The following is a 57,671-nucleotide window of genomic DNA, read 5'->3' as shown; positions in this document are numbered from 1 at the left end:
TTCTTGACGCAGGCTGCGCAGTGCCTCCGGCGGCACCTCTTCCTCGCCTTCTTCACCATCAGGCTGATTGATGGGAGAGGGGGCTGTGCCGGGTGGGGAGTTGCTTAATGCACCAGGAATTCCACTCGCTAAGGGATCATCACCATCGAAAGAGAGGCTAAGCTGGCGGCTACGTACGGCCGCTTCATTCGGGGGCTGGTTAGGGCCGTAGCGTTCCGACGTTTGCTCGCGACGTGAAAAATCAATTTGCGCAGCAACCTGAGCGCGGACATTCGTACTGCCTAAAATGGGGGTAAGAATATGCTCGATGCGTCGCTGATAGGAGCGTTCGACTTCCGCTATATATTCAAGCTGAGTCCCATCAAGGTCACTCCCTCGCGTGGTATCAGCAGACAGCAGCCGACCGTTTTGATCGACGATCGTGACGTCTTGCGCGGCTAGTTCAGGCACGCTACTGGAAACCATATGCACAATGGCACTTACTTGACCTTCACCCAGCACTCGGCCGGGTAGCAAGGTGAGTATGACCGAGGCTTTGGCTGGCTCGCGGTCACGAATAAACACAGACGGTTTGGCTAAAGAGAGGTGCACGCGAACGCGCTCGACTGGGCCGAGCGACTCCATCGAGCGGGCAAGCTCGCCTTCCAGACCGCGCTGGTAATTTACCTGCTCAGCAAACTGGCTAATGCCAAACGCTTGGGTATCCATTAACTCAAGGCCGACGTTGCCGCCCCGGGGCAAGCCCTGCTCGGCAAGCTGTAGCCTTAGTGTATGAATCTGATCGCTAGGCACAAGCAGCGCCTGGCCGCCTGCGCTAAACTGATAGGGCACGGCGCGGCTATCAAGTTCGGCAATAATCCGTCCGCCATCGGCTTCATTAAGATTGCTGTAGAGAACGCGGTATTCTGGGCTACTTGCCCACATGAAAAGTGCTGCCACCACGGCAATTGAAGCAGCCCCTGCGATCAGTAGAATGACCAATGGGTTACCGCGTAACTGTTTTAGCAAGCGCTCAGTCGGTGAAGAACTTTTTGCGTCGCTGTCTGTTGAGTTACTACGGGAGGCACTTTGTGTCGTGTTACTTTGACGGCCTGCCGTTGCACCAATTTCACTCATGCATCCCTCCATAGGGGTAAGCAAAACAGGTGTCGGCCCAGGCGCATCACCAAAGAAGGCATAGGCTATATCCGTCAATCGCGGTTATCCGCCAAGAGAATGGGGCGGAATTGTGATGGGCGCCATTATCCTGGGGTGTGTCGAGCATAAATGAACGAAAAGCTTGGCTTTTAGGGCGTATTTGTTCGTATGAGTGCGCTACCAGTAGTGGTAGGCTTTGCCCATTATTTCATTTAAAGCCGATGAGGCATGCCGATGAGTACACCTGCTATCCAAGCAGCGCTTCAGCAAATGCAGGGGCTGGCCACGCAGGCGGCATCACAGCCGTTGAAGGGTACACACGTCTCGACAGCCGTAGGGCAAGGTGGCTTTGGCAGCGAGTTACAAGCCTCAATTCAGCGCATTAACCGCCTTCAGAAAGCTGCCGATACGAAAGCCATGGCCTTCCAGGCGGGTGAGCCGAATGTCGCATTAAACGACGTGATGGTGGATATGCAAAAAGCGAGCGTTGCTTTTCAGATGGGGCTGCAGGTACGTAACCGTCTGGTAACTGCCTATCGCGACGTTATGAATATGCAGGTGTAACTGCCTGTAGCCTTAGCGTCTTTAGCTCTCTTGAAAATGGGCGCCATTATAAAACCATCGTATGGTGCTTGTTTAACGCTCGCTTTTCTCGCCCTTAGACCTCTAACGAGATAAGGCGGCCCTGTATTTCTTCTAGGCGTTCGGCAATGGCGAGTACTTCCTCCGCAGGAATCTGACGAATAACCTCCCCAGATTCGCGGTCAATTACGCGCGTCACAACCCGTGAAGATTCCTCGCTAACATCAAATTCTAGCCCATGAACGCGCATCGCCGTGTTAATGCGCTGGATGGGTTCAACCAGCTCGCCTGTTTTTATGCTCGTTTGATCTGCATCTGATAACGGTGATGAAGTGCTCGCTGTAGATAGCTGGTTTAGCGTGCTATCTAGGCGCTGTTGGGGCGTTAAGCGGTTTGGCGTTACTGCTAGTGCTGCTGTGGTATCGATGAGTGGTGGTGTCATGTCGGTTATTTCCCATAAAGATAAGCGCTACTGTTAGCTACCTGCCGGTAGACTTTATTCGTTTGATGCATTATCAGCCCAGCGATCTTTTATCGGACTTCACTCATACCATCGGCCGGTTCGCCGTAAACTTTATATGCGCCAAACTATGCTGAGAAATTGATATTGTAACGGTGCCGTTACAATATCTGCGGTTACTAGAAAGCATCTGCTATGCTTCGCCGCGTGCAGTAGTTTTTTTGAATAAGAGTTTCCTTGCACAATAGGTTTCTATTAACGCGGTCGTAAAAAACGAGGCGAACATGCTAGCGCAGCAAGATGAGTATGAAACAATTGCCAGCTCAGTGGTGATTGAATCTCTGCTAAATACAATGATTGAAAATGGCGGTGTATCGCTTTGCATGGCTTCGCCTGAGGCCCGCGCTGAGCCTATTGTGCTTATGGAACAGCATGTAGATAAAGCACTGGTAATGGACTTATCTTCGGTCGACTACTTGCTTGGTCGGTTACAAAGTGGTGAGACATTCTATCTGCAAGGCCAGACTCAGGGAAAAGTAGTTCGTACGCCGCTACTGGCGTTGACCGAGACACGTCATTCCGGGGGGCGCTTTTTATGTTGCAGTGACTACCCCGAGACGATTGATGTGCTTCAGCGTCGCGAATCTTTTCGTGCTGAGCTGCGCATGGGGATGGCGGTAGCGGCTAGCGTATTTAGTGTGTTGGGTGAAACTGCGGTTGGCGAGTTGCGCGATATATCCCAAGAGGGATGTCAGCTGGAGCTGCCGATGACGGCTAGCGGTATATTAGCTGAAGCAGACGCTCCTCTTAAGCTTGCTCTTAGCTTTCCGGATGGCACTTATTTTGAAGGTCATGCCATTGCGCGCCACCAGAAGGTTGACTCAGAAAAGCATCTGCTGCGCGTCGGTTTTAAATTTTCGAATTTTACGGCAGAGCAAGAACGTCAGGTTTGGTATTTCGTATGTGAGATAGAGCGTGAAGCCGCTCGTTACCAAAAAGAAGTGCAGGAGGATCGGCAGCCATCGCCGCTCTTTGAGCAGCCCAAGAGACGTATAGGCAGTGAGGGGGTTGGGCGGCGCGATATAAAACATTATGCAACGCCGATGGCGCGTCGCCTGGTAAAGGTGGCTGCCTATCTTAATGCTCAACTGCTGCTTTTGCAGCAGGGGAGTGGGATTGATGCCCAGCGATTATCGCGTAATGCTGACCGCGTGCTGGCGCTTCATGAAGAGGACCGTGAGGCGTTGTTATTTGCCTCGCGCTGCATGTCGCGTGAGCCTTTGCTAGTGCGCCATGGAATTGCCGTTGCGGTTCATCTACTCGACTTGGTAGGGGCAAATATGCCTCGCGAGGCACGTAAGGCAATTGTTGCCAGTGGCTTGATCCACGACTTGGGAAAGGTGTTGGTGCCCCAGGTTATCTTTAGAGCGCCAAGTTTTGAGGCCACTCACCGGCAAGCCATGAGCGAGCACGTCTCCTTGTTGATCGATCGCCTCCAGCATTGTCAGTGGCTATCGGCGAGTGTTGTTCAAGCGGTTATTGGTGGAATTAATGAGCGCCTGGATGGCAGTGGTTATCCCGATGGCCTAAGCGGAGAAGATATTAACGAACTTGCCAAGGCCAGCGCGATTGTTGATGTGGTTGAAGCGATGCGCAGGGATCGTTCTGATCGTCCGGCTAAAACCACACAGCAGATTTATCGGCACCTTTTGGGGCATCCGCACCAATTCGACTTGCGCTGGATAAAACGTTATATCGAACACTTTAAAGCGTTGCCGGTTGGAGCGCTGGTGCGTTTTTCAAGCGAACAGCTAGCATGGGTGCTGCGCTTGGATGAGGCGGGGACGCCATTGGAGGTAGTGTTGACGCAGCAGGCAGTTCCTCCCATGCGTGATTCACTGGGTGGTTTGGTGCGTGGTGATGTGCGCGAGCGACTTGGAAAGCCGACACAAGAAGTGGCGGTCTCAACGTAACGTAATTTTTTGATCAACATTAGCCATCGTTCAGCGAAAAAGTATGCTTAACCATTAAAGTCTGGCTTGATGGCGCCGATATCTCTTATAGCTGAGCATAGCGTGCTCATATCGCATGATAAAAGACAGGTGGCAGTCCTTATATCGGTTATGCCAATGACTGCCACAAACAAGGAGTTCCAGCTAATGACGTACTCTCGCGGCAGCGCTGCCTACGGAAGAGGTGCCAATGCTTACGCACGTGTAGGAGTTGAAAGCGGCGTGATGTCAGCGGATCCGCATAAGCTTATTGTACTGCTTTTTGAAGGAGCGCAGACGGCTATTCGTGCTGCTCGCATCCATATGCAGAGCGGTAATATTAGTGAAAAGGGGAAAGCTATATCCAAAGCGCTGGATATTATTAATAACGGGCTCGCTGCCGCGCTTGATCAAGAGAAAGGCGGCGATATCGCTGAACGGCTAGCCTCTCTTTACGACTATATTGCACGTTTATTGCTCGCCGCTAATCTACGCAACGATGAAGAGAGCTTAAACCAGGCAGAGAACTTGCTCGAAAACATCGCCTCCGCATGGCGGGACATTGGTCAACAGCAGAGCGCATGAGGCCTCCATGGCAGCTTCCATAAATACCCACAACGACACGCCTCAAGCACTGATAGAGGCGTATGAAGGGTTACTGGTTCATGTGACTCTAATGCACGAACTGGCTAGCGCTGAACAGTGGGTAGAGCTGATTGAGCAGCGTACATATTATGTCAAACGGGTAGAAATGCTGCGTGAGCTTGACAGTACCGTGATATTAGATGAGGCCGATAAGCTACGTAAAGCAGAGCTGCTTGAGCGTATTTTGGAGTTTGATGTGGAAATTCGTCGTCGGCTAGTGGCAAGGCGTGATGAGCTAGGCAAACTGATCGGCGTATCTCAGCGCCAGCGTGATTTACACCGCGCCTATGCACCTCAGCAAGGTGTCACTGAAAATCATCGTTCTGATGATGAAGAGGCCGCGACGTGAGCGGTATCACGCCGCTCATCGATACACTATTGCATCAGGTATTGGGGCGGCAGGGTGAGGTGTCGTTGCAGCGTGCTTTAAGTGAGCCCGTTAAGCCTGTTTCTTCTGGCGAAGGCCCGCGTCCTATACAGGGCGACTCAGATCTTGATGGGCGCCCTCCTGCCGCGTTAAATGATTTAAGGCGCATGCCTGGCTCCTTAGGTGGAGAGCGGCAATTTACCCCCGGCGAACCGCAAGGAACTGCGCCAGGGTCAACCCAAACACATTTTAGCCCGGCTGCCCGCAGCATCGCGGATGTTTTGTTGCGCTTTCCAGCTCCCCCCGCTGTTATACGGCCGCCGTCGCCTTTAGTAACGCTACAAGGCTCGCCAGCGGCCAGTGAAGTGGCAGGTCGACTGGAAGCCAGCGTACGTGATAGTGGCTTGTTTTATGAATCCCATTTAAAGCGCTGGTTTCAAGGCGATATGTCTCGGCAGCAGTTAATGCGTGAGCCGCAAATGCAGCCTGGGCCACGCCCCTTGATGGTGCCACTCGCCACTCAGCCTTTATTGCCAAGTGTACCGTTTTTGGCCAATGCTGAGTCCTTGGCATCGCGTACCAATGCGCTGATAACGCCCGGTAGCGCCTTGGTATATGTGCCAAACGATAAAGCCATCGTGGAGCGTTCGGTAATGCCCAGCGCAGCTCCAGCGCAAAGTAATTTTCCTGCTGCGCCCGACGTCAGTAACACTCCATCACGTGAAATAATCGCTTATGAGCGTGAAATAGAGCATATGAAGCATCGCGGACACCGCGATATTGTTCATGAGAGTTTACAAAGCCTGGTGCGCCAGCAGTTAGATATGTTGGTAATGCCTGCGGTGCGTTGGGAAGGTGACGTGTGGGCCGGTATTTTTATGGCATTGGTCATTCATCTGCCAACCCACGATAAAACGCAGGAAAATCAACAGGAAAATAGCGATCCTGATGAGGGTTGGCGTTCCGAAATGCAGTTAGAAGTGCCTAACGTGGGAGCATTTAGTGTCTCTTTGTGGTTTTATCGGGCGGTGCTAAGCATTGACTTAACAACGGCCGATAAAGCCACCCACCATCATCTTGAAAAAGATATACCCGCTCTAGAGCGGCGTTTGGGCGCTTTGGATTTGGAAAAAGTTCAAGTGCGTGCGCGGTACATGCCGCTGGAGAGCAGCCATGACCGTGCCGGATGAGCGTCGGCGTCAAGCCGTGGCACTTGCCTATCAGGAAAATGAGCGTGCGCCGCGGGTGGTGGCAAAAGGCTATGGCGAGCTTGCTGAGCGTATTATGGCCGAAGCTCAACGTCAGGGAATTTATGTGCATGATGCGCCTGAAATCGTTGCGCTGTTGATGCAACTAGATTTAGACACTGAAATACCACCTCGGCTTTACCAGGTGGTCGCAGAGTTACTGGTATGGGTGTTTGAGTTATCCGAAGAGAGCTTAAAACGCCGCGACTAAGCCAAGTAGCCAATCCAGATAGAGTGTGCAACCATGATGTTGAGTAAGGAAAAAGTCATCAAGGCGCCCGTATAATGGTTACAAGATAGCGCCTGCGCCGTTCGATGGAACACTATGAGCCACACTAATTTTCTCGACGAAATTCAAGAAATAAACTTAGCCTATTTGCTTCTCGCGCAGCGTTTGATCAGTGAAGACCGTGAGGCTGCACTGTTTCGTTTGAAGATAGATAGTGATGTTGCTGACCTGCTGTCTTCACTAAGCGCGCGCCAACTAACAAAATTGGCACGCACCAATCAGTTGGTGTGTCGGTTTAGCCAGACGAGTGCAAAGCGGCTGCGGCAAGTCACGGAGAACCCGCGTGATCAAGGGCTCGCAGGCTTACATGCGTCACTGCTATTGGCCTGCGATACGTTTGAATCATTGCCAGCAGGAGATGAGGAGTGAGTCAGAAGAGCTTGGTCGATGAAATGCACCAAGTGCAGCTGGCAATAGAGCTGATTGAACTGGGTGCTCGTCTACAGGTGCTGGAAACGGAAACTGAATTAAGCCGTACACGCCTGATTAAACTTTATAAAGAAGTATGCGGGATGTCGCCACCCAAGGGCATGCTGCCTTTTTCGACAGACTGGTTTATTACATGGTTACCCAACGTCCATTCTTCGCTTTTTTATAATATCTACGCAAGTCTGCTTAGAGATACCAGTTGCGAAAGGATCGATGCATTCGTAAAAGCCTACCGGCTTTATGATGAACAAATGATATTGGAAGGTGCCGAGCCTGTGCTGGGCCTGACGCGTGCCTGGACGTTAGTGCGCTTTTTTGAAAGCGATTTGCTGCAGCTAAATACGTGCACACGGTGTAGAGGTCGTTTCGTTGCACATGCCCATAGCCCGGCACATGACTATATATGTGGTATTTGTCAACCGCCTTCCAGAGCGGGGAAAACGCGTAAATCGCAGCTTGCTCAGAAGGAAAAGAATAATCCTACAGATGCCTCGTAGAGCGTTTGTCGAGCAGACCCTTAATGCATAGATAGCGGTGAAATGCGGCGGTACTTTTTAATTAAACTGCACGTTAGCCCTAGTATGATGAGACCAATTTTGCGTTTGAGCTGGAACAATACCTAACCATCGGAACAGATGGATGAATTTTAGTTCCCTTACTTAATACTGACACACCGCAAGGACTCTGCTTGTGCTGATACTTCTAGGCTATGTAGTCGTTTTGTTATGCGTATTTGGTGGCTATGTGCTGGCTGGTGGCAGCCTTGGCCCTTTATACCAGCCACTTGAGCTAGTCATTATTGGCGGAGCTGGCGTGGGTGCTTTTATTGCGGCTAACAACATAAAAGCCATTAAAGCCACATTCAAACTGTTGCCCAGGCTCAAGGGAGCAAAAAAATATAACAAAGCGTTCTACATGGAAGTCATGGCAATGCAGTACAAGCTATTGTCAAAAATTCGTCGTGAAGGGATGTTGGGAATAGAGCGCGATATTGACAACCCTCAAGAAAGTCCTCTTTTTCAAGAGCACCCCACCGTATTGGCTGACCCTCATGTGATGACGTTCTTGACGGATTATCTGCGCTTGATGGTGAGTGGTGGTATGGAACCGATGGAAATTGATGAGCTGATGCTGCACGAAATCGAAGTATTTGAACAAGAGGCTCATGTCCCCGTCGATGCGATTGCAAAAGTGGGCGATGCCATGCCCGCCTTCGGCATCGTGGCGGCAGTAATGGGGGTCATCAAGGCATTGACCTATGCGGATGCCACTGCGCAACAGATGGGTGAAATGATTGCCCACGCGCTGGTGGGAACCTTCCTGGGTATTTTGTTGGGTTACGGCTTTATTAACCCCATTGCCAGCTTCGCCGGTCGGCAAGCCCAGGAAGCAGAAAAGATGATGCAATGCATTCGGATAACATTATTGGCAAGTTTGCACGGCTACGCACCTCAGCTGGCCGTTGAGTTTGGCCGTAAAGCGCTGTATACCGCCGAGCGTCCAACTTTTTTCGAGCTTGAAGAGTATGTGAAAAATGCCAGGAAGGGCGGTACTGCATGAGTAAGGGCGGTGAAAAGCGCCCGATTATTATCCGGCGTAAAAAGGTGGTGCATGCGCATCACGGCGGCGCCTGGAAAATTGCTCTAGCGGATTTCATGACCGCGCTGATGGCGCTGTTCCTGGTAATGTGGATTTTAAGTGTCTCCAGTGAAGAAACGCGGCGCGGCGTGGCAGAATATTTCAGTACGCCACTGGTGACGGCGATCACTGGTGGTGATCAATCAGGCAGTACCAGGGTTATTCCTGGCGGTGGCCCGGACCCGACACACAGTGATGGTGAAAGAGCGCGCATCGATACCATGCAGCAGACCCGGCCAAGCATGCAGGAGCGACGTTTCTTCACCGATCTACAGGAGCGCATCGAACGCGCAATTGAGGCAGACCCCGAGCTGCGTCAGCTACGCAGGCAAATGCGCTTTGATTTAACCCGTGAAGGGCTTCGTATCCAATTGCTGGATACCGAGCAACGCCCAATGTTTGAGTTGGGCAGTGATCAGGTAGCCCCGTATATGCGCAATTTACTGCGTACTATTGCGCCGTTGCTTAACGAATTGCCTAACGATCTTAGTATTAGTGGACATACCGATAACGTGCCCTATGCCGGAGGATATCGGGGTTATAGCAACTGGGAACTCTCTAATGATCGTGCCAATGCCTCACGCCGCGAGCTGGTAACCGGGGGGCTTGATCCTGATCAACTGCTGCGCGTATCAGGCTTTGCTAACCGTGTCGTGTTACCCGATACGGATCCTCGGGATCCGGTTAATCGCCGTATTGAACTTGTCGTCTTGCTACCCGAAATCGCAGAGGCGATTCGCAACCCGGGAACGATGAGTTCTGATGCCACGCTGCCTGCTTCTGCGGATGACCTGGTCGAAGACTTAACGCAAGAGCCCCTGCCGACAAATGCGTCGGATTAGCGTTGGCTTGTGACAAAAATATGACGTTAGAGTGGAGTGGTGCATGGATATAGCGGATTTTTTTGACACCTTTTTTGAAGAGGCTGAAGAGTTGCTTGCTGATATGGAGCAGCACTTGCTGGAGCTCAATGTCGATAATCCCGACATTGAGCAGCTAAACGCTATTTTCCGCGCGGCGCACTCGATCAAAGGTGGAGCAGGTACCTTCGGCTTTAGCGTGCTACAAAAGACAACGCATATACTCGAAAATCTGCTGGATCATGCACGTAAAGGGGAGCTTGTACTGCGTGCCGAGCTCGTGGATACCTTTTTAGAGGCTAAAGACATCATGCATGAGCAACTCGATGCCTATCGCAACGAGGAAGCGCCCAATCAAGAGGCGTACGAAAGAATTTGCCAAGTATTACAGCAGATAGCTCTGGAAGAAATTGGTCAAACATTGGATGCGCCGGTGGAGGCAGCGGCACCTGCACCGGTCGTCCAGGCTGAAGAACCAGCGAAAGCCTCAGCCGGTCAAAACCAGCTGATTGTCGCCCTGCTTAATGTGGTTGAAAAAGAGCGTACGTTGCTGGTTGAAGAGCTTGAGCAGCTGGGCGATGTTCAGTCGCAGTCTGGCGATGAGAAATGTTACGAAGTCATACTGAGTGGCGATGTCAGCGCTGACGATATTGAAGCCGTCATGTGTTTCATCATTGAACCAGAGCAGATTGAGATTCGTGTAGCGAGTGGTGCCCCTGCAACTGCTCCAGAGGAGGCTAAAAGCACGCCGCCGCCTGCTCCAGTAACACCGGAGCCTGCAACACCTGAGCCAGAAGCTGCGCGCCCACCTGCAGAGGCCAAAAAGGCACCCGATAGCAGTACTAAGTCGAAAAAGGCGGCCGCCGAGTCCTCTTCCATTCGCGTTTCGGTGGATAAAGTCGACCAGATTATCAATCTGGTGGGCGAGCTAATCATTACCCAATCGATGCTTGATCAAACGGTTAGCGATTTGGACGATCAGTCGGTGGGCAACAGCTCGCTTCAAAATGGCATGAGCCTTTTGCAGCGTAATGCCCGAGACTTGCAAGAAGCGGTCATGTCTATCCGCATGATTCCCATGGAATTCGTGTTTAGCCGTTTTCCGCGCGTTGTACGCGATACCGCGGGCAAGCTGGGTAAAGAGATAGAGCTGGTGACCGAGGGTAAGTCCACGGAGCTTGATAAGAGCCTGGTTGAGCGGATTACCGACCCCTTAACTCACCTGGTACGTAATAGCCTTGATCACGGCATTGAAATGCCGGATAAGCGCGAAGCGCTTGGCAAGCCCCGTATTGGCAAGCTCGTACTTTCTGCTCGCCATCAGGGCGGTAACATCCTGATTGAGGTGCGCGATGATGGCGCCGGAATGGATCGTGAGCGACTGCTAGCCAAGGCACGTGAAAATGGCCTTAGCGTCTCCGACACCATGAGTGACGAAGACGTTTACCAGCTTATTTTTGCGCCAGGTTTTTCAACCGCTGAGGCCGTGACCGACGTCTCCGGACGTGGTGTGGGCATGGATGTGGTTAAACGTAATATTCAGGGGATGGGCGGTCGTGTTGAGATCCAGTCCAAACAAGGCGAAGGCACCAACACGCGGATCGTGCTGCCGTTAACGCTTGCGATACTGGATGGCATGTCGATTAAGGTCGGTGGGGAGACGTTTATTCTGCCGCTTTCTACCGTGCTTGAGTCGTTACAGCCAACCAAAGGCGAGATGTACGCGATGGCCGGAGACGACGTTGTCTTAAAGGTGCGCGACGAATACCTGCCTGTTATTGCGGTTCATGAAGTTCTGGATGTAGAAAACGCTATTACGGATCCTACCCAGAGTATCGCGGTCATTGTGCAGGGCGAAGGGCGTCGTTATGCCATGCTGGTTGATGAACTGGTTGGGCAGCAGCAGGTAGTGGTGAAAAACCTTGAAGACAATTACCGCAAGGTGCCGGGGATTTCGGCGGCAACCATCCTGGGGGATGGCAGCGTAGCGCTAATTTTGGATATCACAGGACTGCATCGCTTGAGCAGGGTCAAGAAAGAAGCGAGCAAAGTGATTAATAATCAACCTATCTCTTTTTATAAGGAGGCTGAGCCGTCATGAGTCAGGTAAATAATGAGCCGGTTCTCGCCGCTGATGAAGCGGAAAACCGTGAGTTTTTAGTATTTTCATTAGGCGAAGAAGAGTACGCCATTGATATTTTGAAGGTGCAGGAGATTCGCGGTTACGAAAATGTAACGCGTATTGCCAATGCGCCTGACTTTATTAAAGGAGTTACCAATCTGCGCGGCGTGATTGTGCCGATTGTGGATCTGCGTATCAAATTCCATCTTGAAAACGTGGAGTACGGTGGCCAGACCGTGGTGATTGTGGTTAACGTCGCCGATCGCGTCGTGGGTATAGTGGTCGATGGCGTTTCTGACGTCATGACGTTAAACCCTGAGCAAATTAAACCGGCGCCTGAATTTGGCGTCACCCTGTCGTCTGATTTCCTGAGCGGTCTTGGCAGCCTGGATGACCGCATGCTGGTACTTGTCGATATCGATAAGCTGCTTACCAGTGAAGAGATGGCATTGGTGGATAGCACCAGCAATCGTTAAGGCGACTGCCGCTACTTTGTACTAAAAAGGCCACACGGAACGTGTCTTTCCAAGTTGAACGGCCCCTCTAGCGCCAAGGAATGCGCCTGCGAGTGACGTTGTGTTTGGAGAAAACATTGTGACACAGCTAATGCGGCAGATGTTGGGAAACATGACCGTGCGGCTCAGTTGGGGGCTGGTGCTTGCTTCCTTTTCGTTACTGGTGATTGTGGCCTGTGGCATCGGTTTTTATGCCCTTCAGCATGGCGCAGCCATCATACAGGCCGCCAGTGACGGCAACGTTCAACAGGCAGAGTTCTCGGACTTTACCGGCCGCATTCGCTGGGCGCTCATTGCCATTGTGGTGATCACAGTGACGACCGTCGTGGTGGTGATTTGGGGCGTGACGGTCAATGTACTTAAGCCACTGGATCGTTTGGTTGGCTATTTCGAACGCATGGCGCAGGGCGATTTAAGCCAGCAGATCTCGGCACCGGGCAATAATGAAATAGGCCGGCTATACGTTGCGATGGCGCATATGCAGGCTTCTTTATCAGAAACAGTGAGCGTTGTGCGTGGCAGTGGGTCGTCCATTTATGCGCGCTCTCAACAGATTGCCAGCGGTAATAACGACCTCTCCTCACGTACTGAACAGCAGGCTTCTTCGCTTGAAGAGACCGCCTCCAGTATGGAACAGCTTGCCTCAACGGTGGGCCACAATGCCGATAACGCACGTCAGGCTAGCCAGCTTGCGCAAAACGCTACGTTAACAGCGAGGCGAAGCGGTGAAGAAGTGAGCGGTATTGTTGAAACCATGCAGGATATCAATGCCAGCTCTCAACAAGTGGCCGATATCATCACGCTGATTGATAATATCGCGTTTCAAACCAATATCCTGGCGCTTAACGCATCGGTAGAGGCTGCCCGCGCGGGTGAGCATGGCAAGGGGTTTGCTGTGGTCGCTCAGGAAGTGCGTAGCCTGGCCAGCCGCAGCGCTAACGCGGCGAAGGAGATTCGTACGCTCATTGATACCTCGCTGGGTAAAGTAGAGACCGGCACGCAGCGGGTCAATCAGGCAGGTGAGACCATGCAAGCGCTGGTTGATGCAGTGCAGCGGGTCAGCGATATCATGGATGAAATTGCTGCAGCCTCCGAAGAGCAGAGCAACGGTATTGCTCAGGTTAATCAAGCGGTTGCACAAATGGACCAAGTGGTTCAGCAAAATGCCCAGCTTGTTCAGCATGCCGCTCATAACGCCAATGAGCTTGAAGATGAAGCGGCGCGGTTAAGAAATACCGTTGAGCGTTTTCAGGTTGCTCATAACCCAACGCCTGTATCCGCCTCATCCACGGCGGGGCCTGTCGAGTCCGTCACTTCCAAGCCTCTTTCTATCGGCACTGCTTCAAGAAAGGTGGAAACAGAAGCCTGGGAAGCATTTTAATAGCAAACGCTATAAACAACGATAGTTTAAGAACTGAACAATAAGGCCCCTAAATGCGCAATAACCAACCCATTTCGCAGCGTGAAGTCGAGCTAAAAGAAGACGATTTTCTGGTCTCTCGTACGGATTTAAAAGGTCGTATTACGTACACGAACCCGACATTTATTGAGATAAGTGGCTACACGCATGACGAGTTGATAGGTGCTCCGCATAACCTGGTTCGCCATCCGGATATGCCGCCTGCCGCGTTTGATAATTTGTGGAAAACCGTACAGAACGGGGATACCTGGCGTGGGTTGGTTAAAAATCGCTGTAAAAATGGTGATCACTACTGGGTGGACGCCAGCTTAACGCCAATCATTGAAAATGAGCAGGTGGTGGGTTACGCCTCGGTGCGCGTTCAAGCCTCACGTGAGGCCATAAAGCATGCTGAACAGGCTTATGCTGAGATACGGGAAGGACGTAACAAGCATTTCTACCTGGATAAAGGGCGTCTGCGACAGCGTGGTGTCGGCCAGTGGCTGAAAAGGATTCAGTTGAATACCATCCGCGCCAAACTGGTTGGCATGATTGTGGTCGCTGCGGCGTTGCTGTTGATTAGCGGGGGCTTGGGTCTTTACGGTCTTAACGCGTCAAGTGAGCGGCTTGAGAGGCTTAATAGCGATGGTTTGCGCGACGTCGTCAGGCTGCAACAAATTGACCAAATGATCGCCAATACGCGCCAGGGAATGATTGAACCAGAGCGTATGGAGTTGATCAATCAGCGTTTTGAAATAGGTGAAACCATTGAGCAGCGTGCTGAAGAAGTAGCCACCGTATGGCAGGGCTATTACACCCGTGCGGTCAATAACACGCCGCTTGCCAGTGCGTTTAACGATCAACTTCAGGCCTTTCTTGAGGAGGGAATGGGTCAGGCGGCCCGTGTGCTGCAAGCCGAAGAGACCTACCAAGCGTTTACTGGGCTGGACGCCGTCATCAGCGTCATGTCTGATGAGGGGCGGGCACTTTCTGAAAGCGTGAATCAGCTCATTGAGCAAAAACAGCAAGCGGCTGAACAAATGGCGGTTGATGCCCAGCACGCGCAAAACACCATTATCGCAACGCAAGCGGTGGTGCTGGGGGTTGGGTTGGCGCTGCTGATAGCGATTGGTTGGTTAACCTTCCGCGCAATTATACGTCCCCTAAAGGGCGCATCACGTTTTACGCTGCAAATCGCGGGCGGTAACCTGGCGGCTTCCGCGCCCAAGCGTCAGCACGATGAAGTGGGCCAGCTACTTGATGGGCTTAATGCCATGTGTAAAAGCTTAAGCAGCATTATTGGCGACGTAAAAGGCGGGATAGATATCGTAACGCCTGCCGCACAAGATATTGCGACAGGTAATGAAGCGCTCTCTTCACGTACCGAGCAACAGGCTGCTTCGCTACAGCAAACGGCCTCCAGTATGGAAGAGATGACGGCTACCGTACGTCAGAATAGCGACAACGCTCAAGAAGCCCGCCGACTCGCCGATAATAACTCTACTCGGGTTTCTCAAACGGGCGAGCTAATGGCGCAGTTGGTAGACAATATGCAACGCATTACCCAAAGCTCTCAAAAGATGGCCGATATCATCAATACCATCGACTCGATAGCTTTCCAAACCAACATCCTGGCGCTGAATGCCTCGGTGGAGGCGGCGCGCGCCGGCGAACATGGGCGTGGCTTTGCCGTGGTGGCCGAAGAAGTGCGTAATTTAGCCGGACGAAGCGCCGGCGCTGCCCAGGAAATTCGAGGGTTGATTGACGGTTCTAACAAGGAAGTCAATGCGGGCGCTGGGCTGGTTGAAAAAGCAGAAGCCGCGATCAGTGAGGTCGCTGAGGCGGCACGCAGTATTACCAATATCATGCACGAAATTTCGGCAGCCTCTGAAGAGCAAAGCAGTGGTATTGCCGAGGTAAATCAGGCGGTGGCTGAGATGGATCAGGCAACGCAGCAAAATGCCGTACGTGTTCAGGAAACCGCACGCGCCGCCGTTGCGTTAGAGCAGCAAGCAAGCCTGCTCGCGCTATCGGTTGAAGCCGTTCGGCTTAACCAGAAGAGCCCAGAACGCCCTGTTGCCTTGGCGAACACGTTACCTGCTAAACAAGCAACAACGCTTGCCAGCCCCACAGCGCGCAACAAAGTAGCCGCGCCTGCTGTGCAGCGACAAGCGACACCTGTAGAGGAATGGGAAGAATTTTGAGCGAACAACGCGAACTAGGTGTCGACGCCAATCAGTGGGCGTCTAGTCATCAGATTGAACGAGATCTGATGCTCACGGATGCGGATTTCTTACGAATACGAGAGCTTATTTACCAGCGTGCTGGCATCGTGTTGGCCGAGCATAAACGCGAGATGGTTTATAGCCGGTTAGCCAAGCGCCTTCGACATCATGGTTTGACACGTTTTAGCGATTACTTATTGCGCCTGGAGCGTCAGCCTGATGCAAAAGAGTGGGAGGCGTTTACCAATGCGCTGACCACTAATCTGACCGCGTTTTTTCGCGAGGCGCACCATTTTCCCCTATTGGCAGAGCATCTTCGCCATAAGCAGAGCCCGGTCACTATTTGGTGTTCGGCCGCTTCAACGGGTGAAGAGCCCTATTCACTGGCCATGACGCTTTTGGAAACCCTGGGGCCCAAAGCGGCGCAGGCGAAAATCGTTGCCACCGATATCGATACCGATGCCCTAAGCCGCGCGCGCGCCGGTATTTATCCACAAGAGCAGGTGCGCAAGTTAGATGAAGCCCGTGTGAAACGCTTTTTTCAGAAGGGTACAGGGCAGCAACAGGGGCTCGCTCGTGTGCGCCCGGAAGTTTCCGAGCTGGTTGAGTTTATGCCTCTTAATCTGCTGTCGACACAGTGGCCGATTAAAGGCCCGTTTGATGCCATTTTTTGTCGAAATATCATGATCTATTTCGATAAAGAGACGCAGGCAAAGATTCTTAAGCGGTTTGCGCCCCTTATGAAGCCGGATGGCCTGCTGTTTGCCGGTCACTCTGAAAACTTTTCGTATATTAGTGATGCGTTCAAGCTGCGGGGCCAGACGGTATACACGCGGGCTTAATGGAACCATTTTCGTGTTTTTTATACGCCTAATGCGTGGTTATCCGTGCAAACAAGGCAGCATACCCGGCATTAACTGCAAAGGAGGCGTGCATTGAGCGCTGCCAAGATCAAAGTATTGTGTGTCGATGACTCGGCGCTGATTCGTGATTTGTTAACCGAAATTATCAACTCGCAGCCGGACATGGAAGTGGTTGCCGTGGCGCCTGATCCACTGGTTGCCAGGGATTTAATTAAGCAACACAACCCTGATGTGCTAACACTTGACGTTGAAATGCCGCGCATGGATGGGCTCGATTTTCTGGAACGCCTGATGCGCCTGCGGCCCATGCCGGTCTTGATGGTGTCATCGCTCACGCAAAGCGGTTCGGAAATTACGCTGCGTGCACTTGAGCTTGGCGCGCTGGACTTTGTGGCCAAACCAAGCCTGGGTATTCGGCATGGCATGATGGAGTACGCCAATGAAATCGCCGAAAAGCTGCGTGCGGCCGCACGTTCACGGCCGCGTCAGGCGCGCCATAAAAATGCTCCACCGCCTGCACAGTTAAAAGCGCCGTTAGTCTCAAGCGAAAAACTGATTATCATCGGAGCATCCACGGGCGGCACGGAAGCCATCCGTGCGGTATTAGAGCCGTTGCCTGCCAACTCCCCTGCCATTTTGATCACCCAGCATATGCCGGGGGGGTTTACGCGCTCGTTTGCCGAGCGCCTGGATCGGTTGTGTCGAATAACCGTCAAAGAGGCGACTGATGGTGAACGTGTGCTGCCGGGCCACGCCTACATTGCCCCTGGCGACCAGCACTTAAAGCTCGTACGCAGCGGAGCAAACTATGTGGCACGTCTGGACAGCGGGCCACCGGTCAACCGGCATCGGCCATCCGTCGATGTGCTGTTTCATTCCGCCGCGGAACAGGCTGGGCGTAACGCCATCGGGGTGATTCTGACCGGCATGGGCAAAGATGGGGCTGTGGGGCTTTTGGAAATGCGTCAGGCTGGCGCTCCTACCATTGCGCAAAACGAGGCAACCTGTGTGGTTTTTGGGATGCCCCGTGAAGCCATTGCCGTAGGTGGCGCGGTGGAAGCTGCTGCACTCGATGACATTCCCGCTCGGCTGATGGCGATGGTGGCCGCCTCTGGGCGATCTCAGCGAGTATAAAAACTTGTTACATAACAATGCTGGCTTAGGGGAATGAACTAATGACGCGTTTACTTCGCAATATGAGTATCCATATGGCCGTCGTGGCGGCCCTGGTCTGTTTTGCAACGCTTATTATAGTGACGACCGGTATCGGTTTTATATCGGACCGCAATGCACAAGAGAATCTAGAGACTTATAGCCGGATTAGTAGTGACCAGCTTAATGAGATTAATCGCGCTGATTCGCTGCTCAACCAAGCCATGCTGGCCATGGAGGTCGCCTCGAATTATCTGATGATGGGCCAGACACGCGAAGCTGACGCGCAGTTGGCGATTGCCGCTGACCGTATCGAGCGTTCTGAAGCACGTTTTGAGAACTTTGTTGCGACTCCCCGTACACCGCAAGGCGAGGCGTACGGGCGTGAGTTAATCGAAAACTTCCGTGCCGTTATAGCGCTGGTAAAGCAGCAGCACGAAAGCTTTGCTCAGAAGGATATCAACGCCTACAGCGATTTGCGTGAAGCGCTCGTCGAGCCGTTAGCGAGCCTTGCCGACAGCACAACGGCGTTCGTTCAATATGGGTTTCAGCGGGTTGATACGATCGGCGAGAATGCCAAAGCCCAAGGCAACGTCTTTAAGCTCGTCAGCGCCATCGCGGTGGGGGTAGCACTACTCATTACGCTGATTATTTATATTGGGTTAAGGCGCACGGTCATTACGCCATTGAACGATGCGGTTAGGCGTTTGGATAAAATTGCTGAAGCAGACTTGACCCAGCCGGTACCTAGCGCAGGCAATAATGAGATCGGCCGGCTGTTTGCGGCCATGGCCGCCATGCAGCAAAACCTGACGGCGATCGTGACGCGGGTTCGCGAGGGCAGTGCTGAAATTCACTACGGTACGCGGGAAATCGCCAGCGGCAACGCCGATCTTTCCTCACGCACAGAGCAGCAGGCGGCAGCCATTGAAGAAACCGCGGCCAGCATGGAAGAAATGACGGCCACGGTGAAGCAAAACGCCGATAACTCTCGCCAAGCCAGCACGCTGGCCGCGGATGCCTCGTCAACGGCTGAGCATGGTGGTCAGGTAGTGGACCAGGTAGTTCAAACAATGCACGGCATATCGAGCAGTTCGAAAAAAGTGGCTGATATTACCAGCGTGATCGACTCGATTGCTTTTCAAACCAATATCCTTGCCTTGAACGCGTCCGTAGAAGCGGCACGTGCCGGTGAGCAGGGGCGTGGATTTGCGGTGGTTGCCGGTGAAGTTCGCAACCTTGCTAGCCGCAGTGCTGATGCTGCCAAAGAAATCAGAACGCTAATTGACGCCTCCGTGAACCAGATTAAGCAGGGCTCGACATTAGTCGAGCAGGCAGGTTCTACCATGGCCGATGTGGTAACCGCCGTGCGCCGGGTCACCGATATCATGGATGAGATATCGGCAGCCTCCCAGGAACAAAGCGATGGCATTGAGCAGGTCAGTCACGCGGTCGGCCAAATGGATCAGGTAACGCAGCAAAATGCTGCGCTGGTGCAAGAGGCTTCAGCCGCCGCTGCATCGCTTGAAGAGCAGGCCAATCACTTGGAAGAGGCGGTTGCCGTCTTCAAGCTGCTGGGATCGCAAGCCCCTAAGCGCACGTCGTTACCGGCGCAAGCTACCTCAACCCTTTCTCGCCCTGCGCAAAAAATCGTACCGGCTGTTCCAGCGACACGTCCAGTATCCAGCCATAGCGATCATGCAGAGTGGGAAGCTTTTTAACCCTGACTAAGTAACTCGTCATCTGATGACGTGTATTGATAAGAGGATGAATAATGGCCGATAAAAACATGAGTTTTCTGGTGATCGACGACTTTCCTACGATGCGTCGGATTGTACGTAGCCTGCTTAAAGAGCTGGGCTTTACCAACGTTGATGAAGCCGAAGATGGCCAAGACGCGCTAAATAAACTGCGCGCAGGCAATTTTGAATTTGTCGTTTCCGACTGGAACATGCCTAACCTGGACGGTCTGGAAATGCTCAAGGAGATCCGTCAGGATGAAGCCTTGAAACATTTGCCGGTGTTGATGGTGACGGCAGAAGCCAAGAAAGAAAATATTATTGCGGCCGCACAGGCGGGTGCCAACGGCTATGTCGTCAAGCCGTTTACCGCCGCTACCCTCGAAGAAAAGCTGAATAAAATCTTCGACAAAATGGGTAAATAAAGCGATTGGGCCGAAGGGCCTGGTTCGCGAGGAGACAATGTAATGAGTCAGAATGAGCAGATCGGCTCTGCCCAGCTGTCCGAGGAAGGCGCTGAAGAATTAATTCATCGCATCGGTAAGCTGACCCGCATGTTGCGCGATAATATGCGCGAACTGGGTTTGGATAAAGAGATCGAAAAAGCAGCTGAAGCCATTCCAGACGCCCGCGATCGGTTGCACTATGTTGCCACCATGACCGAGCAGGCGGCTGATCGTGCGTTAAACGCCATTGATCGCGCGCAGCCGCTTCAGGACGAGCTTGCCGAGCGAGCTGAAGTACTTGATAAGCAATGGGCCGACTGGTTTGAGGCACCCAAAGAGCTAGCGGATGCCAAGACGCTCGTAAAGGAAACACGCACCTACCTAAGCGATGTGCCGACAATTACGGCCGCCACGAACAAAGAGCTTCTCGAAATCATGATGGCCCAGGACTTTCAGGACCTGACCGGCCAGGTGATCAAGAAGATGATGGACGTGATCCGTGAGATCGAACATCAACTGGTACAAGTGCTGATCGACAACGTGCCCGGTGCGCAGGCCCGCGAGTCGATGCAACGTAAAGCGGAAGATCAGTGGAAGAGCGAGTCTGCACGACGTAAAGAAGAGCTGTTGAACGGCCCGCAAATCAAGGAAAATGCGCCTGATATCGTGACAGACCAGGATCAAGTGGACGACTTATTGGACGAATTGGGCTTTTAATGCGGTGTTATTAGGGCATTGTAAAAAGCCGTATCTGGCAAAATAGGCGTTTTGTTCAGCCGTCCCCTGGGGCGGCTGAATTTATGGTGAGCCGCGCACGACGAGCCGGATGGCAGCATGGCAGATAACGATAGCGATCAGGAAAAGACCGAAGAGGCTACGCCCAGGCGGATGGAAAAGGCGCGCGAAGAGGGGCAGGTGCCTCGTTCTCGCGAGCTAACCACGTTTTTGCTTTTGCTAGGCGGCGTCATTGGCTTATGGAGCATGGGAATGATGCTCTATGACCAATTAGGCATGGTTATGGAGCAGGCATTGCTCTTTGACCGCCGGCAAGCCATGGAAGAGATGCCGATGCTGGTCAATGCGCTGGACCTGGGGCAGCGCACGCTGTTTACCATGATACCGCTATTTTTACTGCTCACCGTGATTGCGTTGGTTGCGCCTGCCCTGCTAGGCGGCTGGCTGGTTTCAGCGAAGTCCATGCAGCCCAAGCTTTCCAAATTGAATCCTGTTGCAGGGGTTAAGCGCATCTTCTCAACCCAGGCGCTTATTGAGCTGGCCAAAGCGATAGCCAAATCAGTACTGATCGGCAGTGTGGTTTCGGCTTTTTTATACTTCAATATCGGCAAGTTTTTAGCATTGATGGACCAGCCTGTGCAGCAGGCGTTGGCCAGCGCGCTTAATATGGCGGCCCAAGCCGCCGGACTGATGGTGCTGTCGCTGATCGTGGTGATTCTGATGGATGTTCCTTTTCAGCTGTGGAGCAACGCCAAAAAACTCCGCATGAGCAAGGAAGAGGTGAAGCGCGAGCATAAGGAGTCAGAAGGCGACCCTCATGTGAAAGGGCGCATTCGTCAGCAGCAGCAGGCGATGGCGCGGGGCAGGATGATGAGCAAAGTTCCTGAAGCCGATGTGATTATTACCAACCCCACTCATTATGCCGTTGCCTTGAGGTATCAGGAGGGCAGCATGGGTGCGCCGCGATTAGTCGCCAAAGGGGCGGATGCCGTTGCCGCAAAAATACGTGAGCTGGGTGCCGAGGCTGGCGTCCCTCGCCTTGAGGCTGCGCCGTTGGCGCGAGCCCTTTACCACCACGTGGATTTAGAGGCAGAAGTGCCGGCTGAACTATATACCGCGGTGGCCGAAGTGATGGCCTGGGCGTACCGCCTGAAGCATGTTGCACAACAAGGAGGCGAGGTGCCCCCAACCCCCGATAACCTGCCGGTACCCCCGGAAATGCAAACCCCCGGTGGTCGTGCCGGTGGCAATGAGGCGCAGTCATGAAAGGTTTGAACCAGCTGGTCACCCACCGCGATTGGATGGGCGATGTACGCATGAAGCTGCTCGCCGGGCCGCTGCTGATTCTAATGATTTTGGGCATGATGATCCTGCCCTTGCCGCCGTTTGCGCTGGATCTACTGTTCACCTTTAACATTGCCCTAGCCATCATGGTGCTGCTGGTCAGCATGTTTGCACAAAAGCCTCTGGATTTTGCCGCCTTCCCGGCGGTTTTGCTGTTTACCACGCTATTGCGCCTGTCGCTTAACGTCGCCTCAACCCGCGTTGTCCTGATGGAAGGGCACGCGGGCGGTGCGTCGGCTGGTAAGGTCATTGAAGCGTTTGGTACTTTTTTGGTGGGCGGCAATTTTGCCGTAGGTCTGGTGGTCTTCTTAATCTTGGTGATTATTAACTTCATGGTAATCACCAAAGGCGCCGGGCGGATCGCCGAAGTGGGCGCACGCTTTATGCTTGATGCCATGCCCGGTAAGCAGATGGCCATCGACGCTGATTTAAATGCGGGACTGATTGGCGAAGACGATGCCAAAAAGCGGCGTGCCGAAGTTGCTCAGGAAGCCGATTTTTATGGCTCGATGGACGGTGCGAGCAAGTTTGTCCGCGGCGATGCCATGGCTGGTCTTGTGATCATGGTGGTAAATATTATCGGTGGTCTGCTGATCGGCATGCTGCAGCATGATATGAGTTTTGCAGACGCCGGGCGTACTTATACGCTGTTAACCATTGGTGATGGGCTTGTTGCGCAGATCCCGGCGCTGGTTATTTCAACGGCCGCCGGTGTGACGGTATCCCGCGTTAATACCGACCAGGACGTTGGTCAGCAGATGATCAGCCAGCTGTTTGTGAACCCTCAGGTCATGATCCTGGCCGCGATGGTCATGGGGCTATTAGGCTTAGTGCCGGGTATGCCCAATCTGGTCTTTTTGATCTTTACGGCGCTACTAAGCGGTTTAGCCTGGTTCTTGATTCGTAACAAGCAGAAAGCCCAGGTGCAGGAAGAAATTATCGCGGAGCCGCCTGCCCTGCAGGAGACCCCGGAAGCCAGTTGGGAAGATGTTCAACTGGTCGATACCTTGGGCCTGGAAGTAGGGCACCGCTTGATCCCGCTGGTAGATGCCCGCCAGAAAGGTGAGCTGTTAGGGCGTATTAAAAGCGTGCGTAAAAAGTTTGCCCAGGAAGTCGGCTTTCTGCCCCCTGTTGTGCATATTCGCGATAACCTGGAGCTTCCGCCCAATACCTATGTGCTCTCCATGAAAGGCGCCGAAATTGGCCGCGCTGAAGCGCAGCCAGGCAAATGGTTAGCGATCGACCCAGGCCAAGTGTCTGGAGAGCTGCAGGGAACGGCTACCCAAGATCCGGCCTTTGGCCTGCCGGCGGTATGGATAGACACTAACCAGCGTGAGCACGCTCAGGTTTATGGTTACACCGTGGTGGATGCAAGCACCGTGATTGCCACCCATTTAAACCATCTTTTGCACCGTCACTCACCTGAAATGCTGGGTCGCCAAGAGGTGCAGAAGCTGCTCGATAAACTAGGCGATGATCAGAAGTCACTGGTAGAAGAGGTCGTGCCCAAAGCGATTTCGCTCACCATCTTGCAGCGTATTTTGCAAAATCTGCTGGAAGAGGATGTCTCTATCCGTGATATGCGCACTATTTTGGATACCCTGGCCGAGTTTGCCGGACAGCAACAAGACCCCAACGAGCTTACCGCGCTTGTACGTATCGGATTAGGTCGCGCCATTACACAGCAATGGTTTGCCGGGCAGGAAACTCTCAATGTGATGGGACTTGATGCCCAGCTTGAGCAGGTGCTAATGCAAGCAATGAATGGAAATGGGGCAATGGAGCCGGGCCTTGCTGAAACCTTAATGACACAGGCGCAGCAAGCACTGGAGCGTCATGAGGGCAGTGGCGACGCGCCGGTGCTGGTCGTTCAGCACTCCCTGCGCGGCGTGCTATCGCGCTTTTTGCGTCGCCGCTTGCGTCACCTTGTCGTCATGTCTCAAGCTGAGATCCCCGATGACCGTACGTTGCGCGTGACCACGATAGTGGGGGGGCGCTAAGCATGACAGGCAGTAACCAGCGCATCGGTTTCTTGTACATACATAAGGTAAGGCATGAGCGTTAAGCGTTTTATTGGAGCAAACAGTCGTGATGTCATGCGCCAGGTACGTGAAACACTTGGCGATGATGCTCTTATTCTGGCCAACCGGCGAACCGACGATGGCATTGAAATTTTGGCAATGGCCGACGATGTCGTCGAGCCTGTTGAGACCACCGCTGCGCCGGTTGTTAGCCCGCTAGCACCGCTTGTCGAGGCGCAGGATCCACTTCAGGCCATGAGCGAGCGACTGCTGCGCGAAATGCAGGATATGCGCGCCCTGATAACCAGCCAGCAGGCGACCCGCCCCGTTGAGCCTTTACAGGCAGTGGGTACACAAGAGCGGCTATATCAGCTGCTGGACCGCGTGGGATTTAGCGCCGAGCTTAGCGATGAAGTACTCAAAGGCCTGCCTGAGTCACTGCAAGCACTTGACTCTAATAGTGATCAGCCGCTGATCTGGCTTCGTCAGCAACTGACCAGCAGGCTCAGTGTGCTGGATGAGGAAGCCAGCTTTTTCGACCAAACCGGTATTGTTGCCCTGGTCGGGCCTACCGGGGTGGGCAAAACCACGACCACGGCTAAGCTTGCCGCACGCTTTGTGATGCGTCATGGCACACGCCCTGTGGCTTTGGTGACCACTGATAGTTTCCGTATTGGCGCCCATGAACAGTTAAGAATCTACGCTCGCCTGTTGGATACGCCCATGTATGCGCTAGATGCTGAGCAACCGGTTGATGATCTGCTGGGGCGTCTGCAGGGCAAGCAGTGGGTCATGATCGATACCGTCGGCATGAGCCAGCGTGATCAGCGCGTAATAGAGCAGATCGCCCATTTGCAAGGAGGCCAGTCTACCGTTCGTCTGGTGCTTCTGCTGAACGCGGCCAGCCAGCCAGAAACCCTTGAAGAGGTCGTGTTGCGTTATCGCCAGGCTGCGCGTGCGGCGGGGGCTGAGCTTAATGACTGCATTATCACCAAACAGGACGAAGCCGGCCGGCTGGCACCGGTATTAGATATCGTCATACGCCATGGGATGCGCGTGCTGTTCAGCTCGAATGGCCAGCAGGTGCCTGAAGATATGAGCGTGGCGCTGCCTGAGTCGCTGATTGATCAGGCTCTGGCAACGCAGGTGCCTATGAGCGCGCGCACGGCACGGCCAGCCGCTGTCAGTATGCCTCGCTGGTCGCGGGATGTGCTTGGCCAAGGTCGGCGGCTGTCATCGCTGCTCACGCGCTTGCGTCAGCGTATGTCGGGTTTCAACGCTCTTGAAGCCGTGTGGGATATTGGCGCGCTACCGGGGGAGTTACAAGATGCCCAGCTTGCCCGGCAGCTTACCCAGCCTTTACCTGCGAAAGGAGTGGTCTGGGCTGCACGGCGCAATGAACGTGGCTGCGATTGGGCCATGCCGGATATCGGCTTTAATGAGCAGAATGCCTGGCTTGCCTTGCCCTGGCTCCAGCACCGCCAGCCGGCGGGTTGGCAGGCGCGCCTGGAGACTTTAAAGGAAGCGGCTGGGGCGAGCACGCACATCTTGCCCGTCTTACCCGTACCGGAAACCGTGTGCTGGTTAAATGAGCAGCAACTGACCTGGATCAGCCTGGTTAGCTCGGCACAGCGGGTATACTTTCACGGCGAGCGCTATGCGCTGCGCTTACTGTTTAATGAAAGCACGCTCAGCCATCATGTTGGTGTGCGCTTTCGCGGCCAGTACATGCAGCTATGGACCGCCTATGCAGAAGTACACAATGAGGCTGGCAACGTATTGCTGGCATGGTATGGCGAGATCCGTGACCCCGAAAGCGCCAAGGTGGTTACCCGGCGTTACTGGCTCACGCCAGCCCACTTAGGTAGCGAGATCTTATCGCTGCTGCTGATACAGCTACAGGGGGAAGGGCTTGCGGCGCTCACGAAGCGGGCTTGGCAGCAGTTGAAAGAGGCCGATAGCGGAGATCTGAACCCCGAAGTGCGCTTATTAATGGCCAGCGGCATGGCAGCGGTGGTCGGTCACCTAGATAGCGCTGAGGATGACGCGGCTTCGACCTTGCGCACCGACCTGTTGAGTTTGCTGGGCGCGCGCCGCAAACGGCGCGATACGGCCATGTTGGACGCGTTGGTATATGCCTTTATGGCACGTGACGCTATTCGCCAACTGGGCGGTATTAGCCAAGAGGTGAGCATATGAGCCAGGATCAGGCGGCGGGTTTACGCCAATGGGCAGATACCCAGCGCTTGAAACAGACGCAAGCGACCTCTGATGCTCTCTTAGAGACAGAGACAGAGACAGAGACAGAGACAGAGACAGAGACAGAGACAGAGACAGAGACAGAGACAGAGACAGAGACAGAGACAGAGACAGAGACAGAGACAGAGACAGAGACAGAGACAGAGACAGACGCGGGAAAGACCAGCGAGACTCATACGCAAAGCGTCCTCACGCCTTCGCACACAATGTTAGAGCCGCCTGAAGGTCCGCTGGTTAGGCCTAAAAAAACCTTATTTATTGTTGGTTTACCTGGCCGTGGGGCACCGTCGGCCAATCAGGTAAAGAGCCGCCTGGCGCAGTGGGCTGCCCTGGGACGCCACTGGGCGGGCGATCCTGATGACTGGGCTATTTGCGTGGTCAAGGCCGATGCGTCCGAACTGGCTCAGTTAAGCGCTAAGCACGCGCGCTGGGCACTATGGGTTAACAGTGAGGCTGATGCGTTTGCACAAATGTACCGCGCCTTACGCCTGGCACGTGAAAATGGTGGGCCGCGCCGCTTGTTGGCACTCCACGAGCCGTATTTGCCGCGCCAAGGGCTACTAAGTAACTTGCGCGAAGCCGCTGCGCATTATTTGGCGACCGATTTGTTATTGCTGGCACGCTGAAAGCGACATGCAGGCGCTTCTATGTAAGGCTTATGCCAAGCCGTCGATCTGAGGGAATGCTAAGTATGCTAAGCGGATGGTTAAAGGTAGTCTGTGTGGTAAGTGGCCTCTTGGGTATTATCGGCACGGCTGGGGCTGCGGGCAGTTGGAGTGCGTCGGTGCCCAGCGTGATGGTGGCAATGAGTGATCGTGAAAGCCGCAGTCAGCCAATAGTGCCACCCAATGGGGCACTTGCGCATGACGGTGTTCTTGACCGTATACACTGGCGGCTTGACGCGCCTCCAGGGGTACCCATTAATGCTTGGCTATGTCATCCAGAGCAGTGCGTTGCGCTGAGTGGCGGGCGCGGTACCATTACCCAACTGGCGGGCAGGCAAGCGGATGTTCCACTGCAGTTCCGCTTTGCCTTAATGCCAGGTCAGCGCCCTGTCCGCGTGCAAGGGCTGAATGTAATCGTGAACTACCAGTAAAAGTTGTATAGCCGCGAGGCAATAAGATGTACACAGCAAAAGGCAGAATCAAACAAGGTGAGCTGTTAGCGCAGTATATGCCACTGGTAAGACGTCACGCCTTAACGCTGCAGGTCAGGTTGCCCGCAAGCATTGAACTTGACGATCTTATCCAGGCAGGCACGGTAGGGCTTTTAGAAGCGCTAGGTCGTTTTGACGCCGCTCAAGGAGCCAGTTTTGCGACCTTTGCAAGCCAACGTATCCGTGGTGCGATGGTGGATGAGCTGCGCACTCGGGACTGGATGCCGCGCAGCGTAAGGAGGGCTGCTCGCGCAATGGATGACACGGTACGCCGGCTGGAGCAGCAATTGGGGCGCCCACCGGAAGAAAAAGAAATTGCGCTTGAACTTGATATGCCGCTCGATGAATATCAGCAGCTGCTTAACGACACCAATAGCGGCCAGTTACTGCCGTTTGAGGAACTTGTCGCTGATGGCGGCGAGCCAGCAAGCTTCGATGTCAGCAATTTACCGTTTGAAAAGCTGCTTGATGAGCAGCAGCGGCAAACGTTAATCGCCGCCATTGAGGCGCTCCCTGAGCGGGAAAAACTGCTGATGGCGCTTTATTACCAAGAAGAGCTGAATCTTAAAGAAGTGGGAGCCGTGCTCGGAGTGACGGAGTCACGTGTGTCGCAGCTGCATAGCCAGGCGATAAGCCGACTGCGGGCCCGCTTACACGATTCTGCTTGAACCGCTTCTATCTACACCATAACCGGCAAGGAACCGTTGATGAACCCGTCTACGCTGATAGGTATATTCGCCAGTATGCTACTGCTGGTGAGCGTTCTGTTTTTTACTGCAGAGTCTCCGGAAAGCTTTATCAACCTGCCCGGTTTAGCGATCGTGGTGACCGGCACGTTGGCAGCCACGTTTATCAGCTACCCGCTAAAGGAAGTGTTGCGTGTGGTGCGTCTGGTGGGCCTCGTCTTTCGGCGTGAAAACACCTATGCACGTGACGATATCAATGAACTGGTTGCTATGTCCCGGCTATGGTTTAAAGGCGATGTAAGGGCGGTGGAAAAAGAGCTGGTGCATACACGTAACCCATTTTTACGTACCGGCATTCAACTGGTGATTGCCAATACTAAAGAAGACGAAATTTTCGATATGCTGCGTTGGCGTATCGCCCGTTTAAAAGCCCGCGAGCATGCGGAAGCGCAAATTTTTCGCACCATGGCGACCTATGCGCCAGCGTTTGGCATGATCGGTACGCTCGTTGGGCTGGTGAATATGCTCGAAGTCATGGATGCAGGCGACCTGGATGTGATTGGCCCACGCATGGCGGTAGCGCTGCTAACGACGTTTTACGGTATTTTGCTGGCCAACCTGGTATTCAAGCCGATAGCTGTCAAGCTTGAACGGCGTACGGAAGAGCGTCTGATCACCATGAACATGGTATTGGAAGGCATTTCCCTGATTACTAAACGGCGCCTGCCTTCATTTATTGAAGAGACGCTGAATTCGTTTATTGCTAATTATAATGATGAAATTCGTGATGCCAGCATAAAGCCGCGACCGGATCCCTCAAGCGCGGCGGCGAAGGGCTAACACGATGCTGGATCGCGATACTCGTCATGCATTGGAAATGCCGGCAGGGCAGAGCGAAAGCGATGAGAGTTGGCTTACCAGCTACTTAGATGTACTGACCCTGCTGATTACGTTATTTGTACTGCTGCTGGCTCTGTCACCTCCGGGTGGCAGTGAGGCGGATGAGGGCGGAGGCATAGGCGCAAGCGTGGCTGAAGCGCTACCGCTAGCCACGCTTGCGACCGGAATCTACCCGCGGCATAGCGGTTTACAGCCACAGATGGTGGCCCTGGATATCCCAGGCGTTAGCGTATCGCAAGGCCAGGGCGGCGTTACGCTGCGCATTGATGACAACCTTTTGTTTCCCAGTGGTGAGGCAGTACTAACCGCTCAGGGACAAGATGTGATAGAAAGCGTTATAGAAGCGTTGGCAACCTTTGACGGCCAAATATCAGTTGAGGGGCACACTGACAACATTCCTATTGCGACTCCCCGATTCCCCTCCAACTGGGAGCTGTCTGCTGGACGCGCAATTGCTGTGATGCGTCATCTAGAGCGTCAGGGGGTGGCTATTTCTCGTATGCGGGCCGTTGGTTATGCTGACACCCAACCCATGGAGAGTAACGCAACGCCTGATGGACGAGCCGCTAACCGGCGCGTTGAACTATTGTTGCGTCATCAGTCAGAGGGGTAAATCAATTTACTGAAGGTCGGGTTTGTGTCTAAGCATCACCCTTTACTGCAGTCATTTGGTGCCTTACTGGTGCTTGATGCCGATAGTCGGCATATTCAAGCCACCAGCACTAACCTTGAAGCGCTGGTCGGTTTAAGCGCCTCTTCGCAGAAGATAACGCTAAATCAACTGTTGGGTAAGCGTATGGCTCAACGGGCTCGGCGTGAGCTACAGGGTCAGCAGCGGCTAGCGGCACCGCTAGTATTCAACCATGGATCGGATAAGCAGGCCCGTCTGCAGCTGCGTGCTTACCGAAGCGGTGAACACGTCATCATGGAGATTGAGCCGCTTGTCATTGTGGGGCAGCGACGCCTGCTAGGGGCGATCAATGAGCAATTTATTAAGCTCACAGAAGCGGCCAATCAAGACGAGTTGCTCACCTATTTGGTGAATGAAGTCCGCCAGCTAACGGGTTTCGAACGCGTGACTGTCTGTCATTTTGACCCTGACTGGCATGGCCATATTGTGGCCGAGGCTAAAGATACCCAGCTGCCGGCTTTAGTGGGGCAACGGATGGCGGCAAGTGACGTTCCACCAACGCTTCGACGTGCCTATGCACGCCATCCTGTACGCTTTATTGAAGATGCCAACGCGTCATTTGAACAACTTGTGCCTAACGACTTTCCGATCAATTTAGACGCGAGCGTACTTCGTGCGCCAGCCCCAGAGCGGCAGTGCTATATGGAGTCGCTAGGTGTGCGTTCCATGCTGTGCGTGGCTATGCAGCGTGACACAGGCCTTTGGGGACTGCTTTCCTGCTTTTCGACTACGCCGCATCCGGTACCGGCCTCGGTTCGGGATGCGGTACATATCTTGGTACAAATGGTGACCGAGCGGCTGGCACTGCTGCGCGCTCGTCAGGAAGCGCGCTATCTAAAGCGTGTCCAGGACAGCCTGATGCCTGCTACCAGCCCGCACCAAGAACCACAAAGCCCGCAGCAACTGCTGTTTAATCATGCTGATACGTGGATGACGATGTTCCGTGCCCACGGCATTGCGCTGTGGATTGCAGGGGCCGTCTATCAGGTTGGAAAGACGCCCACACCTGAGGCGATTAGCCAATTTGTGATTCGTTTAGGCAATGCCCATACGCATAGCGGGCCATGGTGTACTCGCCGCATCGCTAAAGAGCCGCTCACCAGTTCGCTTGCCATGCCAGAGCAGTCTGGGGTGCTTGCCGTACCGCTACCTATGAATCCGGCACAGCGCGCATGGCTATGCTTCTTTCGGCCCGAGCAGGTTGAGGCGCTCTACTGGTCCATGCAGCCGACCAGCCAAGTCACGCCGTCAATATGCAATTCGCCGCCAGCTGCCTGGTATGAGGAAATTATCGGTAGCAGTGACGCGTGGCAGCGCGTTGAACGCTTAGCGGCCGTGAAACTAGGCGAAGACTTAACACTTGCCATTTCGAGTTACGAAATCGGCATGTTGAATATGCATCTTGAAAATGAGCGCAAGGCGCTGGCAGCTGCCAATCAGCGCCTTGAGCAGCTTGCCCACTTTGATCCATTAACTCAGGTATGGAACCGCTACCGCATAGAGCAAGCGATCGATACAGAGCTTGTCGCGGCGAAACGCTATGGAGCAGGTTTCGCGCTACTGCTATTCGATGTCGATCACTTTAAAACGATCAATGATACCCACGGGCATAGCCTGGGAGACGACGTTTTAGTGGCCCTGGCACGGCTGGTGGAAAGCTCGCTGCGTGGCTGCGACTATTTTGGTCGTTGGGGTGGGGAAGAATTTGTAGTGCTCGCCACTCACTCTGATCTTCAGGCTGCGCTAGGTTTAGCCGAGCGTTTACGCACACTGCTCACAACGCTGCATGTCGAAGGGCTTAAGCAATTGGTCACTGTGAGTATCGGTATTGCTGTTTGGCAGTCTGGGGATAGCTGTAAAACGTTAATCGCCCGCGCCGATCAGGCTATGTATCGTGCAAAACGCGAAGGCCGAGATCGGGTTGAAATAGCCGACGGTGAAATCGCCTAACATGTTAAAAACACGCTGTTTTGGCTATCAATGTTCAGCGCGAAGCCTCGCAAAGTGTTTGCATGCGCTTAATAGCCTCGTTGGCTCCTTCAAGCTGGAACGTCATATACCAAGGCGCCTGTTCGCCTTGATCAAAGCCTAGAAACAGCTGTTCGCCTTGACGCATCTGAGTCATTAATGTCTGCATGTCACCAAGGTAGAAGTGCACATAAAAACCATCATCGCCGCGCTCAGTGATAAATTCTGCCATGGTGTCCACCACAGGATGTTCATCAATGCGTAGCCGTGTGGGGACTAGGTTGACGGTTTTACTCTCACCTTGCTGTTGCTCCAGCGTGACACGCATTTCAAGCCAGGGTAAATCGCACACATTTTGTGTCGCGTTCAGGCTGAGCGTGGCGTCTGAGTAGCTGTGTGTCTCAACCGCGCGAAAATGGCGTTCACTACCCAGCGTAAGCGCCATCGACTGCCAATGACCATGCGTTTGCGCATCCTGCACATTAAACGTTGCCGCGGATGCTAAAGACGCGAAAAACAGGCAGGCACTGGTCAGGGCAGTTGAGAAAGGTTTCATGATTAGTCGTCAACGTTAGGTAAGAAAAGCCTACAGGCAATGATGAGCGAAGCCTTCGCAAAACGGCTGCATACAGCTGCACGCAGCCGGGTTAGGCCGACATATCAAACAGGGGTCTAACGTCATCGTGAAGATAGCAGTCATCAAACTCACCGGCCTCAGCCAGCGCTTTCAAATCGGGGATCGTGAGATTGTGTCGGTCACGAAACACAAGGCCCTCCTCACTCAGCGAGCTGAACGTACGGCTCACATGGACAGGGCTTAAGCCTAGAATGTCGGCAAGCTGCTCTTGCGAAAGCGGAAGCCGAAACTGCCCATCAATATCGCTATTAGTCTGGCGTAGTCTTAGGTACATCTCATATAGGAAATGCGCCGTTTTTTGCCTTGCACTTCGTCGTGCAAGGGTTACTAAGCGCTCTGTGAGCAGTGCCTGATGACGACTGGCGATGGCAAACACCACCGAGGTGAGCGATATGGACTGGCGAAATATTTCAAGCAGACGCTTATGCGGAAAATGGCACACAACGCCATCGGTAATCATGCGCACATTTTCTAGCCGCTGAGAAAAAGCGAATTCGCGCAAACCGATAATGTCGCCGGGTAAAAAAACTTCCAGAATCTGTCGGTTGCCATTCTCAAGGTGGCGATAGGAGAACGCCCAGCCGCTTTTCAATGTGCAGAATTCGCTTGCTGGATCGCCCATTTCCCAGAGTAGTGAGCCTGCTTTGATATCGGTGGGACTTTCTTCCAGTGATATCAATAGCTCTTTTTCTTCCTTGTTTAAAGAGCAGTAATGGCTGAAGTGATGGAGGATGCAGCTTTGTTCTTGGCTCACAGGGGTTCTCCATGGATATTGCTTAACGACGTTTAGTAATATGACCAATAACTTAAGCAATACAATTGCATACTGGGTAGTCGGGCTGCCCTATCACAGGGGGGTTCCGGTTAAATTATTACACAAAAACGGCGTTAGGGTGGGTAAATACCCACCCCCGTTTTAGCCGTCGTTTTAACTACTATTTAGGCGTATTCTTGTTGCGCTCAAGTAGCGGCGATAAAAACCGCCCGGTATGTGAAACGCTCTGCTTGGCAATGTGCTCAGGAGTGCCCTCGGCGATAATCTGGCCACCCCCCGAGCCGCCTTCAGGACCTAGGTCTACGATCCAGTCGGCGGTCTTGATCACATCAAGATTGTGTTCAATCACCACAATGGTATTGCCATGATCACGCAGGCGGTGCAAAACGGTCAGCAGCTGGCGAATATCCTCGAAATGAAGACCGGTGGTAGGCTCATCCAAAATGTAGAGCGTCTTGCCGGTGTCGCGCTTGGCAAGCTCCCGGGCAAGCTTGACACGTTGAGCTTCGCCCCCTGAGAGGGTGGTTGCACTTTGGCCAAGTCGAATATACGAGAGCCCGACATCGAGCAAGGTCTGTAAGCGGCGAGCGATGGCCGGAACCGGACTGAAAAACTCAAGCGCGTCCTCGACCGTCATCTCTAGCACTTCGTGGATGGTTTTGCCTTTGTAGTGAATATCCAGGGTTTCGCGGTTATAGCGCTTGCCTTTACAAACGTCACACGGCACATAGATATCTGGCAGGAAGTGCATCTCGACCTTGATCATGCCTTCGCCCTGACAGGCCTCGCAGCGCCCGCCCTTGACGTTAAAGCTGAAGCGTCCCGGTTTGTAGCCGCGCGAGCGCGCCTCCTGGGTACCAGCAAACAGCTCACGGATAGGCGTAAAGATGCCGGTATAGGTCGCCGGGTTAGAGCGCGGCGTACGCCCAATCGGGCTTTGGTCAATATCGATGACTTTATCGAGCTGATCGAGCCCTTCAATTTTCTCGTAGGGCGCGGCCGTCAGCGTGGTCGCACGGTTAAGCTCCCGGGCCGCGATGGGCATTAGCGTGCCGTTGATCAGTGTCGATTTACCCGAGCCCGACACGCCGGTAATCGCAATAAACAGGCCCAGCGGCAGGCTGAGCGTCACGTTCTGCAGGTTGTTACCGGTTGCGCCGCGTAACACCAGCTGCTTTTCCGGGTTACCGGGGATACGATAAGGCGGAACGCTGATTTCGCGTGTGCCTGAAAGGTACTGACCGGTTAACGAGGCGGGGTTATCCATTACCTGCTGCGGCGTGCCTTGAGCCACAATTTCACCGCCGTGTACGCCCGCACCCGGGCCGATGTCCAGCACATGATCAGCCGCGCGGATGGCGTCCTCGTCATGCTCTACCACGATGACGGTATTACCCAAATCGCGCAGCCGCTCAAGGGTTTTTAACAGGCGGTCGTTGTCACGCTGGTGCAGGCCAATCGAAGGCTCGTCCAGAATGTACATGACCCCCACCAGGCCCGCGCCAATTTGGCTTGCCAAGCGAATTCGCTGGGCTTCGCCACCGGAAAGCGTATCGGCACTGCGCTCAAGGTTCAGGTAATCAAGCCCGACATTAACCAGAAACTCCAGGCGAGCATGGATTTCGTTAACGATCTTGTCGGCAATTTCGCCTTTGCGACCGGGCAGGCTTAACTTGGCAAAATAGCGCCACGCCTCACCGATTGGGATACAAACTACATCGGCGATATTACGGTCATCGACATACACATGGCGCGACTCTCTGCGTAAGCGCGTGCCATGACAGGTGGCGCAAGGCTGCATGGCAATGTACTTCGCCAGATCATCGCGCACCATGTTGGACTCGGTTTCCCGGTAGCGGCGCTGCATGTTAGGCAATACGCCTTCAAAAACATGCTCGCGCGTTACCTTACGTCCCCGGTCGCCAACATAGGCAAAGGGGATTTGCTCGTCGCCACTACCGTTAAGGATCACATCCCGCTCATGTCGAGCGAGATCTTTCCAGGGCGTTTCCAGCTCAAATTGGTAGTGTTTGGCAAGCGCCTGCAACTGGGTGAAATAATAAATATTGCGCCGATCCCAGCCTTTAATGACGCCTTCGGCTAACGAAAGCTCAGGGTGGCTAATCAGCTTTTCAGGATCAAAATACTGCTGTATACCCAGGCCATCGCAGGTAGGGCAGGCACCGGCTGGGTTATTAAACGAGAACATGCGCGGTTCAAGTTCGGCAAGTGAATAGCCACAGACCGGGCAGGCAAAGCGTGATGAGAACGCCAAATCTTCCTGCTCGCCATCCATAAAGTGGATCATGGCGGTGCCATCGGTGAGATTAACTGCCGTCTCAAACGATTCGGCAAGCCGCTGAGCAATATCGTCGCGCACTTTGAAACGGTCAACGACCACGCTAATGTCGTGCTTTTTGCGCTTGTCGAGCGGCGCAATATCGTCAAGCTCCAGCACTTGACCATCGATTAATGCGCGGACAAAGCCTTGCGCGCGAAGCTCGGCCAAAAGCTGTAAGTGTTCTCCCTTACGCCCTTTAACCACTGGGGCCAGTAACATCAGTTTAGTGCCTTCGGCCAGGTTCATTACCTGGTCGACCATCTGCGAAATGGTCTGAGCCTCAAGCTCTTCGCCGTGTTCGGGGCAGCGGGGGGTTCCAGCGCGTGCAAACAGCAGGCGCAGGTAGTCATAAATTTCGGTGATGGTACCCACGGTTGAGCGTGGGTTGTGGGAGGTAGATTTCTGCTCAATGGAAATGGCGGGCGATAACCCTTCGATGTGATCCACATCGGGCTTTTCCATCATTGACAGAAACTGGCGCGCATAGGTAGAGAGCGACTCTACGTAGCGCCGCTGTCCTTCGGCATAGAGCGTATCAAATGCCAGCGACGATTTACCTGAACCTGAAAGCCCAGTAATCACGATTAACTTGTCGCGGGGCAGTTCCACATCGATCTGCTTGAGGTTGTGGGTGCGTGCACCCCTGACCAGAATGCTGTCCATCAACACCTCGACTCGCGCGGCAAAAGAGTAATTATACGTTTGCCATCCACCTTCCGGCAAAAACGCTTTTATAGCTTAACGCAGGACAGCGTTTCCAGCGTGGATGCAAACCGCTAGAATGGGGGGTTATTCGAGGGTTTTGGCCTCAACCATCATATACAAGGGCATTATGCGCAAGGTTTCTGCACTGCTAATGGCCTCTGAACGTCGTGCAATCAGCGGCCTGGCCGGGCTTTATGCGTCTCGAATGTTAGGACTTTTCATGGTCCTGCCGGTGCTAGCGCTATATGCCGACGCGCTGGAAGGGGCGACCCCCTTGCTGGTGGGCTTTGCATTAGGCGTTTACGGGCTTACCCAGGCCATCCTGCAAATTCCGTTTGGTCTATTGTCAGACCGTATCGGACGCAAACGGGTTATCGCATTTGGGCTGATTATTTTTATCCTGGGAAGCGTCGTGGCCGCGCTGGCCGACTCCATCGGCGGGATTATTATTGGGCGAGCGCTGCAGGGCGGCGGAGCGGTGGCGGCGGCTATCATGGCGCTGCTTGCCGACCAGACGCGCGAGCAAGTGCGGACAGCGGCGATGGCCACCATAGGGCTATCGATAGGCGTTTCATTTGGTATTGCCATGGTCGTGGGTCCCTGGCTTGCCTCCTGGGCGGGGCTTTCCGGCGTGTTCTGGTTTACGGCGCTGCTAACGCTTTTAGGATTAGTGGTTCTATGGCGCTGGGTACCGCCTGCTCCCCGGCGGCTGCATCACCGTGATGTAGGGCTGGATCGCCAGCAGTTTAAAAGCGTGATTACGCGCCCTGATTTGTGGCGCTTGGATCTGTCGATTTTTACACTGCACCTGGTGCTGATGGCTATTTTTGTCGCGGTGCCTTTTCGGCTGCAGGAAGCCGGCATACCGCTGGCGCATCACGGTTTAGCCTACCTGGGCATTATGGGGCTTTCATTTGTGGCTATGGTGCCGCTCATGATCGTGGCTGAGAAAAAACAGCAGATCAAAGTGGTATGCCTGTTGGCGATTGGCGCCATTACGGTGAGCCTGGGCGGGCTTGGATCGTCGCTCTCCCATGGCCATTGGCTGTTCGTAGGGCTATTTGTTTTTTTTACTGGTTTTAATCTGCTGGAAGCCACGCTGCCGTCAATGCTCAGCAAGCTTGCCCCGGCGGGAGCCAAAGGCACCGCCATGGGCGTGTACTCTACAAGTCAGTTTTTAGGCGCTTTTCTAGGCGGCACGCTGGGAGGCTTGTTAGCTAATGTGTGGGGCCTAGACGCCGTTTTTATCGGCTGTGCGGTACTGGCTCTGCTATGGTGGCTTGCGATGTGGAAAATGCCTTCGCCGCCGCCGCTATCCAGCGAAGTGGTGGCCCTGCATGATACGCCCCCAGATACATGGGAGTTATTGATGGAGCGGCTGGCCGACGTTGTAGGTGTCGAAGACGTCATGGTGGTACCCGAAGAGCATCTGGTCTATTTAAAGGTAAATCGTCAGCAGCTTGATAGGGCCGCACTGGCCAGGCTGATTCCCCCAAAAACCTAGCGCGGCTGCCGCAGCCGTGGCAATAATCAGTGACATCGGCAAGTTATGTATGAGCGTGTCGATGTCTATCTATACGCAACACAATGGAAGGAGCGCCTTATGGCTCGCGGTATCAACAAAGTGATTCTGATCGGTAACCTAGGGCAGGATCCTGAGGTACGCTTTACACCCAGCGGCACGGCAGTGGCTAATTTGAATCTGGCTACCTCTGACACCTGGATGGATCGCCAAAGCGGCCAGCGCCAGGAGCGTACCGAGTGGCATCGGATCGTGCTGTTTAATAAAACGGCTGAAATTGCCCAGCAGTATCTGAAAAAAGGCTCCAAGGTTTATATTGAAGGTCGCCTGCAAACACGCAAATGGCAGGACCAAAACGGTCAAGACCGCTACAGCACCGAGATCGTGGCCAACGATATGCAGATGCTGGATGGCCGTAGCGGCGATTTCCAGGGCGGTAACGCCCCGCAGGGCAGCTACGCTCCGAGTAACCAGAGTAATGACGCTGCACCTCAAGGTGGATATCCTCAGCAGGGTGGCGCGCCACAAGGCAATAACTTTGGTGGACAAGGTTACGGTGGTCAGAACTATGGTGGTCAAAACCAGGGCGGCCAAAACCAGGGCGGTCAGAATCAGGGCGGTCAACCGGCCCAGCGTCCCCAGCCAGCGCCACAGCAAGGCCAGCCTGCACGCCAGAATACCGCGCCTTCGCAGCAACAGGGCCAGCAAAACAACTATGGTGCGCCGGACCCGGGTAGCTTTGACGATTTCGACGATGAAATTCCGTTCTGATCATCCTTGTTGGATTAACGGTTAAGCTCGTTGCGCATGCTCGTTAGCTACGTTCGTTGATGGGAGAGGGTCTGTCTTGAAGCTGCTGATACTCGATGCAGGGCACTGCTTAAGTTTAGCGTTGGCCCGGGAAGCAAGCCGTCGCGCGGATACGGAGCTGGTGATTGAGCAGAACATCGCTATCACCGCGGCGCAGTTGCAGGAGATCGCCCCGGATGCGGTGATTATCCCGCCGCTGGCGCAGCCGTTAAGCATGACGCCAGCGGCCGTCGGCGCGCATGCCGATGCGGTCGACTGTTGCCTGGAAGCGTGTATTGCTCAGGAGGTGCCGCTGGTATGGTGCGTCTCAGATCAGCTCTATGAAGACGGCTTCGATGAACCAATTGACGAGCATGTGGTGCCCACGCCGCGCGATGAATGCTTACGTCGGCTGGTCATGACGGGAGATCGTATCCGGGCGGAGTATCATCGCCATCTGATTGTGCGCCTTGGCCCGCTGTTTGCGCTTGAAGGCAGCCATGCTTGGCTAAATGAAATTATCGATAGCCTGGTGGTCGGAAAGAGCGTTCGGGCTGCAGAGGACGTCGTATGTTGCCCAACATCGGTGGACGCAGTGGCAATGGCGTTGATTGGTATGCTACAGCAGCAGGCCAGCGGCGCTAATGCCTGGGGCGCCTATCATTTGGCAGGTACTGAGCCCGTTAGCGCCTTCACGTTTACGTCCATGGTACGTACCCAATTGGCAACACACTTGGAAGGCCGTGGCGAACAGATTGCGCTTGGCGACGTCACCGCACTTAATCACCATCACGATGCTAAGTTGCGGCGTGTTTTAAATTGCCGTCGAGTGCTGGATGTCTTTGGTGTGCATCAGAAACCCTGGCGGTTAGAAGTAGGGCGCATGTTGGATGCATGGTGCTTAACGCGCGATGACCTATCTGACGCCAGTACAGGAGAGTCCGTTTGATCAATGTGGTTCGTAGCCTGGTGTTTTATGCCGGGTATTTTTTCGCCATGCTGATTTCTGGCGTACTTTTTCTACCGATTGCTCCCTTTTTACCGCTGTCAGGCCGCTACCGGCTGCTGAATCTGTATAACCACTTCTTGATGGTTTGGTTTCGAGTGGCGTGTGGGGTTCGTTACGATATTCAAGGGCGTCATCTTATTCCCGACGGCCCCTGTGTTATTCAGGCAAACCATCAGTGCGAGTGGGAAACGGTCTTTTTGCAGGTAATGAAGCCGCCGGTATGCACTGTGCTAAAAAAAGAGCTGCTGCGTATTCCTATTTTTGGCTGGGCGTTGCGCCTGCTGCGCCCTATCAGCCTTGATCGCTCGAAACCGGCGCGTGCCTTGAAACAGGTGCTGACCCAGGGCGTTGCGCGGTTAGGCACAGGGCTTTCTGTGCTGATCTTTCCCGAAGGGACACGAGTAGACCCGGGCGTACGCAAACGCTACAACAAGAGTGGTAGCGTGGTTGCCTGCCGGGCCGGTGTGCCGGTGCTGCCGGTTGCCCATAACGCGGGCGAGCGTTGGCCGGGTCGCCACTGGGTCAAGCAGCCGGGCGTTTTGCGGGTACGGATTGGCGCGCCTATTGAAACCCACGGGCGTACGCCTGATGAAGTTGTTGCCGAGGTGGAAGGCTGGATTGAGGGTCAGCTACAGGAAATTTCCGAGGTGCCACGCCCGCTTAAGCGTTAGTGGTCTGGACAGATATCTCGGTTGATCTACACAACATTGAACTACAAAAACGGCGCCTTATAAATAAGGCGCCGTTTTTACGACACGACTGACGTCGGGTCTTAGCCGTTAAAGCGCTGGAATACCAAGCAGGCGTTAGTACCGCCAAAACCGAAGCTATTGGACAAGACACGCTCGAGCGTTACGCCGTCACGCCGCTCTGTCACGATATCAAAACCGTCTGCCTGCTCGTCGAGATGCTCGACATTGGCAGAGGCCGCGACAAAGTTGTGTTGCATCATCAGCAGTGAATAGATGGCTTCCTGAACGCCGGTCGCACCCAGCGAGTGGCCCGTGAGGGATTTAGTGGAGCTCATGGCAGGCGTTGAGTTACCAAACACTGCACGTACCGCTTTTAGCTCAGCCACATCACCCACCGGCGTTGAGGTGCCGTGGGTGTTGATATAATCAATATCGCCACTCACGGAGGCCATTGCCTGATGCATGCAGCGTATAGCGCCTTCACCGGAAGGTGCCACCATGTCATGGCCGTCAGATGTGGCGCCATAGCCCACTAGCTCGCCGTAGATCTTGGCGCCGCGTGCCTTGGCGTGCTCAAGTTCTTCAAGCACCAACATACCGCCGCCGCCAGCAATGACAAACCCATCGCGCGCCTGATCATACGGACGCGAAGCTTTTTCTGGTGCGTCGTTATACTGTGTGGAAAGCGCTCCCATGGCGTCGAAGAGGCACGAGAGAGTCCAGTGCTCTTCTTCACCGCCGCCAGCAAACACCACGTCCTGCTTACCTAGCTGAATCTGCTCCATTGCGCTGCCAATGCAGTGCGCCGAGGTGGCACAGGCCGACGAAATCGAGTAGTTCACGCCTTTAATCTTAAATGGGGTGGCAAGGCACGCTGATACCGTGCTGCCCATGGTGCGGGTCACGCGGTAAGGACCTACGCGGCGCAGGCCTTTTTCGCGCATGACGTCAGCAGCCTCTACCTGGTTGGCGCTTGATGCACCACCAGAGCCTGCGATAAGCCCGGTGCGTTCGTTGGAAACGTCCTCGGCAGACAGCCCAGAGTCTTCAATGGCTTGTGCCATGGAAACATAGGCATACGCTGCCGCATCACCCATAAAGCGGCGTAGTTTGCGGTCGATAAGGGCATCAAGATCAATATCGATGCTGCCCGCTACGTGGCTTCGAAAGCCGCGCTCAGCGTACTCTTCCTTAAAACGAATGCCGCTGCGCCCATTTTTGAGCGCTTCAAGGACCTGTTGCTGGTCGTTGCCTAGACAAGACACGATGCCAAGGCCGGTGACTACCACTCGTCGCATGGAAGCCTCCTGTTAGAAATTCGCAGTGGAGGTAAATAGGCCAACGCGTAAATCATTAGCCTGATAAATATCGCGTCCGTCGACGGATACGGTGCCATCAGCGATACCCAAAATAAGTCGACGGGTAATAATACGCTTTATATTAATACGATAAGTTACTTTTTTCGCGTCAGGCATGATCTGGCCGCTGAATTTTACTTCACCGCAGCCAAGCGCCCGCCCGCGCCCAGGGTGGCCTAACCAGCCCAGATAGAAGCCTACCAGCTGCCACATGGCGTCAAGGCCAAGGCAGCCGGGCATGACCGGGTCGCCTGGGAAGTGGCAATCAAAAAACCACAAGTCAGGAGAGATATCCAGCTCGGCGATTAATTCGCCTTTGCCATGCTCACCGCCTTCCTCATGAATATGCGCAATACGGTCAAGCATCAGCATGTTGGGAGCCGGAAGCTGTGCGTTTCCGGGGCCAAATAGCTCGCCGCGGGAGCAGGCCAGCAGTTCTTCGCGATCAAAGGAATGTTGCTTGGTCACTGAATCGTTCCGAGTTCAAAATGGTTGTTGGCCGCGTGCGGCACCTACAGCCGAGGCATAGCACCGGGGCCTAAACGTAACGTCTAGCGCCGAGGCACGGCCCGCGAGGCCTAGCCTAGTCTACTTCCCGAAACCGCCGAATGCACGCAAGTCGCTATTGATTACTTATAACTAACGTTTTTTATTAAGTGGTGATGGTTCAAGGTAAGCTTTTTTATCCAACTTGTCGTCAGCGAATTTATCCACTTAAACGGCCTATTAACGTAATATGCGTTATTCAAGCTTTTGGTAAGGTAGCATGATACGTATATTGCTTAGCGTTATATTTATTTAATGTCAGTTTTCAGTGATAGGACGTAGCGAATCGCCATGTGGCTACCAGTTTCTCTTAATCGCCCGCTGGTTTGGGTAGCTTTAATGGCGCTACCGGCCTGTGTTTGGCTGCCCGATGCCATGTTGCGCCTTGTGGCCGCTAGCCTGGTCATTTGTGGACTGTGGGATGCCTGGCATCAAGTACGCCAACAGCGCCTGCGCTATCGTTTGTCTCAGGGCGCTATTAGCCTAGCGAGCGATGCGATTGTAATTAGCGATGTCCAAAATCGGGTGATGGCGGTTAATCCGGCCTTCACGGAAATTACCGGCTATGAAAGTCATGAAATAATCGGCCGCAAACTGGAAACGCTGGCCGCCCCCCGCCACGATAAAGCGTTTTACCAAACCTTCTGGAGCACGTTAAAAGCGACCGGGCGCTGGGAAGGTGAAATGTGGAATCGGCGCAAGCATGGGGATGAGTATCCTGAGTGGTTAAAGATGCGTGCGGTTACTGATAAGCAGGGTAATGTCACGCATTTTATCAGCCTATTTACCGATATTTCGGCGCAAAAAGCGCGTGAACATGACTTGCGTCGTATCGGGTACGAAGACCCGCTGACCGGCTTGCCCAATCGGCGTCGTTTACATGACCTAATGGCATCGCGCTTACGCCACCTGCGTGCCGGTGAAAGCCTGGACATTGCTTTGGTTGATATTGACGGTTTGAAATCGGTTAACGATAGCCTGGGGGTGGAGCAGGGCGACCGGTTGCTGGCGCGTTTTGCTCAACGGCTTGCAGGCTATGTCGCGGGTAGCGTGGTCGGGCGCTTAGGTGGGGATGAATTCATGGTGATTCGCACCACCACCTTTGACGATCACGACACGTGGATTGCATCGCTGCGTGAGCATATGGGCCGACCTTTTGAAATTAGAGATCAGCTTCTGCGCCTGGGACTTACTATCGGCAGCTGCCGCGCCCCTGAGGATGGGCGTGATTCGGGGGTTCTATTTCAGCGCCTGGAATCCGCTCTTTATAGCGCCAAGCGGTTAGGCCGAAACCATAATCTGCGTTTTCGCCCGGCTCTGGATAAGCAGGATAACCCACAGCTGGCGCTGGTGAGTGATTTGCGTGCCGCACTGATCTCCGGTGATCAGCTGGAGCTACATTACCAAACCCAGCACCACCCGAGTACTGGGGATCTGTTGGGGATGGAGGCGCTTTTGCGCTGGCGGCATCCTCAAAATGGAATGATTTCACCAGGCGATTTTATTCCGCTGGCTGAGCGGCATGGGCTGATGGCTGAATTAGGCAGTTGGGTGATTGAAAAGGCGTGTGCCCAGCAGTCACACTGGCAAAACAGCGGCATGCCCAAGCTGACCATTTGGGTCAATATTTCAGCCCTTCAGCTTTTTCAGGGCGACCTAGAAACGCAGTTGGCCACGTGCTTAAAGCGCTATCAGTTAAAGCCCTCGCAGATTGGCCTGGAGCTAACGGAGTCGGTATTGATAGATGAGCGTGCAGGCGACATGGGGCCTCGCTTGAAAGCCCTCAGTGAGCAGGGCTACGCCATTGCCATTGATGACTTTGGGACCGGCTACTCATCGCTTGGCTACCTTAAGCGGCTGCCGGTCGATAAAATAAAGCTGGATCGCGCTTTTATTCGAGAACTACCGGACAGCAAGGCGGATGCCGCTATCGTCAAAGCCGTTTTGGAAATGGCTGAAGGCATGGGGCTTGAAGTGGTGGCCGAAGGAGTAGAAACACAGGAGCAGTGCCAGTTCCTGGTAAATGCAGGCTGCTCCATCGTCCAGGGATTCTATTTCGCAAGGCCCCTGCCTGCCGCTGAATTGGAGCAGCGCTGGGCGCTACCCCTCGCCTCAGGAGGATGAAAGCTCGCTACGCGGCTAGCGTGAAAGGGCTTTAAAAGCCTCTAAAGCGCGTAGGCGAGCCGTTTTATGGTCAACGATCGGCGTTGGATAATTCACTTGAGTAAGCATATCGTGCGGCGGTGCATGGCGGGCCTTTGCGGGCAGCTCGCTAAGTTCGGGTAGCCATCGAGCGATAAATTCGCCGTCTGGATCAAAGCGCTTTGACTGAGTGGTGGGATTAAAAATGCGGAAATAGGGCGCGGAATCGGTACCTGTCGATGCGGCCCACTGCCAGCCGCCGTTGTTGGCACAAAACTCTCCATCCACTAAGTGTTGCATAAAGAACTCCTCGCCACGGCGCCAATCAATCAACAGGTGCTTGCTTAGAAACATCGCCGTGACCATGCGTAATCGGTTGTGCATCCAGCCTGTCGCCACCATCTGGCGCATTGCCGCATCCACTAGCGGGTAGCCTGTGCGTCCTTCACACCATGTCTGAAAGCCTTCGTCATCATCACGCCAGGCAAGCTGCTTGGTATGCTCCTGAAACGGCTGGTAGCGGCATACTTCAGGAAAGCCTACCGCGACGTGCTGATAAAACTCACGCCAAATAAGCTCGTTCACCCAGGTGGTTAGTCCAACATCGCCATCGGCCAAGTGGCCGCCATTTTCGCTCATCACTGCTTGCATGCACTGGCGGTGAGAAATCATGCCCAGCGCTAAATAGGGCGAAAGCTCGCTGGTGCCGCGTACGCTGGGGATATCGCGCTGCTGGTGATAATGGCGGCTGCGAAAGCGTAAAAAACGCGCCAGATGGTCGCCTGCCGTCTCTTCACCAGCAGGCCATTCGTGGTGGCCTACCGATTGGCTATCGAGCTTAGGCAGTTTAGGCAATTTATCGCTTTTGATCGATAACGGCGTTTGTGGCTCAGGCGTATCGCGTAGCGCCAGCTGTTCAACGCTGACCTGCTTATGCCAGGCTTTGGCAAACGGTGTGAACACCCCGTAATAGTCACCTTTGCCGGTCAGCAGTGTTCCCGGCGCGAAGGCGACGGCATCGTGGTAGCCATGAGCGGTAATATCTGCTTCTTTAAAGGCTTGAATGACGGCCTTATCGCGGCGCTGCTCATTGAGAGGATACTGGTAATTAAAATGCAGCTGCTGAACAGAGTGTTCATGAGCAATCGCCAATAGTGCCTGGGGCGCCTCGCTATAATGCTCAATATCACGGTGCAAAAGAGGAATATTCAGCCCGTTCAGCGCGCTTTGCACGGCTTCCACGCCGCGGCCCCAAAAGTCGATCTTGTTCGCCCCATGGCCGTGGGATTGCCACTGAGAGATAGTGCGCAGAAAGATCGCAATCACTGGCCCTTTGGCTGCCGCAGCGGCCAACGCGGTATTGTCGTGAATTCGTAAGTCACTTCGTAACCAAACTAGTTGAACGTCCATGTTTTCTCCGATGCAATAAACAACTAATGGCCGCTATATCTCATAGCGGCCATTAGTCAAACGGGGTTTTTAACACTCGGTCTTAAGCTAAAAAAGCTTATAGAACGCCCGACTCTCGGAGTAGCGGACGCAGCCGTGCGATGGCCTGGGGTAGATCACTGCCTAGCGTGTGCACAGGCCCGCTACGCAGTTCATTATCGCGCAGCCGGGCAACTTCCCCACACACGCCCAGCGGTACGTTTAAAGCTTCAGCAGCATTAGGCAGCGCCGTATGGATATAGCTGTCGCTTTCGCGCTGGCCGCTTGCCAGCAGCACCATTGATGAGTGCAGTCGTGCAACAGCCTGGGGCAGGTCTTCCAGGGGCAGCGAATGATCGAGCATCTGGATACGGTAGCCCTGTTCGCTGGCCATAAGCGCTGCCATCAGCACCCATAGCGGGCCAGGGTCATCGGGCATCGCGTTAAGCAGTATCAAAGGGCCACGCGTTGACTGGTTAGCGTAATGAAGCCGCGTGCCCACCTGACTGCGTAGAAAGGATTCCAGAGTCCGGCGTACCAGATTATCGGGTTGAATCGCCCATTTGGCTTCCAGCGCCAAAATAACCGGTTGCCACAACTCGTTAATCGCAATGCTCAGCGGGTAAAGAGCGAGGCTCTGGTGATAAAGCGTTTCCAGTTTGGGTAAATCGAGTGCTTCTATCGTCGTTTGCAACTGCTGTCGCTGGCTGATCCAGTCGCCAGCATCCGGTGCAGGCGCTTCTATCGTTTCAGGCTGGTCAAGCAGATCAACTACTTGGCTTACGGGTACGCCACGGTTAAGCCACTGCAAGATGCGTTCAATGCGTGCTATATCGTCCTGAGCATATAGGCGGTGGCCTTTAGGCGTGCGTTTGGGACGAATTAAACCGTAGCGACGCTCCCAGGCGCGCAGGGTGACCGAGTTCACACCCGTTAAACGGGATACTTCCCGAATCGGATAGAGCGGGGTATCGGGTGGGTGGGTCGCCTTGGTGTTCATGGGCGCCTTTGCCTCTTGGTTGTCTGAAGCTCCAGGACATAAACGGCTATTCGTATTCGCTGGGGCAAAAATGATCCACAGTCCATGTAGTGTCGCTTGAATGAAAATGGTAAATGAAAATAGTAGGGGTTGCGCACTATCGTAGCTCTCTTTGTACAACTTGTCGCTATCAGGTACAACCTTTGCATTTAATTCAGCAATTAACAGAAATGTAAAGTTGAGCTAAGTGCGTGATGTTATTAGACCGACTGGCCTATTAAGGTTCTATAACCTATGTTTATGAAATCAGCAACTTCTACACAGCTATTACCAAAGCTATTTCCATGAAAGCGAGCGCGTTACTAATGTATAGGTAGTGCACGTAGCACGACACGTAGTACTACACTAGTGTGAGCATAACCAGCGTTGAGGGTTAGATCGCTAACAACCTCTGTCTGTCGTCACAGCATTAATGCTTAGTCATTAATTGACGGCAGATTATCGTGGCGTGATTAACAGGAGTGGCACCATGCGTGTAGTAGTGACCGGGGGCAGTGGGTTTGTTGGCCAGCGCCTTTGCGAAAAATTGCTGTCAAACGGGCATTTGGTACAGGTGGTATCCCGGCACCCGCGTAAAGCCAGCGGGAAGTTACCTGATGAATGCGATATTCGTGATAGCGCGCTTGGATTTATAGACACGCCGCCGGACGCTATTATCAACCTGGCCGGTGAGCCAATCGCGGCCAAGCGCTGGAGCGAAGCGCAAAAAGCCAAGCTAGTGCAGTCGCGTATCAAAGCTACCCACCAGCTGGTTACCTTGTGCGAGCAGTTGCAGGCCAACGGTCAGCCGGTACCCAAGGTCATGATCAGCGGCTCAGCGATGGGCTATTACGGCGATCAGGGAAGCCGAATGGTGACCGAGGAAACGCCACCACACGACGAGTTTGCCCATCAGCTGTGCGTTAAATGGGAGGCTGCGGCAAAACCTGTTGAAGCGCTGGGCGTACGTCTGGCTATTTTACGCACGGGGTTGGTGCTGGATGCAGGAGGCGGGGCACTTCAAAAAATGCTGCCGCCGTTTAAGCTAGGGCTAGGCGGGCGCTTTGGCAGTGGTGAGCAGTATATGCCCTGGATTCATCGCGAGGATCTGGTGGATGCGATTGTGTTCCTGCTGGAAAAAGAGGGCCTGAATGGCGCCTTTAACGGCAGTGCGCCGCACCCGGCAACTAATGCCGAGTTTTCCAAAACGCTGGCCAAACGGCTTAACCGTCCGGCCATATTTCCAGTGCCTGCCGTTGTGTTAAAAGCAGGCCTGGGTGAGATGTCACGGCTGCTGCTAACCGGGGCGGACATGCGCCCGGCGCGCCTTATCGAGGCGGGGTTTGAGTTTCAGTACCCCACGCTCGATAAGGCGCTTGCAGAGATTTTAAAGCGAGATTGAGTTTTAAGCGTTCGGGTCGACCGTAATCACTACCCGAACGGAGTCCAGCCGCAGGCGAGTGTTTTCGATTGCTTCGCTCAACGCCTGACGTTCCTGCTTCAAGGCATCCAGCTCTTCGGCGCGTACCGACGGGTTATGCTCGGCGAGCGCCGTCAGGCGGGCAAGCTCGGCATCCAGCTGGGCGCGCATACGCGTTTCAGCGGCCTCTACAATGCTGGGCAGCTCACGTTCTGCCTCGCCTTCGCCTTGAGTCAGTAGTTCGCGAAGCTGATCATGGCGACTCTTGATTAAATCCCGCGCCAGCGATTTATTGACCTTTTGTAGATTTTTACCCAGACCCGTAAACGAGATTTTGCTGGTCAGGTTGGCACCTGACTCATCAAGCAACACACGTACGGCCGTCGGCGGCAAGAAGCGGTTAAGGTGCAGCGACTTCGGTGCCGGGCAGTGGGTGCGGAAAATAAGCTCCGCCATGAGGCGCCCGCTGGGAATGGCCGTGTGACGCAGCAGCGCCAGAGCGGTATTACCCATGGTGCCGTCTAAAATGCGCTCCATCATTTCGCGCAGCAGCGGGTGCTCCCAGGAAAGGCGCTGAACATCATCCCGGGCCAGTGCTTGAGAGCGGCTATAAGTAGTGGTAAAACCCTCTTCACCTTTCACCAGGCCGGGCAGCCCGTCCAGCATATGCTGGCTGGGCTGCAAATGAAGGAGTCCCTTGCCGATCTCCTGGCTGTCCACGCCAAATACATCCAGCGCCCGCTCTACATAGCGCGGGAGCGCGGTATCTTCATCCAGCTCACGTACTGCCGCAATCACCTCTTGGGCGCGTGCCGGCCGACAGGCGTTAAGCTCCAGCAGACGGTTGCGACCCGCATCACGTTCAGCCAGCTTGGCGGTAAACATTTCCCGCGTTTCAGCGATGATTTCGTCCAGCGTTTCATCGTCGAGAAGCGCATCGGCAAGCGCATCGCCAAAGGCCTCGTACAGGTCGCTACCGATGCCGTGGGGTGCGCTAAATGCGTCCATGCCTTCGTGATACCAGCGCAGCAGGCGCTCGCCGGGGCTGCCAATAAAGCTGGGCACGTGTAGCTCGATGGCGTGCTTCTGGCCGATACGGTCCAGACGCCCAATGCGTTGCTCCAGTTGGTCTGGGTGCTGGGGCATATCGAACATGACCAGGTGGCGGCAGAACTGGAAGTTGCGCCCCTCTGAGCCAATCTCCGAGCAAACGAGTACCTGTACGCCTTCTTCTTCATCGGCAAACGCGGCGGCGGCGCGGTCACGCTCGACCAGCGACAGCCCTTCATGGAAGACCGGTGCCTGGTAGCCGCCCAATACACGCAGCCCTTCAGCAAGCCCTTCGGCGGTTTCACGGTGGTGGGCGATGACCAACACTTTATCGTTGGCAAAACCTGACTCGCTATCGTCGCTGAGTTTATCCAGCAGCCAGTTAACCCGTGGATCGATATGCCACCAGGCTTCACCGTTGAGCGGGTCGTTGCGCAGCTCCCGGTACATGGCATCCGGGTAGATCAATACATCCGGGTGATCCATGCCGGTTTCGATCAGCAGCTCGTCCAGGTAGTCATCATCGCGCTCCAGGCGGCGCAGCACGCGGCGATACGCTGAAGGTAGCTCAAGCGAAGAGAGGTGCAGGCGGCGCTCGGGAAAGCCTCCAACATGACGGCGGCTATTGCGGAACATCACCCGTCCCGTGCCGTGGCGATCAAGCAAGGCGTCGCGCAGTTGATAACGCGCTGCGTCCTGTTGCTCTTCGCTGGCTTCAGCGTTGCACAGCGTTGCCAATAGCGCTTGGCTGTCGCGGTCGTCGGCCACGGCATCTACCCGGGCTCGGGCGTCCGGCGTGGCGGGCAGTTCATCTAAAGCGTCGATGGCGCTGGCGACAGCGCTGTAGTGGCGTTCTTCGTCTTTGAAGCGTTCCAGGTCGTGGTAACGTTCGGCGTCCAGCAGGCGCAGGCGGGCAAAGTGACTTTCAATGCCCATCTGCTCAGGCGTGGCGGTTAGCAGCAGTAAGCCGGGAATCTCAGCGGCGAGCTGCTCTACGCACTGATAGCCTGGGCCGCTGCCCTCAGCACTCCAATCAAGGTGGTGGGCCTCGTCGACGACCAGCAGATCAAACCGGCTGGCCAGCGCCTGGTCCTGGCGATGGATATTGGCAAACAACCAGCCCTGGCTTGCCAGCACCAGTTGGGCGCTCTCAAACGGATTGGCGCTGCCGTGGGCCTGACTCTGGTGCTCGTCAAGCAGGCTGACGTTCAGCGAGAAGCGGCGCAGAAGCTCTACCAGCCACTGGTGCGTCAGGCTGTCAGGCACCAAAATCAGTGCCCGCTCAATACGGCCCGTCAATAGCAGGCGGTGCAGAATCAGCCCAGCTTCAATGGTTTTGCCCAGACCCACTTCGTCGGCAAGCAAAACCCGAGGCGCGTGACGGTTAGCCACTTCATCAGCGATATACAGCTGGTGCGGAATCAAATCGATGCGCGGCCCGGCAAATCCCAGCGCGCTATGCTGTTCGATACGCTGAAAGTGGTGCAGGGTGCGAAAGCGCAGGTCAAACCAGTCGTTGCGGTCCACCTGGCCTGTCAGCAGGCGGTCGCGGGCCTGATCAAACTGCATGGTGTCGGCAAGCTTGGCTTCAGGCAGCTCGCGGAGCGCGCCTTCACTATCCTCGCCGATATAGGTAATCAGACCGTGGGACTCTTTACTGTCATCAACGATCATCTGCCAGCCGTCGGCTGAGAGCACCCGGTCGCCGCTGCCAAACATCACGCGGGTCAGAGGCGCTTGGCGCGTGTTATACGTACGGGTTTCCTGGCTGGCACTGAACAAAATGGTAACGCTACGGGCGTCGCAGTTAAGCACGGTGCCGAGTCCAAGCTCAGCTTCGCCGTCGCTAATCCAGCGCTGGCCGGGAGAAAAATCGCTCATGATGCCTCGGGGAAGTCTACAAAAACGGGTCTTACGCTGCCGAGGGCGCACCATCGACAGCAGTAGGGCGGGGGATTCTAACGCAAAGGCGCCGGGGGATTAAGGTGTATTGGCGTCAATCTTCCAGCCAGCGTTCAAGGTGGGCACGAGTAAGCTCGCCAACGTGGATGTCCAGCGTATTGCCCTGGCCGTCAAAAAGCACTGTGGTGGGCAGTCCAGGCGCTTCCAACAAGGTCATTAGCGTTTGACCGGGGTCGCGTAACGCATAGGTGAAATTCAGCGACTGTGCGTCCAAATAACGCACGATGGGCAATAAATCCTCGCCCTGGTTAATCACCGCCACGTTAACCCCCTCGCGCTGAGCGGCTTCTTCGAGTAACGGCATCTCGCGTCGGCAAGGCGGGCACCAGGTGGCCCATAAATTAACGATGATGCGGTTACTGCCGTCTGCCAGCGACGGCAGGTAAACGTCCTCGCCGTCAACGTTTTCCAGGCTGACCTCGGGTAATTGGCTTACCCCCGATGAGCTACCCAAGGGTGATAGGGATACCAGAATCAGCCACAGGCCAGAGGCGCCGAGAAGAATGGCGGTGCCGCCGAGTAGCGCTGATAGCCGCTTGCGAAGCGTCCAGGCCGTCCATAGCAGGCCGGTTAACAGCCCACCAATGCCGTGGTAGCCCGGTTGCCAGACTTTAAGCGCATCAAGCGGGACGGCGCTGTAGCTTTCCAGATGAAGCGTAATATGCGCTATACGCGCCCCGATCAACCAGGTAAAGATCAGCCCGGTGAACCAGCGCTGCAAGAGCGGCGGTGGCAAGCGCAGTAAGTAACGCGCGGCCAGCAATACCAGCAGTGCGCAGCCAATGGCGTATAGCCTGGGTAATGAAATCAATAATGGCCCAAGGGCAATGGCGTTCATGGTCTTCCCGATAAGCAGGTACACTACGTGACCATATCACGTGAGCTGTAAATTACGGAGTTTGTCTATGCCTCAACCAGCCTTTGATGTGCTGCGCGCGCTGGCCATTGGTTCTCAGGCGTTGGGCCTGATCGCTATTATCACGTTGGAAACTCTGCTGGGCGACGCAGCGCGCCCATGGCAGGGGCTAGCGCTTGGTTTAATGCTCGCCACTGCCTTAGCGATTGCCCTGGTGCGTGTGTATCGCCGTAACCGTTTGCGCAAACAGCACGCAGAGCGGCTGGGCGATAACGACCATGGGTAAACGATGGCTGGCCTCGATTGCTCTGTGTGTGGTGCTTGCCGGCTGTGCTCAGTCGGTAGTACGTGAGCACCATAGCGCGCTGGCGCTGGATGACGCCCGGCAAACCTGGCTCGGTGGGCAGGCACAGCAGGCCCTGGCTGAGCAAACCGATCCCGATGGCTTTGGATTACTGGCTAACGGACAGGAAGCGTTCGGGGTGCGGGCCGGGCTGATCAAGCAGGCTCAGCGAGAACTGGATATTCAAACCTACCTGCTGGGCGAAGGACAAACCACTAACCTGGTTTTCTCGCGCTTATTAACGGCGGCGGAAGAGGGCGTGCGCGTCAGGCTGTTGGTGGATGATATGGGCGCGGTGGGCCAGGGCGAACGCCTGGCGGCTCTGGCGAGCCATCCAGGGATTTACGTGCGGGTCTATAACCCGGTGTCAGTGGGCAGGGGGCACTTGGTGACGCGTGTTTTAGCCTCGGTGGCCAACCCGGCGCAGCAACACCGGCGCATGCATAACAAACTTTGGATCGCTGACAACAGCGTGGCGATTGTCGGCGGACGTAATCTGGGGGATGAGTATTTCGACGCCAACGATTCACGTAATTTCGCCGACCTTGATCTGGTGGCGATTGGCGAGGTTGTACCGACGCTATCGCAAAGCTTTGACCTTTACTGGAATCATGGATTGGCCCAGCCCATCGAGCGCTATCATCAGGTGTCGGCGAATGCCTGGCAGGCGCTGCAGGCCGAACTCAACGCGTGGCTGGACGATAATGCCGACTCGGCGTACTTCTCTGAGCTGCGCCAGCAGTCGTACAATACGCCGCCCTGGGAAGAGCTGCACTGGGGCGAAGGGCTGGCGCTGTGGGATGCACCGGGCAAACTTACCCAAAGCGGCGCTCCTGATTGGAAAGACACTCTCCTTGGCGATCTAACGGCTAATACTCAGCTTAAAGAACGACTAATCCTGATTTCCGCCTATTTTGTACCCACGGAGCGTGGCGTTGCGCGATTAACGGCGCTGGCAGACCAAGGCGTTCAGGTCGAGATTATTACCAATTCACTGGAATCCACCGATGCAGCGGTTGTGCATGGTGCTTATGCTCCCTGGCGCAAGACGCTGCTGGAGCATGGTGTAACGCTGTATGAATTGCGCCCTGAGCAGGAAGCTAATGGCTCAACCGATGATAACGAAATGCGCGTTCCCGGTGCCTCAGCCTCCGCGTTGCACATTAAGGCCATTAGCTTTGATGATCAGCTGTTTGTCGGCTCCTTCAATGTCGACCCACGCTCGGTGCTGTGGAATACCGAAGTGGGCGTGCTGGTGAGCAGCGATACCTTGATGGAGGCTTTTGACACGCTGGTGAACGTTGGTCGGGATCCGGCGATTAGCTACCGTGTGGTGCTGGATGACAACAATATTCTGAACTGGGAACTTGAGCATCGCGGCGAACCTCAGGTGCTTACCGAAGAGCCCGGCAGCACATGGCAGCATTTTAATGCCTGGCTGAGCCATACGCTCCGATTGGAGCGTTGGCTGTAACCTTGCATCAAAGAAACGTTAGAAAACGGTGCTTGTGTTTTTCGCGCAGTGGTTCCAGATTAAAGGGAGTTTTCGTGCTTTAGCGCGAAAATGTTTACCTTACTGGGAGCGACGAACAATATGATCAATAAACGCGCATTAGCCACCGCCGTGGCGGCCTCTTCACTTGCTTTGACTGGGATGGCTCAGGCGCAGGAGGTCAAAATTGGCTTCTTGGGTGGTTTTACCGGGGGAATTGAAAGTCTTACGCCACCTATCTTTGAAGGCGCGAAGCTTGCCGTTCAACAAGTAAACGAACAGGGCGGGATCCTGGATGGTCAAACGCTGGTCATGCCTTCAGGCGATACGACCTGTTCCGACGCCTCAGCGGCCTCCAACGCCGCTGACCGCATGGTTAACTCTGAACAGGTGACCGCGATTGTCGGCGCGCTGTGTACCGGGGCAACCATTGCGGCGGCCAACAACGCAGCCATCCCTGGTGGCGTGGTCATGGTCTCGCCTGCTTCTACAGCGCCTGCCGTCACCGAGCTTGATGACAACGATCTGGTATTTCGTACCGTACCCTCGGATGCTTTCCAGGGGGAAATACTCGCCAAGCTGCTGCTGGACAAGGGAATTGATGCTGTCGTCGTGACCTTCGTCAATAACGACTACGGCCGCGGCCTTTCCGACGCGTTTAGCGCGGCCTTTGAAGCGGGCGGCGGCGAAGTGGCCGAAAATCTTGCCCATGAAGATAGCCGTGCCGATTACCGCTCGGAGCTTGGTTCGCTTTCGGCAAGCGGTGTCGATACGCTGGTCGTGCTGGCCTATGCCGACACCTCGGGACAGACGGTGCTCCGACAGGCCTATGAAAGCGGTATGTTTACCCAATATGTAGGCGCTGACGGCATGGTAGGCGACAGCCTGATTGAGGCTATCGGCGCTGATGTGCTCGACGGCATGATCGCCACCCGCCCGGGTAGCCCGGATCTTCCCGGCACGCCGATTTTCACCGACGCTGCTGAAACCGCAGGCTTCGATCCAAGTGCAGTCTTTGCTGCCCAGGCATATGACGCCGCCTTCCTACTGGCGCTGGCTATTGAACAGAACGGCAGCGCTGAGCGTGAAGGCCTGGTCGATGCGCTGCGCAGCGTTTCCAGCGCCCCAGGCGAGGTGATCCTGCCCGGCGAGTGGGAGAAAGCAGTCGAGCTGATTGCCGCTGGCACCGAGATCAACTACGAAGGCGCCTCCGGCTCTCACGATTTTGATGAAAATGGCGATGTGCCTGGTGTAGTTGTAGAAATGGCGGTCGAAAACGGCACCTTTACTAGCAAGGGGCAGGTTGACCTGTAAGGACATCTGACGCAGAAACACGCTATTTAAAACCAGAAAGCCCCGGTCAAGGACTGGGGCTTTTTAGTGCGTTGGGTATTAACTGTGATGGGCGATCTTTTCAGGTAATAGTCCCTTAGGCGCAAACCGCAGCACCAGTGTGATTAGCATGCCGATGACCAATACCCGAGCCTGCAGCGCCCGGCTATCCAGGTTGCTCGGCGCGTCCCAGCCAAATACACCTTCGCCAAAGCTTACGGCCAGCTGCATTAAAAATAACGCTAAAGGCTCTGACATGATCCAAATGATATACACCGCCACGGCACCGAAAATGGTCCCCAGGTTATTGCCGGGGCCACCCAGTATCACCATGACCAAGACCAAGAAAGTGTGGTTGAGCGGCAAATAGCCCTGCGGGTCGAACAGGCTATTGAAGGTGCCTAGCATACCGCCGCCTAGGCCCATTAAAATGCAGCCCAGCACAAAGATTTCCAGGCGCCGCTTGTTGATATCCTTACCCATGGCCGCCGCAGACACTTCGTTATCGCGAATCGCCCGGATCATCCGCCCCCAGGGGGCGTGATAGGCGCGGTGAAGCAGAAAGAAGATCACCGCAATCACCACCGCCGTGAACGAAAGGTACACCGCGCGGGAAAGGGTAAAGCCGATCTCTGCTGGGCCGGGCGTGGGCCAGGGCAGCGGCGACACGGTAGCGGTACCGCGGGTCAGCCAGTCGGAGTTTTTCAAAAATGCCTTGATGATTTCGGCAATGCCCAGCGTGGCAATCGCCAGATAGTCACTGCGTAGCCCCAGACATACGTGGCCGATAAAATAGCCCACCCCGCCGGCCAGCGCGCCACCCATGATCCAACCTACCCAGGCCGGCAGGCCAAAACCGCCCACAAACCCGGCCTGGGACTGGATCTGGCTGGTCACTTCACGCAGCTGGCTGATAATCATCAGATACAGCACAAGCGCCAGCACCACGGTAATCAAGGTGCGCAGCTTTTTGGGCACGCCCAGGCGGTCAAGCCGGCTGGCGCCTACCACTAAAAAGGTGGCAGCCACGCCGTAGAGCAGCACGCGGCCAAGCTCACCAGGAAGCTCTGTGCCCCAGAAGGCATCGTTGACCGGCACGCTGAACAGCATGGCGCAAAAGCCGCCGAGGGCGACAAACCCCATCACCCCGGCATTGAACTGCCCGGCGTAACCCCATTGAATGGTCAGGCCCAGCGCCAGAATGGCGTAGCAGGCGGCCTCTACCAGCATGCGCGTGCTGTAGGCCGCACCCATCAAGGCATAAACCGCCAGAATGGCGGCCAAGAGCGCACCAAAAAGTACGATTTCGCGTACGGGAAAACGCCGTGTAGGCGTGGCGTCACGCGGCGTATAGGTTGGATCGCGGGTTTCTGTTGAATTGCTCATTAGATCACCTTGCCTTTAAAGAGGCCGGTAGGACGCCACACCAGAATGGCCACCAGAATGAAAAACGGCACCACAATCTTGTACTCGGTACCCACGAAGGCCAAATTGGAAGGCAGCTCCAGCCAAGCGGGCAGGCTGTCGCGGAAGGGGCGCAGCAATACGTTCCAGTTAAACACCGCCAGGGTTTCGGCAAAGCCCACCACAAAGCCACCCGCGATAGCGCCGTAGGGATGGCCGACCCCGCCGACAATCGCGGCGGCAAAGATCGGCAGCAGCAGGAAGAAGCTCAGGTCGGGCTTGAAGGTTACATCCAGTGAGAGCAGTGTGCCCGCAATCGCGGCTAAACCGCCCGCAATCACCCAGGTGACCGCTACGATGGTGTTGGTGTTGATACCCGAGGCCTGGGCAAGCTCGGGGTTATCCGACATCGCCCGCATGGCTTTGCCCAACCGCGAACGGTTAAGAAATATATGCAGAGCCACCACGGCAACCAGTGTGATCACGAAAAGATACAGCTGCGGTTCGGTAATCACGATCGGCGCGCGAACGCCTTCAAAGGGCAGCGCCAAGCGGAAGATTTCCTTACGGTCATCCACATACAGGCTCTGGCCGCCGGTGCCTGAAAACAGCCGGATAAGCCCTTGCAGCATCAGGGTGACCCCCAATGAGCCAATCACCAGCACGATGGGCTTAACACCATGCGCGCGTAGCGGTTTGTAAAACGCCTTATCGATCCCCACCGCCAGCGCGGCGGTTAGCACCATGGCTAAAGGAAGCATGATAAGCGCGGTAGGGACACCGATACTCGCCCCGGCGGCGGGGAAGAGCGTGGTCAGCAGCAGTACCATAAATGCGCCGAAAGTCATCATGTCGGCATGCGCAAAATGGGCAAAGCGCATAATGCTGAAAATCAGCGTTACCCCGATGGCGCCAATGGCATAAATCGAGCCGGTAACGCTACCGGCAATCACCACGTTATTGATAAAAAAGACCAGTTCGTTC

The 57,671-nt window shown here is 54.7% G+C and carries 50 protein-coding genes (1 of these 50 running past the window's edge); 37 read left to right on the top strand and 13 right to left on the bottom strand.

Translation table 11 applies throughout. The annotated features are described in order from the left end of the window. A protein-coding gene (gene fliF / locus ACT3R7_RS12850; RefSeq protein ID WP_192536436.1) for a flagellar basal-body MS-ring/collar protein FliF crosses the window boundary here: on the bottom strand, positions 1-1,116 show its 5' portion. Its footprint begins 639 nt before the window's first position; only the first 1,116 of its 1,755 coding nucleotides appear in the window; the start codon lies at positions 1,114-1,116; its stop codon lies beyond the left edge, outside the window. A gap of 255 nt (positions 1,117-1,371) precedes the next feature. Here fliF and fliE point away from each other — a divergent pair, with 255 nt between their 5' ends. Then, positions 1,372-1,701, top strand: a complete 330-nt coding sequence (gene fliE, locus ACT3R7_RS12845) for a flagellar hook-basal body complex protein FliE (protein ID WP_192536437.1) — start codon at positions 1,372-1,374, stop codon at positions 1,699-1,701. A gap of 94 nt (positions 1,702-1,795) precedes the next feature. Here fliE and ACT3R7_RS12840 read toward each other — a convergent pair whose 3' ends face one another. Next, on the bottom strand, positions 1,796-2,161 hold the full coding sequence (locus ACT3R7_RS12840) for a flagellar protein FlaG (protein WP_496199236.1): 366 nt from the start codon (positions 2,159-2,161) through the stop codon (positions 1,796-1,798). A 302-nt stretch (positions 2,162-2,463) separates the two neighbouring features. Between ACT3R7_RS12840 and ACT3R7_RS12835 the strand changes: the two genes are divergently transcribed. The 27 genes from ACT3R7_RS12835 (at position 2,464) to ACT3R7_RS12705 (ending at position 31,848) form a co-directional block, all read left to right on the top strand. Further along, positions 2,464-4,152 (top strand): HD domain-containing phosphohydrolase, encoded by a 1,689-nt coding sequence (locus ACT3R7_RS12835; protein WP_192536439.1) that lies wholly within the window; start codon positions 2,464-2,466, stop codon positions 4,150-4,152. Between the two features lie 186 nt (positions 4,153-4,338). Continuing rightward, entirely contained in the window at positions 4,339-4,755 is a 417-nt protein-coding gene (gene fliS / locus ACT3R7_RS12830; RefSeq protein WP_192536440.1) for a flagellar export chaperone FliS, read from the top strand. Between the two features lie 7 nt (positions 4,756-4,762). After that, positions 4,763-5,164 carry a flagellar protein FliT gene (gene fliT, locus ACT3R7_RS12825; RefSeq protein ID WP_496199235.1) on the top strand — a complete coding sequence of 134 codons (402 nt, stop codon included), beginning with the start codon at positions 4,763-4,765 and terminating at the stop codon, positions 5,162-5,164. Further along, positions 5,161-6,372 (top strand): flagellar hook-length control protein FliK, encoded by a 1,212-nt coding sequence (locus ACT3R7_RS12820; protein ID WP_192536442.1) that lies wholly within the window; start codon positions 5,161-5,163, stop codon positions 6,370-6,372. The genes fliT and ACT3R7_RS12820 overlap by 4 nt, the downstream gene beginning before the upstream one ends. Further along, positions 6,356-6,640, top strand: a complete 285-nt coding sequence (locus ACT3R7_RS12815; RefSeq protein WP_018917795.1) for an EscU/YscU/HrcU family type III secretion system export apparatus switch protein — start codon at positions 6,356-6,358, stop codon at positions 6,638-6,640. Before ACT3R7_RS12820 ends, ACT3R7_RS12815 begins: the two co-directional genes overlap by 17 nt. A gap of 114 nt (positions 6,641-6,754) precedes the next feature. Then, positions 6,755-7,087, top strand: coding sequence for a flagellar transcriptional regulator FlhD (flhD, locus tag ACT3R7_RS12810; RefSeq protein WP_018917794.1), 333 nt, complete (start codon positions 6,755-6,757; stop codon positions 7,085-7,087). Next, on the top strand, positions 7,084-7,644 hold the full coding sequence (gene flhC, locus ACT3R7_RS12805; RefSeq protein WP_192536443.1) for a flagellar transcriptional regulator FlhC: 561 nt from the start codon (positions 7,084-7,086) through the stop codon (positions 7,642-7,644). The genes flhD and flhC overlap by 4 nt, the downstream gene beginning before the upstream one ends. A 193-nt stretch (positions 7,645-7,837) precedes the next feature. Continuing rightward, positions 7,838-8,707: a flagellar motor stator protein MotA gene (gene motA / locus ACT3R7_RS12800; RefSeq protein ID WP_192536444.1), complete on the top strand. Its 870-nt coding sequence runs from the start codon at positions 7,838-7,840 to the stop codon at positions 8,705-8,707. Next, complete coding sequence (gene motB / locus ACT3R7_RS12795) at positions 8,704-9,627, top strand: flagellar motor protein MotB (RefSeq protein ID WP_087109056.1); 924 nt, start codon at positions 8,704-8,706, stop codon at positions 9,625-9,627. The genes motA and motB overlap by 4 nt, the downstream gene beginning before the upstream one ends. Before the next feature lie 43 nt (positions 9,628-9,670). Continuing rightward, positions 9,671-11,746: a chemotaxis protein CheA gene (cheA, locus tag ACT3R7_RS12790; RefSeq protein ID WP_496199234.1), complete on the top strand. Its 2,076-nt coding sequence runs from the start codon at positions 9,671-9,673 to the stop codon at positions 11,744-11,746. After that, positions 11,743-12,243 carry a chemotaxis protein CheW gene (gene cheW / locus ACT3R7_RS12785; protein ID WP_496199233.1) on the top strand — a complete coding sequence of 167 codons (501 nt, stop codon included), beginning with the start codon at positions 11,743-11,745 and terminating at the stop codon, positions 12,241-12,243. The genes cheA and cheW overlap by 4 nt, the downstream gene beginning before the upstream one ends. A 130-nt stretch (positions 12,244-12,373) precedes the next feature. Continuing rightward, positions 12,374-13,663, top strand: a complete 1,290-nt coding sequence (locus ACT3R7_RS12780) for a methyl-accepting chemotaxis protein (RefSeq protein ID WP_496199239.1) — start codon at positions 12,374-12,376, stop codon at positions 13,661-13,663. A 53-nt stretch (positions 13,664-13,716) separates the two neighbouring features. After that, positions 13,717-15,885 carry a methyl-accepting chemotaxis protein gene (locus tag ACT3R7_RS12775; protein ID WP_496199232.1) on the top strand — a complete coding sequence of 723 codons (2,169 nt, stop codon included), beginning with the start codon at positions 13,717-13,719 and terminating at the stop codon, positions 15,883-15,885. Next, positions 15,882-16,748: a CheR family methyltransferase gene (locus ACT3R7_RS12770; RefSeq protein ID WP_192536449.1), complete on the top strand. Its 867-nt coding sequence runs from the start codon at positions 15,882-15,884 to the stop codon at positions 16,746-16,748. The genes ACT3R7_RS12775 and ACT3R7_RS12770 overlap by 4 nt, the downstream gene beginning before the upstream one ends. A 93-nt stretch (positions 16,749-16,841) precedes the next feature. After that, positions 16,842-17,903, top strand: a complete 1,062-nt coding sequence (locus ACT3R7_RS12765; protein WP_193091482.1) for a protein-glutamate methylesterase/protein-glutamine glutaminase — start codon at positions 16,842-16,844, stop codon at positions 17,901-17,903. A gap of 41 nt (positions 17,904-17,944) precedes the next feature. Further along, entirely contained in the window at positions 17,945-19,642 is a 1,698-nt protein-coding gene (locus ACT3R7_RS12760; RefSeq protein ID WP_193091483.1) for a methyl-accepting chemotaxis protein, read from the top strand. 53 nt (positions 19,643-19,695) lie between these two features. Next, positions 19,696-20,085, top strand: coding sequence for a chemotaxis response regulator CheY (gene cheY, locus ACT3R7_RS12755; protein ID WP_018917783.1), 390 nt, complete (start codon positions 19,696-19,698; stop codon positions 20,083-20,085). A 42-nt stretch (positions 20,086-20,127) separates the two neighbouring features. Then, positions 20,128-20,823: a protein phosphatase CheZ gene (gene cheZ, locus ACT3R7_RS12750; RefSeq protein WP_192536452.1), complete on the top strand. Its 696-nt coding sequence runs from the start codon at positions 20,128-20,130 to the stop codon at positions 20,821-20,823. A gap of 117 nt (positions 20,824-20,940) precedes the next feature. Further along, positions 20,941-22,107 carry a flagellar biosynthesis protein FlhB gene (gene flhB, locus ACT3R7_RS12745; RefSeq protein WP_192536453.1) on the top strand — a complete coding sequence of 389 codons (1,167 nt, stop codon included), beginning with the start codon at positions 20,941-20,943 and terminating at the stop codon, positions 22,105-22,107. Then, positions 22,104-24,185 carry a flagellar biosynthesis protein FlhA gene (flhA, locus tag ACT3R7_RS12740; protein ID WP_496199231.1) on the top strand — a complete coding sequence of 694 codons (2,082 nt, stop codon included), beginning with the start codon at positions 22,104-22,106 and terminating at the stop codon, positions 24,183-24,185. Before flhB ends, flhA begins: the two co-directional genes overlap by 4 nt. A gap of 54 nt (positions 24,186-24,239) precedes the next feature. Further along, a complete protein-coding gene (gene flhF, locus ACT3R7_RS12735; RefSeq protein WP_193091484.1) occupies positions 24,240-26,405 on the top strand; it encodes a flagellar biosynthesis GTPase FlhF in 2,166 nt (721 codons plus the stop codon). Next, complete coding sequence (locus ACT3R7_RS12730) at positions 26,402-27,091, top strand: hypothetical protein (protein ID WP_496199230.1); 690 nt, start codon at positions 26,402-26,404, stop codon at positions 27,089-27,091. Before flhF ends, ACT3R7_RS12730 begins: the two co-directional genes overlap by 4 nt. Positions 27,092-27,156: 65 nt before the next feature. Then, on the top strand, positions 27,157-27,561 hold the full coding sequence (locus ACT3R7_RS12725) for a flagellar protein FlhE (RefSeq protein ID WP_192536457.1): 405 nt from the start codon (positions 27,157-27,159) through the stop codon (positions 27,559-27,561). 26 nt (positions 27,562-27,587) lie between these two features. Continuing rightward, positions 27,588-28,289 carry an RNA polymerase sigma factor FliA gene (locus ACT3R7_RS12720; RefSeq protein ID WP_192536458.1) on the top strand — a complete coding sequence of 234 codons (702 nt, stop codon included), beginning with the start codon at positions 27,588-27,590 and terminating at the stop codon, positions 28,287-28,289. Positions 28,290-28,328: 39 nt separating this feature from the next. Continuing rightward, a complete protein-coding gene (locus tag ACT3R7_RS12715) occupies positions 28,329-29,147 on the top strand; it encodes a motility protein A (protein ID WP_192536459.1) in 819 nt (272 codons plus the stop codon). Positions 29,148-29,151: 4 nt separating this feature from the next. Continuing rightward, on the top strand, positions 29,152-29,820 hold the full coding sequence (locus ACT3R7_RS12710; RefSeq protein WP_192536460.1) for an OmpA/MotB family protein: 669 nt from the start codon (positions 29,152-29,154) through the stop codon (positions 29,818-29,820). A 24-nt stretch (positions 29,821-29,844) separates the two neighbouring features. Further along, on the top strand, positions 29,845-31,848 hold the full coding sequence (locus tag ACT3R7_RS12705) for a sensor domain-containing diguanylate cyclase (protein WP_193091486.1): 2,004 nt from the start codon (positions 29,845-29,847) through the stop codon (positions 31,846-31,848). Between the two features lie 34 nt (positions 31,849-31,882). Here the strand turns inward: ACT3R7_RS12705 and ACT3R7_RS12700 are convergent, their stop codons facing one another. The 3 genes from ACT3R7_RS12700 to uvrA all read right to left on the bottom strand — a co-directional run bounded on the left by ACT3R7_RS12700 (position 31,883) and on the right by uvrA (position 36,282). Next, a complete protein-coding gene (locus tag ACT3R7_RS12700; protein ID WP_192536462.1) occupies positions 31,883-32,422 on the bottom strand; it encodes a hypothetical protein in 540 nt (179 codons plus the stop codon). Positions 32,423-32,513: 91 nt separating this feature from the next. Beyond that, positions 32,514-33,257 (bottom strand): Crp/Fnr family transcriptional regulator, encoded by a 744-nt coding sequence (locus ACT3R7_RS12695; RefSeq protein ID WP_193091487.1) that lies wholly within the window; start codon positions 33,255-33,257, stop codon positions 32,514-32,516. A 181-nt stretch (positions 33,258-33,438) separates the two neighbouring features. After that, a complete protein-coding gene (uvrA, locus tag ACT3R7_RS12690; protein ID WP_193091488.1) occupies positions 33,439-36,282 on the bottom strand; it encodes an excinuclease ABC subunit UvrA in 2,844 nt (947 codons plus the stop codon). Between the two features lie 169 nt (positions 36,283-36,451). Here uvrA and ACT3R7_RS12685 point away from each other — a divergent pair, with 169 nt between their 5' ends. The 4 genes from ACT3R7_RS12685 (at position 36,452) to ACT3R7_RS12670 (ending at position 40,315) form a co-directional block, all read left to right on the top strand. Then, positions 36,452-37,828 (top strand): MFS transporter, encoded by a 1,377-nt coding sequence (locus ACT3R7_RS12685; protein ID WP_192536465.1) that lies wholly within the window; start codon positions 36,452-36,454, stop codon positions 37,826-37,828. A 99-nt stretch (positions 37,829-37,927) separates the two neighbouring features. Then, the gene (locus ACT3R7_RS12680) at positions 37,928-38,617 is read left to right on the top strand and encodes a single-stranded DNA-binding protein (RefSeq protein WP_193091489.1); all 690 of its coding nucleotides are present in this window, start codon (positions 37,928-37,930) and stop codon (positions 38,615-38,617) included. Between the two features lie 76 nt (positions 38,618-38,693). Next, positions 38,694-39,584: a sugar nucleotide-binding protein gene (locus ACT3R7_RS12675; RefSeq protein ID WP_192536467.1), complete on the top strand. Its 891-nt coding sequence runs from the start codon at positions 38,694-38,696 to the stop codon at positions 39,582-39,584. Then, positions 39,581-40,315: a lysophospholipid acyltransferase family protein gene (locus ACT3R7_RS12670; protein ID WP_193091490.1), complete on the top strand. Its 735-nt coding sequence runs from the start codon at positions 39,581-39,583 to the stop codon at positions 40,313-40,315. Before ACT3R7_RS12675 ends, ACT3R7_RS12670 begins: the two co-directional genes overlap by 4 nt. A gap of 101 nt (positions 40,316-40,416) precedes the next feature. On the opposite strand, the gene fabB is transcribed toward ACT3R7_RS12670, so the two are convergent. Then, positions 40,417-41,634 (bottom strand): beta-ketoacyl-ACP synthase I, encoded by a 1,218-nt coding sequence (gene fabB / locus ACT3R7_RS12665; protein WP_192536469.1) that lies wholly within the window; start codon positions 41,632-41,634, stop codon positions 40,417-40,419. Between the two features lie 12 nt (positions 41,635-41,646). Continuing rightward, entirely contained in the window at positions 41,647-42,162 is a 516-nt protein-coding gene (gene fabA, locus ACT3R7_RS12660) for a 3-hydroxyacyl-[acyl-carrier-protein] dehydratase FabA (protein ID WP_018917764.1), read from the bottom strand. A gap of 369 nt (positions 42,163-42,531) precedes the next feature. On the opposite strand from fabA, the gene ACT3R7_RS12655 reads away from it, so the two are divergent. Beyond that, positions 42,532-44,364: a putative bifunctional diguanylate cyclase/phosphodiesterase gene (locus ACT3R7_RS12655; RefSeq protein WP_193091491.1), complete on the top strand. Its 1,833-nt coding sequence runs from the start codon at positions 42,532-42,534 to the stop codon at positions 44,362-44,364. A gap of 15 nt (positions 44,365-44,379) precedes the next feature. On the opposite strand, the gene phrB is transcribed toward ACT3R7_RS12655, so the two are convergent. Together phrB and ACT3R7_RS12645 are read right to left on the bottom strand one after the other, a co-directional pair. Continuing rightward, on the bottom strand, positions 44,380-45,792 hold the full coding sequence (gene phrB, locus ACT3R7_RS12650; RefSeq protein ID WP_193091492.1) for a deoxyribodipyrimidine photo-lyase: 1,413 nt from the start codon (positions 45,790-45,792) through the stop codon (positions 44,380-44,382). Between the two features lie 97 nt (positions 45,793-45,889). Next, entirely contained in the window at positions 45,890-46,810 is a 921-nt protein-coding gene (locus ACT3R7_RS12645) for a MerR family transcriptional regulator (RefSeq protein WP_192536472.1), read from the bottom strand. A gap of 508 nt (positions 46,811-47,318) precedes the next feature. On the opposite strand from ACT3R7_RS12645, the gene ACT3R7_RS12640 reads away from it, so the two are divergent. Continuing rightward, positions 47,319-48,230, top strand: coding sequence for a TIGR01777 family oxidoreductase (locus ACT3R7_RS12640; protein ID WP_193091493.1), 912 nt, complete (start codon positions 47,319-47,321; stop codon positions 48,228-48,230). 3 nt (positions 48,231-48,233) lie between these two features. On the opposite strand, the gene rapA is transcribed toward ACT3R7_RS12640, so the two are convergent. Further along, complete coding sequence (gene rapA, locus ACT3R7_RS12635) at positions 48,234-51,179, bottom strand: RNA polymerase-associated protein RapA (protein ID WP_193091494.1); 2,946 nt, start codon at positions 51,177-51,179, stop codon at positions 48,234-48,236. A gap of 115 nt (positions 51,180-51,294) precedes the next feature. Beyond that, a complete protein-coding gene (locus ACT3R7_RS12630) occupies positions 51,295-52,098 on the bottom strand; it encodes a TlpA family protein disulfide reductase (RefSeq protein WP_193091495.1) in 804 nt (267 codons plus the stop codon). Between the two features lie 67 nt (positions 52,099-52,165). Between ACT3R7_RS12630 and ACT3R7_RS12625 the strand changes: the two genes are divergently transcribed. From ACT3R7_RS12625 to ACT3R7_RS12615, 3 genes are all read left to right on the top strand, one after another. Further along, positions 52,166-52,402, top strand: a complete 237-nt coding sequence (locus tag ACT3R7_RS12625) for a hypothetical protein (protein ID WP_193091496.1) — start codon at positions 52,166-52,168, stop codon at positions 52,400-52,402. Next, on the top strand, positions 52,395-53,933 hold the full coding sequence (locus tag ACT3R7_RS12620; RefSeq protein ID WP_496199229.1) for a phospholipase D family protein: 1,539 nt from the start codon (positions 52,395-52,397) through the stop codon (positions 53,931-53,933). The genes ACT3R7_RS12625 and ACT3R7_RS12620 overlap by 8 nt, the downstream gene beginning before the upstream one ends. Positions 53,934-54,053: 120 nt before the next feature. Further along, a complete protein-coding gene (locus ACT3R7_RS12615) occupies positions 54,054-55,265 on the top strand; it encodes an ABC transporter substrate-binding protein (protein WP_192536478.1) in 1,212 nt (403 codons plus the stop codon). A 78-nt stretch (positions 55,266-55,343) separates the two neighbouring features. Here the strand turns inward: ACT3R7_RS12615 and ACT3R7_RS12610 are convergent, their stop codons facing one another. Then, positions 55,344-56,669: a branched-chain amino acid ABC transporter permease gene (locus ACT3R7_RS12610; RefSeq protein WP_193091498.1), complete on the bottom strand. Its 1,326-nt coding sequence runs from the start codon at positions 56,667-56,669 to the stop codon at positions 55,344-55,346. Next, on the bottom strand, positions 56,669-57,671 hold a 1,003-nt coding region (locus ACT3R7_RS12605; protein WP_496199228.1), incomplete at its 5' end, for a branched-chain amino acid ABC transporter permease. The genes ACT3R7_RS12605 and ACT3R7_RS12610, both read right to left, overlap by 1 nt.

Source organism: Halomonas sp. AOP43-A1-21, assembly GCF_052376775.1.
GTDB lineage: Bacteria > Pseudomonadota > Gammaproteobacteria > Pseudomonadales > Halomonadaceae > Vreelandella > Vreelandella colorata.
Note: the sequence above shows the minus strand (reverse complement) of the source record. Positions and strands in the feature narration are given on the sequence as shown.

Coding starts and splice junctions, on each gene's coding strand:
- ACT3R7_RS12720 (WP_192536458.1), top strand. CDS start 27,588: ATGTACACAGCAAAAGGCAGAATCAAACAAGGTGAGCTGTTAGCGCAG.
- ACT3R7_RS12780 (WP_496199239.1), top strand. CDS start 12,374: ATGCGGCAGATGTTGGGAAACATGACCGTGCGGCTCAGTTGGGGGCTG.
- ACT3R7_RS12610 (WP_193091498.1), bottom strand. CDS start 56,669: ATGAGCAATTCAACAGAAACCCGCGATCCAACCTATACGCCGCGTGAC.
- cheW (WP_496199233.1), top strand. CDS start 11,743: ATGAGTCAGGTAAATAATGAGCCGGTTCTCGCCGCTGATGAAGCGGAA.
- ACT3R7_RS12775 (WP_496199232.1), top strand. CDS start 13,717: ATGCGCAATAACCAACCCATTTCGCAGCGTGAAGTCGAGCTAAAAGAA.
- cheZ (WP_192536452.1), top strand. CDS start 20,128: ATGAGTCAGAATGAGCAGATCGGCTCTGCCCAGCTGTCCGAGGAAGGC.
- fliS (WP_192536440.1), top strand. CDS start 4,339: ATGACGTACTCTCGCGGCAGCGCTGCCTACGGAAGAGGTGCCAATGCT.
- ACT3R7_RS12700 (WP_192536462.1), bottom strand. CDS start 32,422: ATGAAACCTTTCTCAACTGCCCTGACCAGTGCCTGCCTGTTTTTCGCG.
- phrB (WP_193091492.1), bottom strand. CDS start 45,792: ATGGACGTTCAACTAGTTTGGTTACGAAGTGACTTACGAATTCACGAC.
- ACT3R7_RS12615 (WP_192536478.1), top strand. CDS start 54,054: ATGATCAATAAACGCGCATTAGCCACCGCCGTGGCGGCCTCTTCACTT.
- ACT3R7_RS12730 (WP_496199230.1), top strand. CDS start 26,402: ATGAGCCAGGATCAGGCGGCGGGTTTACGCCAATGGGCAGATACCCAG.
- flhA (WP_496199231.1), top strand. CDS start 22,104: ATGAAAGGTTTGAACCAGCTGGTCACCCACCGCGATTGGATGGGCGAT.
- ACT3R7_RS12815 (WP_018917795.1), top strand. CDS start 6,356: ATGACCGTGCCGGATGAGCGTCGGCGTCAAGCCGTGGCACTTGCCTAT.
- ACT3R7_RS12655 (WP_193091491.1), top strand. CDS start 42,532: ATGTGGCTACCAGTTTCTCTTAATCGCCCGCTGGTTTGGGTAGCTTTA.
- ACT3R7_RS12680 (WP_193091489.1), top strand. CDS start 37,928: ATGGCTCGCGGTATCAACAAAGTGATTCTGATCGGTAACCTAGGGCAG.
- motB (WP_087109056.1), top strand. CDS start 8,704: ATGAGTAAGGGCGGTGAAAAGCGCCCGATTATTATCCGGCGTAAAAAG.
- rapA (WP_193091494.1), bottom strand. CDS start 51,179: ATGAGCGATTTTTCTCCCGGCCAGCGCTGGATTAGCGACGGCGAAGCT.
- cheA (WP_496199234.1), top strand. CDS start 9,671: ATGGATATAGCGGATTTTTTTGACACCTTTTTTGAAGAGGCTGAAGAG.
- flhF (WP_193091484.1), top strand. CDS start 24,240: ATGAGCGTTAAGCGTTTTATTGGAGCAAACAGTCGTGATGTCATGCGC.
- fliT (WP_496199235.1), top strand. CDS start 4,763: ATGGCAGCTTCCATAAATACCCACAACGACACGCCTCAAGCACTGATA.
- ACT3R7_RS12840 (WP_496199236.1), bottom strand. CDS start 2,161: ATGACACCACCACTCATCGATACCACAGCAGCACTAGCAGTAACGCCA.
- cheY (WP_018917783.1), top strand. CDS start 19,696: ATGGCCGATAAAAACATGAGTTTTCTGGTGATCGACGACTTTCCTACG.
- ACT3R7_RS12625 (WP_193091496.1), top strand. CDS start 52,166: ATGCCTCAACCAGCCTTTGATGTGCTGCGCGCGCTGGCCATTGGTTCT.
- fabB (WP_192536469.1), bottom strand. CDS start 41,634: ATGCGACGAGTGGTAGTCACCGGCCTTGGCATCGTGTCTTGTCTAGGC.
- ACT3R7_RS12760 (WP_193091483.1), top strand. CDS start 17,945: ATGACGCGTTTACTTCGCAATATGAGTATCCATATGGCCGTCGTGGCG.
- ACT3R7_RS12630 (WP_193091495.1), bottom strand. CDS start 52,098: ATGAACGCCATTGCCCTTGGGCCATTATTGATTTCATTACCCAGGCTA.
- uvrA (WP_193091488.1), bottom strand. CDS start 36,282: ATGGACAGCATTCTGGTCAGGGGTGCACGCACCCACAACCTCAAGCAG.
- fliE (WP_192536437.1), top strand. CDS start 1,372: ATGAGTACACCTGCTATCCAAGCAGCGCTTCAGCAAATGCAGGGGCTG.
- ACT3R7_RS12645 (WP_192536472.1), bottom strand. CDS start 46,810: ATGAACACCAAGGCGACCCACCCACCCGATACCCCGCTCTATCCGATT.
- flhB (WP_192536453.1), top strand. CDS start 20,941: ATGGCAGATAACGATAGCGATCAGGAAAAGACCGAAGAGGCTACGCCC.
- ACT3R7_RS12710 (WP_192536460.1), top strand. CDS start 29,152: ATGCTGGATCGCGATACTCGTCATGCATTGGAAATGCCGGCAGGGCAG.
- ACT3R7_RS12685 (WP_192536465.1), top strand. CDS start 36,452: ATGCGCAAGGTTTCTGCACTGCTAATGGCCTCTGAACGTCGTGCAATC.
- ACT3R7_RS12835 (WP_192536439.1), top strand. CDS start 2,464: ATGCTAGCGCAGCAAGATGAGTATGAAACAATTGCCAGCTCAGTGGTG.
- flhD (WP_018917794.1), top strand. CDS start 6,755: ATGAGCCACACTAATTTTCTCGACGAAATTCAAGAAATAAACTTAGCC.
- ACT3R7_RS12620 (WP_496199229.1), top strand. CDS start 52,395: ATGGGTAAACGATGGCTGGCCTCGATTGCTCTGTGTGTGGTGCTTGCC.
- ACT3R7_RS12715 (WP_192536459.1), top strand. CDS start 28,329: ATGAACCCGTCTACGCTGATAGGTATATTCGCCAGTATGCTACTGCTG.
- ACT3R7_RS12725 (WP_192536457.1), top strand. CDS start 27,157: ATGCTAAGCGGATGGTTAAAGGTAGTCTGTGTGGTAAGTGGCCTCTTG.
- ACT3R7_RS12640 (WP_193091493.1), top strand. CDS start 47,319: ATGCGTGTAGTAGTGACCGGGGGCAGTGGGTTTGTTGGCCAGCGCCTT.